The sequence below is a fragment of the Microbacterium sp. NPDC087868 genome (assembly GCF_044900755.1).
Classification (GTDB): Bacteria; Actinomycetota; Actinomycetes; order Actinomycetales; family Microbacteriaceae; genus Microbacterium; species Microbacterium galbinum.
This window is the reverse complement of record NZ_JBJDNO010000002.1, coordinates 611891-667290: the sequence shown is the minus strand read 5'-3', so window position 1 is coordinate 667290 and position 55400 is coordinate 611891. Positions and strand designations below refer to the sequence as shown.

The 55400-nt window shown below is 69.9% G+C and carries 56 protein-coding genes and 1 tRNA gene (1 of these 57 cut by a window edge); 25 read left to right on the top strand and 32 right to left on the bottom strand.

Going from position 1 to position 55400, the window contains the following annotated elements; genetic code table 11:
• On the bottom strand, positions 1–393 hold the 5' end (the start) of the coding sequence (gene coaBC, locus ACI2JZ_RS08615) for a bifunctional phosphopantothenoylcysteine decarboxylase/phosphopantothenate--cysteine ligase CoaBC (RefSeq protein ID WP_404597219.1). It extends 822 nt beyond the left edge of the window; only the first 393 of its 1215 coding nucleotides appear in the window; its start codon is at positions 391–393; its stop codon lies off the left edge, out of view.
• Positions 394–920: 527 nt separating this feature from the next.
• Between coaBC and ACI2JZ_RS08610 the strand changes: the two genes are divergently transcribed.
• Together ACI2JZ_RS08610 and ACI2JZ_RS08605 are read left to right on the top strand one after the other, a co-directional pair.
• Complete coding sequence (locus ACI2JZ_RS08610) at positions 921–1622, top strand: NRDE family protein (protein ID WP_404597218.1); 702 nt, start codon at positions 921–923, stop codon at positions 1620–1622.
• Between the two features lie 125 nt (positions 1623–1747).
• The gene (locus ACI2JZ_RS08605; protein WP_404597217.1) at positions 1748–2755 is read left to right on the top strand and encodes a LacI family DNA-binding transcriptional regulator; all 1008 of its coding nucleotides are present in this window, start codon (positions 1748–1750) and stop codon (positions 2753–2755) included.
• A 113-nt stretch (positions 2756–2868) separates the two neighbouring features.
• On the opposite strand, the gene ACI2JZ_RS08600 is transcribed toward ACI2JZ_RS08605, so the two are convergent.
• Positions 2869–3840 carry a GlxA family transcriptional regulator gene (locus tag ACI2JZ_RS08600; protein WP_404597216.1) on the bottom strand — a complete coding sequence of 324 codons (972 nt, stop codon included), beginning with the start codon at positions 3838–3840 and terminating at the stop codon, positions 2869–2871.
• 85 nt (positions 3841–3925) lie between these two features.
• Between ACI2JZ_RS08600 and ACI2JZ_RS08595 the strand changes: the two genes are divergently transcribed.
• On the top strand, positions 3926–4087 hold the full coding sequence (locus ACI2JZ_RS08595) for a hypothetical protein (RefSeq protein WP_336641609.1): 162 nt from the start codon (positions 3926–3928) through the stop codon (positions 4085–4087).
• 66 nt (positions 4088–4153) lie between these two features.
• The gene (locus ACI2JZ_RS08590) at positions 4154–4822 is read left to right on the top strand and encodes a hypothetical protein (protein WP_404597215.1); all 669 of its coding nucleotides are present in this window, start codon (positions 4154–4156) and stop codon (positions 4820–4822) included.
• 82 nt (positions 4823–4904) lie between these two features.
• Here ACI2JZ_RS08590 and ACI2JZ_RS08585 read toward each other — a convergent pair whose 3' ends face one another.
• Positions 4905–6137 carry a glycosyltransferase family 4 protein gene (locus ACI2JZ_RS08585; protein ID WP_404597214.1) on the bottom strand — a complete coding sequence of 411 codons (1233 nt, stop codon included), beginning with the start codon at positions 6135–6137 and terminating at the stop codon, positions 4905–4907.
• A 5-nt stretch (positions 6138–6142) separates the two neighbouring features.
• Positions 6143–7357: a glycosyltransferase gene (locus ACI2JZ_RS08580; RefSeq protein WP_247624355.1), complete on the bottom strand. Its 1215-nt coding sequence runs from the start codon at positions 7355–7357 to the stop codon at positions 6143–6145.
• Between the two features lie 121 nt (positions 7358–7478).
• On the opposite strand from ACI2JZ_RS08580, the gene ACI2JZ_RS08575 reads away from it, so the two are divergent.
• Positions 7479–8066: a hypothetical protein gene (locus ACI2JZ_RS08575; RefSeq protein WP_247624354.1), complete on the top strand. Its 588-nt coding sequence runs from the start codon at positions 7479–7481 to the stop codon at positions 8064–8066.
• 10 nt (positions 8067–8076) lie between these two features.
• Here the strand turns inward: ACI2JZ_RS08575 and ACI2JZ_RS08570 are convergent, their stop codons facing one another.
• Together ACI2JZ_RS08570 and ACI2JZ_RS08565 are read right to left on the bottom strand one after the other, a co-directional pair.
• Positions 8077–8490, bottom strand: coding sequence for an MmcQ/YjbR family DNA-binding protein (locus tag ACI2JZ_RS08570; protein WP_404597213.1), 414 nt, complete (start codon positions 8488–8490; stop codon positions 8077–8079).
• Between the two features lie 97 nt (positions 8491–8587).
• Positions 8588–9073 carry a GNAT family N-acetyltransferase gene (locus ACI2JZ_RS08565; protein ID WP_247624352.1) on the bottom strand — a complete coding sequence of 162 codons (486 nt, stop codon included), beginning with the start codon at positions 9071–9073 and terminating at the stop codon, positions 8588–8590.
• Positions 9074–9122: 49 nt separating this feature from the next.
• On the opposite strand from ACI2JZ_RS08565, the gene ACI2JZ_RS08560 reads away from it, so the two are divergent.
• Both ACI2JZ_RS08560 and ACI2JZ_RS08555 read left to right on the top strand, forming a co-directional pair.
• Positions 9123–10466 (top strand): DUF2252 domain-containing protein, encoded by a 1344-nt coding sequence (locus ACI2JZ_RS08560; RefSeq protein ID WP_404597212.1) that lies wholly within the window; start codon positions 9123–9125, stop codon positions 10464–10466.
• Positions 10467–10539: 73 nt separating this feature from the next.
• Entirely contained in the window at positions 10540–11838 is a 1299-nt protein-coding gene (locus ACI2JZ_RS08555) for a glycosyl hydrolase (protein ID WP_404597211.1), read from the top strand.
• 170 nt (positions 11839–12008) lie between these two features.
• Here the strand turns inward: ACI2JZ_RS08555 and ACI2JZ_RS08550 are convergent, their stop codons facing one another.
• The 13 genes from ACI2JZ_RS08550 to ACI2JZ_RS08490 all read right to left on the bottom strand — a co-directional run bounded on the left by ACI2JZ_RS08550 (position 12009) and on the right by ACI2JZ_RS08490 (position 26357).
• Positions 12009–13640 carry a fucose isomerase gene (locus tag ACI2JZ_RS08550; protein ID WP_404597210.1) on the bottom strand — a complete coding sequence of 544 codons (1632 nt, stop codon included), beginning with the start codon at positions 13638–13640 and terminating at the stop codon, positions 12009–12011.
• On the bottom strand, positions 13637–15163 hold the full coding sequence (locus ACI2JZ_RS08545) for an FGGY-family carbohydrate kinase (protein ID WP_404597209.1): 1527 nt from the start codon (positions 15161–15163) through the stop codon (positions 13637–13639). The genes ACI2JZ_RS08550 and ACI2JZ_RS08545 overlap by 4 nt, the downstream gene beginning before the upstream one ends.
• A 180-nt stretch (positions 15164–15343) precedes the next feature.
• Positions 15344–16327, bottom strand: a complete 984-nt coding sequence (locus ACI2JZ_RS08540; RefSeq protein ID WP_404597208.1) for a LacI family DNA-binding transcriptional regulator — start codon at positions 16325–16327, stop codon at positions 15344–15346.
• Between the two features lie 124 nt (positions 16328–16451).
• Positions 16452–17372 carry a dihydrodipicolinate synthase family protein gene (locus tag ACI2JZ_RS08535; protein ID WP_404597207.1) on the bottom strand — a complete coding sequence of 307 codons (921 nt, stop codon included), beginning with the start codon at positions 17370–17372 and terminating at the stop codon, positions 16452–16454.
• Positions 17366–18199, bottom strand: coding sequence for an SDR family oxidoreductase (locus tag ACI2JZ_RS08530; RefSeq protein WP_247624345.1), 834 nt, complete (start codon positions 18197–18199; stop codon positions 17366–17368). Before ACI2JZ_RS08530 ends, ACI2JZ_RS08535 begins: the two co-directional genes overlap by 7 nt.
• A 29-nt stretch (positions 18200–18228) precedes the next feature.
• Positions 18229–19101: a carbohydrate ABC transporter permease gene (locus tag ACI2JZ_RS08525; protein WP_247624344.1), complete on the bottom strand. Its 873-nt coding sequence runs from the start codon at positions 19099–19101 to the stop codon at positions 18229–18231.
• Positions 19098–20063 carry a carbohydrate ABC transporter permease gene (locus ACI2JZ_RS08520; RefSeq protein WP_247633672.1) on the bottom strand — a complete coding sequence of 322 codons (966 nt, stop codon included), beginning with the start codon at positions 20061–20063 and terminating at the stop codon, positions 19098–19100. The genes ACI2JZ_RS08525 and ACI2JZ_RS08520 overlap by 4 nt, the downstream gene beginning before the upstream one ends.
• Positions 20064–20143: 80 nt before the next feature.
• Positions 20144–21433 carry an extracellular solute-binding protein gene (locus ACI2JZ_RS08515; RefSeq protein ID WP_247624342.1) on the bottom strand — a complete coding sequence of 430 codons (1290 nt, stop codon included), beginning with the start codon at positions 21431–21433 and terminating at the stop codon, positions 20144–20146.
• 211 nt (positions 21434–21644) lie between these two features.
• Complete coding sequence (locus tag ACI2JZ_RS08510; protein WP_247624341.1) at positions 21645–22088, bottom strand: DoxX family protein; 444 nt, start codon at positions 22086–22088, stop codon at positions 21645–21647.
• 178 nt (positions 22089–22266) lie between these two features.
• A complete protein-coding gene (locus ACI2JZ_RS08505) occupies positions 22267–23136 on the bottom strand; it encodes a dihydrodipicolinate synthase family protein (RefSeq protein ID WP_404597206.1) in 870 nt (289 codons plus the stop codon).
• Positions 23133–24788 (bottom strand): tripartite tricarboxylate transporter permease, encoded by a 1656-nt coding sequence (locus tag ACI2JZ_RS08500; protein WP_247624339.1) that lies wholly within the window; start codon positions 24786–24788, stop codon positions 23133–23135. The genes ACI2JZ_RS08505 and ACI2JZ_RS08500 overlap by 4 nt, the downstream gene beginning before the upstream one ends.
• Positions 24785–25324, bottom strand: coding sequence for a tripartite tricarboxylate transporter TctB family protein (locus ACI2JZ_RS08495; protein ID WP_404597205.1), 540 nt, complete (start codon positions 25322–25324; stop codon positions 24785–24787). The genes ACI2JZ_RS08500 and ACI2JZ_RS08495 overlap by 4 nt, the downstream gene beginning before the upstream one ends.
• 64 nt (positions 25325–25388) lie before the next feature.
• Complete coding sequence (locus tag ACI2JZ_RS08490; protein WP_247957050.1) at positions 25389–26357, bottom strand: tripartite tricarboxylate transporter substrate binding protein; 969 nt, start codon at positions 26355–26357, stop codon at positions 25389–25391.
• 163 nt (positions 26358–26520) lie between these two features.
• On the opposite strand from ACI2JZ_RS08490, the gene ACI2JZ_RS08485 reads away from it, so the two are divergent.
• The 5 genes from ACI2JZ_RS08485 (at position 26521) to ACI2JZ_RS08465 (ending at position 31731) form a co-directional block, all read left to right on the top strand.
• Positions 26521–27681 carry a PP2C family protein-serine/threonine phosphatase gene (locus tag ACI2JZ_RS08485; RefSeq protein WP_247957051.1) on the top strand — a complete coding sequence of 387 codons (1161 nt, stop codon included), beginning with the start codon at positions 26521–26523 and terminating at the stop codon, positions 27679–27681.
• On the top strand, positions 27678–29642 hold the full coding sequence (locus ACI2JZ_RS08480; RefSeq protein ID WP_247633667.1) for a glycosyltransferase family 2 protein: 1965 nt from the start codon (positions 27678–27680) through the stop codon (positions 29640–29642). The genes ACI2JZ_RS08485 and ACI2JZ_RS08480 overlap by 4 nt, the downstream gene beginning before the upstream one ends.
• Positions 29626–29958, top strand: coding sequence for an STAS domain-containing protein (locus tag ACI2JZ_RS08475; RefSeq protein ID WP_404597204.1), 333 nt, complete (start codon positions 29626–29628; stop codon positions 29956–29958). Before ACI2JZ_RS08480 ends, ACI2JZ_RS08475 begins: the two co-directional genes overlap by 17 nt.
• Positions 29948–30364 (top strand): ATP-binding protein, encoded by a 417-nt coding sequence (locus ACI2JZ_RS08470; protein WP_404597203.1) that lies wholly within the window; start codon positions 29948–29950, stop codon positions 30362–30364. Before ACI2JZ_RS08475 ends, ACI2JZ_RS08470 begins: the two co-directional genes overlap by 11 nt.
• A 62-nt stretch (positions 30365–30426) precedes the next feature.
• Positions 30427–31731: a cytochrome P450 gene (locus tag ACI2JZ_RS08465; protein ID WP_404597202.1), complete on the top strand. Its 1305-nt coding sequence runs from the start codon at positions 30427–30429 to the stop codon at positions 31729–31731.
• Between the two features lie 83 nt (positions 31732–31814).
• Here the strand turns inward: ACI2JZ_RS08465 and ACI2JZ_RS08460 are convergent, their stop codons facing one another.
• The 5 genes from ACI2JZ_RS08460 to dnaK all read right to left on the bottom strand — a co-directional run bounded on the left by ACI2JZ_RS08460 (position 31815) and on the right by dnaK (position 36576).
• On the bottom strand, positions 31815–32477 hold the full coding sequence (locus ACI2JZ_RS08460; RefSeq protein ID WP_247633663.1) for a GntR family transcriptional regulator: 663 nt from the start codon (positions 32475–32477) through the stop codon (positions 31815–31817).
• 52 nt (positions 32478–32529) lie between these two features.
• Positions 32530–32946: a heat shock protein transcriptional repressor HspR gene (locus ACI2JZ_RS08455; RefSeq protein WP_247624335.1), complete on the bottom strand. Its 417-nt coding sequence runs from the start codon at positions 32944–32946 to the stop codon at positions 32530–32532.
• A 126-nt stretch (positions 32947–33072) separates the two neighbouring features.
• Complete coding sequence (locus ACI2JZ_RS08450) at positions 33073–34059, bottom strand: DnaJ C-terminal domain-containing protein (protein ID WP_247624334.1); 987 nt, start codon at positions 34057–34059, stop codon at positions 33073–33075.
• Positions 34060–34066: 7 nt separating this feature from the next.
• On the bottom strand, positions 34067–34708 hold the full coding sequence (locus ACI2JZ_RS08445; RefSeq protein ID WP_247633662.1) for a nucleotide exchange factor GrpE: 642 nt from the start codon (positions 34706–34708) through the stop codon (positions 34067–34069).
• A gap of 2 nt (positions 34709–34710) precedes the next feature.
• Positions 34711–36576 carry a molecular chaperone DnaK gene (dnaK, locus tag ACI2JZ_RS08440; RefSeq protein ID WP_336641590.1) on the bottom strand — a complete coding sequence of 622 codons (1866 nt, stop codon included), beginning with the start codon at positions 36574–36576 and terminating at the stop codon, positions 34711–34713.
• Positions 36577–36929: 353 nt separating this feature from the next.
• On the opposite strand from dnaK, the gene ACI2JZ_RS08435 reads away from it, so the two are divergent.
• From ACI2JZ_RS08435 to ACI2JZ_RS08425, 3 genes are all read left to right on the top strand, one after another.
• On the top strand, positions 36930–37508 hold the full coding sequence (locus ACI2JZ_RS08435) for a hypothetical protein (protein WP_404597201.1): 579 nt from the start codon (positions 36930–36932) through the stop codon (positions 37506–37508).
• A gap of 347 nt (positions 37509–37855) precedes the next feature.
• On the top strand, positions 37856–38782 hold the full coding sequence (locus tag ACI2JZ_RS08430; RefSeq protein WP_404597200.1) for an NAD(P)/FAD-dependent oxidoreductase: 927 nt from the start codon (positions 37856–37858) through the stop codon (positions 38780–38782).
• Between the two features lie 58 nt (positions 38783–38840).
• Positions 38841–39497, top strand: a complete 657-nt coding sequence (locus tag ACI2JZ_RS08425) for a hypothetical protein (RefSeq protein WP_404597199.1) — start codon at positions 38841–38843, stop codon at positions 39495–39497.
• Positions 39498–39512: 15 nt separating this feature from the next.
• Here the strand turns inward: ACI2JZ_RS08425 and ACI2JZ_RS08420 are convergent, their stop codons facing one another.
• Complete coding sequence (locus ACI2JZ_RS08420) at positions 39513–39974, bottom strand: DUF3817 domain-containing protein (RefSeq protein ID WP_247633658.1); 462 nt, start codon at positions 39972–39974, stop codon at positions 39513–39515.
• An 85-nt stretch (positions 39975–40059) separates the two neighbouring features.
• Between ACI2JZ_RS08420 and ACI2JZ_RS08415 the strand changes: the two genes are divergently transcribed.
• Complete coding sequence (locus ACI2JZ_RS08415) at positions 40060–40974, top strand: helix-turn-helix domain-containing protein (RefSeq protein WP_404597198.1); 915 nt, start codon at positions 40060–40062, stop codon at positions 40972–40974.
• Positions 40975–41074: 100 nt separating this feature from the next.
• On the opposite strand, the gene ACI2JZ_RS08410 is transcribed toward ACI2JZ_RS08415, so the two are convergent.
• Positions 41075–42265, bottom strand: coding sequence for an MFS transporter (locus ACI2JZ_RS08410; RefSeq protein WP_404597197.1), 1191 nt, complete (start codon positions 42263–42265; stop codon positions 41075–41077).
• A 129-nt stretch (positions 42266–42394) separates the two neighbouring features.
• Between ACI2JZ_RS08410 and ACI2JZ_RS08405 the strand changes: the two genes are divergently transcribed.
• Entirely contained in the window at positions 42395–43801 is a 1407-nt protein-coding gene (locus tag ACI2JZ_RS08405; RefSeq protein WP_404597196.1) for an MFS transporter, read from the top strand.
• Positions 43802–43816: 15 nt separating this feature from the next.
• On the opposite strand, the gene ACI2JZ_RS08400 is transcribed toward ACI2JZ_RS08405, so the two are convergent.
• Positions 43817–44383, bottom strand: coding sequence for a MarR family winged helix-turn-helix transcriptional regulator (locus tag ACI2JZ_RS08400; protein ID WP_404597195.1), 567 nt, complete (start codon positions 44381–44383; stop codon positions 43817–43819).
• Between the two features lie 107 nt (positions 44384–44490).
• On the opposite strand from ACI2JZ_RS08400, the gene ACI2JZ_RS08395 reads away from it, so the two are divergent.
• Positions 44491–45309, top strand: a complete 819-nt coding sequence (locus tag ACI2JZ_RS08395) for a hypothetical protein (RefSeq protein WP_404597194.1) — start codon at positions 44491–44493, stop codon at positions 45307–45309.
• Between the two features lie 171 nt (positions 45310–45480).
• Here ACI2JZ_RS08395 and ACI2JZ_RS08390 read toward each other — a convergent pair whose 3' ends face one another.
• The 3 genes from ACI2JZ_RS08390 to ACI2JZ_RS08380 all read right to left on the bottom strand — a co-directional run bounded on the left by ACI2JZ_RS08390 (position 45481) and on the right by ACI2JZ_RS08380 (position 47597).
• Complete coding sequence (locus ACI2JZ_RS08390) at positions 45481–46119, bottom strand: hypothetical protein (RefSeq protein ID WP_404597193.1); 639 nt, start codon at positions 46117–46119, stop codon at positions 45481–45483.
• Between the two features lies 1 nt (position 46120).
• Positions 46121–46726, bottom strand: a complete 606-nt coding sequence (dcd, locus tag ACI2JZ_RS08385; protein WP_404597192.1) for a dCTP deaminase — start codon at positions 46724–46726, stop codon at positions 46121–46123.
• 193 nt (positions 46727–46919) lie between these two features.
• On the bottom strand, positions 46920–47597 hold the full coding sequence (locus tag ACI2JZ_RS08380; protein ID WP_404597191.1) for a GAP family protein: 678 nt from the start codon (positions 47595–47597) through the stop codon (positions 46920–46922).
• 103 nt (positions 47598–47700) lie between these two features.
• Here ACI2JZ_RS08380 and ACI2JZ_RS08375 point away from each other — a divergent pair.
• The 3 genes from ACI2JZ_RS08375 (at position 47701) to ACI2JZ_RS08365 (ending at position 50677) form a co-directional block, all read left to right on the top strand.
• Positions 47701–47774 (top strand) — tRNA-Gly (locus ACI2JZ_RS08375).
• A gap of 113 nt (positions 47775–47887) precedes the next feature.
• Positions 47888–49726, top strand: coding sequence for an AMP-dependent synthetase/ligase (locus ACI2JZ_RS08370; protein WP_404597190.1), 1839 nt, complete (start codon positions 47888–47890; stop codon positions 49724–49726).
• A gap of 27 nt (positions 49727–49753) precedes the next feature.
• The gene (locus ACI2JZ_RS08365; RefSeq protein WP_404597189.1) at positions 49754–50677 is read left to right on the top strand and encodes a DUF1295 domain-containing protein; all 924 of its coding nucleotides are present in this window, start codon (positions 49754–49756) and stop codon (positions 50675–50677) included.
• Between the two features lie 39 nt (positions 50678–50716).
• On the opposite strand, the gene ACI2JZ_RS08360 is transcribed toward ACI2JZ_RS08365, so the two are convergent.
• Complete coding sequence (locus tag ACI2JZ_RS08360; protein ID WP_404597188.1) at positions 50717–51211, bottom strand: sigma factor-like helix-turn-helix DNA-binding protein; 495 nt, start codon at positions 51209–51211, stop codon at positions 50717–50719.
• A gap of 239 nt (positions 51212–51450) precedes the next feature.
• Here ACI2JZ_RS08360 and ACI2JZ_RS08355 point away from each other — a divergent pair, with 239 nt between their 5' ends.
• A complete protein-coding gene (locus tag ACI2JZ_RS08355) occupies positions 51451–52809 on the top strand; it encodes an MFS transporter (protein ID WP_404597187.1) in 1359 nt (452 codons plus the stop codon).
• A 16-nt stretch (positions 52810–52825) separates the two neighbouring features.
• Here the strand turns inward: ACI2JZ_RS08355 and ACI2JZ_RS08350 are convergent, their stop codons facing one another.
• Complete coding sequence (locus ACI2JZ_RS08350; protein WP_404597186.1) at positions 52826–53452, bottom strand: DUF1684 domain-containing protein; 627 nt, start codon at positions 53450–53452, stop codon at positions 52826–52828.
• Between the two features lie 88 nt (positions 53453–53540).
• Between ACI2JZ_RS08350 and ACI2JZ_RS08345 the strand changes: the two genes are divergently transcribed.
• The 3 genes from ACI2JZ_RS08345 (at position 53541) to ACI2JZ_RS08335 (ending at position 55342) form a co-directional block, all read left to right on the top strand.
• A complete protein-coding gene (locus ACI2JZ_RS08345) occupies positions 53541–54212 on the top strand; it encodes an alpha/beta fold hydrolase (RefSeq protein WP_404597185.1) in 672 nt (223 codons plus the stop codon).
• Between the two features lie 66 nt (positions 54213–54278).
• On the top strand, positions 54279–55049 hold the full coding sequence (locus tag ACI2JZ_RS08340) for a hypothetical protein (protein ID WP_404597184.1): 771 nt from the start codon (positions 54279–54281) through the stop codon (positions 55047–55049).
• Between the two features lie 167 nt (positions 55050–55216).
• Positions 55217–55342 (top strand): hypothetical protein, encoded by a 126-nt coding sequence (locus ACI2JZ_RS08335; protein ID WP_281731258.1) that lies wholly within the window; start codon positions 55217–55219, stop codon positions 55340–55342.
• Positions 55343–55400: the final 58 nt, after the last annotated feature.

Genomic DNA, 55400 nt, shown 5'->3' with positions numbered 1-55400 from the left:
GATGTTCGACTCCGTCGCCGGATGCCGCCACATCTCGGCGTGCATGGCGGGCGCGATCAGCACGGGAGCCTCGGTGGCGAGCAGCGTCGTGCCGAGCAGGTCACTCGCCAGCCCGGCCGTCATCGACGCGATCGTGTTCGCGGTGGCCGGCGCGACGATCACGAGCTCGGCGGCCTGCCCCAGAGCGACATGACGTACGCGGGCGACGTCGTCGTGCACGCTCGTCGTGACGGGATGCCGGCTGATCGCCTCCCACGTGGGGGTGCCGACGAAGCGCAGCGCGTCTTCGGTGGGCACGACGGTCACGTCATGACCGGCCTTGATGAGGAGGCGCACGAGGTGCACCGTCTTGTACGCGGCGATGCCGCCCGTGACTCCGACGACGATGTTCACGCTTCGATTCTGCCGCAGCATCCGGGGGTGCGGGGCGCCGTTAGTGAGGTGGTTCCGTCGCGGGCGGAGCCCAAACGGTCCCTGAGCGAGCGGAGCGAGACGAAGGGCCCCCAGCGGAGGAGAACACGCCTTCCGCAGGAAGCATCCGCCCTCCCTGCCCCTCGGAGCGAGAGTTCTCCTCCCCAACGGGCGGAGAACTCCGCGTCGGGCGGATGCTTCGCCCCGGAAAGTCCGCCCAACGGGGAGAACTCCGCCCGGACGCCCTTCGTCTCGTCGCCGCGCTCCTCGCTCAGGAACCGGGGCCCTGATCCTGAGCGAGCGGCGCCCCCTGAGCGAGCGGAGCGAGACGAAGGGCCCCCAGCGGAGGAGAGCACGCCTTCCGCAGGAAGCATCCGCCCTCCCTGCCCCTCGGAGCGAGAGTTCTCCTCCCCAACGGGCGGAGAACTCCGCGTCGGGCGGATGCTTCGCCCCGAAAAGTCCGCCCAACGACGAGAACTCCGCCCAACGGCGCGCATAGGATCGAGAGCGTGTGCACGGTCGTGATCGATGTCGAGGATGCCGCGTCGGTGAGACTGCTGGCGGTGCGTGACGAAGACCCGCAACGCGACTGGGATGCCCTGGGCCCGTGGTGGCCCGAGCAGTACCCGGGCGTGATCGGCATCCGCGACCGCCGTGCGGGCGGCGCCTGGCTCGCGGTCGACCCGCAGCGCCGACGCCTCGCCGTGCTGCTCAACCGCGCCGACGTGCAGGAGCTGCCCGATGACCGCGCGGTCTCGCGCGGATCGCTCGCCCTCGAGTCGGTCGCGGGCCGCTCACCCGAGGGACCGCTGCCGATGCACGGCTTCAACCTGCTCGAGGTCGGACCCGAGGGAGCGCGGGTGCTCTCGTGGGACGGCGCCGAGCTGCGCACCACGCCCATCGCCGCCGGCACCCACATGATCGCCCACGACGATCTCGACGACGCGGTCACCCCGCGCATCCGTACCTGGCTGCCGCGGTTCCGCGCGCTCGCTCCGGCCGCCGAGAGCGCGGACTGGGTGGCCGAGTGGACCGCCCTCCTCGCCGAGAGCGCCGAACTCTCCCCCGAAGACGACCGCGCGATCATCCGCGACAACCGCCCGCACGGCTACCCCACTCAGTCGCTGCTGTACGCCACGGCATCCGTCGCGCCGTCGGGCGTGGACGTGCGCGATCACACCCTGCCCTCGCCCGCGCACTGGCACGCCTGACCGGCGTTCGGCGACATTCCGGGCCGCGTTCGCGCGACGCGGGAGGGGCCGCACCGAGGGTTGCGTAGTCATCGCCGCCCCGCGCCGTCTAGCATGGGAGTCCCGGTACGCCCAGAGGAGATCCCATGCCGCCGAAGTCCCGCGGTGTCACGAGCATCGATGTCGCCAAAGCGGCCGGAGTCTCGCAGACCACGGTCTCGCGCATCGTCAACGGGCGCGAAGGGGTGTCCGACGACATCCGCGCCAAGGTCGAGGCGGCGATCGAGAAGCTCGGCTACCGCCCCAACCTCAGCGCCCGCAGCCTCGTCACCAGCCGCACGCACACGATCGGCGTCGTGCTCGGTGACCCGCGCAACAGCTACTACGCCGAACTGCTGCACACCATCAGCGGCGAGCTCAACCACGCCGGCTACCGCACGCTCATCCTCTCGGGGCGCGCCGACACCACCGAAGATCTCGCACGCACGCTCTGGGAGACCAACGTCGACGGCGTCATCCTCACCACCACGCTGCTCTCCCCCGACGACGAGGGGCGCATCGTCTCGCTCGGCGTGCCCTCGGTCACGATGGGCCCGGGCGCCGCCCCGGCATCCGATTCCATCTCACCCGACAACTTCGAGGGCGGACGCATCGCCGCCCGGCACCTGCTCGACCTCGGCCACCGGCGCATCGGCGTGATCTCGGGACCCCTGGGCGCGGCATCCGTCAACGACCGGCACCGCGGCTTCCTGCTCGAGTTCGCCGCCGCCGGTGTCTCCTTCGACGAAGACCTGCTCGAGGTCGCCGACCTCGACTACACACGCGCCTTCGACGCCACGACCCGCCTGTTGCAGCTGCCCGAGCCGCCCACCGCGCTCTTCTGCCACAACGACCTCGTCGCCTTCGGAGCGCTGAACGCGGCCACCGCGCTCGGCGTCGCCGTGCCCGATGACGTCTCGATCCTCGGCTTCGACGACGTGGCGATGTCGTCGTGGCAGGCGTTCGACCTCACGACGGTGCGGCAGCCGATCCTCGACATGGCGCACGGCGCGGTCGAGCTGCTGCTCTCTCGCCTGGCCTCGCCCGAGCAGGATGCCGCGCACGTGCTGCTGCCCTGTTCTCTCGTCGAGCGGTCGACGACCCGCGCGCTCTGACGCGGGCTCTGGCGGGGCCCTTCGTCTCGCTTCGCTCGCTCAGGAACCGGAGGGAGAAACCCGGTCCCTGAGCGAGGAGCGCAGCGACGAGACGAAGGGCGCCCCGCGGAACCTCAGGCGGCCGGCACCTCGTCGTCGGCGCAGGAGAAGCGGGCGCGGTAGGCGGTCGGCGTCAGGCCGAGCACGCGGGCGAAGTTCTGACGCAGCACGGCCGCCGAGCCGAACCCGCACTCGTCGGCGATGCGATCGAGCGGGAGGTCGGTGCGCTCGAGCATCCGCTGGGCGTGGATGATGCGCTGGCGCGCGAGCCAGGCCGCCGGAGTCGCGCCGTACTCGGCCTTGAACCGGCGGGCGAAGGTGCGCGGCGACATGAGGGCGCGGGCGGCGAGCTGATCGACCCCGAGCTCGTCGCGCAGATGCTCGACGGCCCAGTCGGCGACCGCGGCGAGCGAGTCGCTCGGCACGACCGGGATCGGACGATCGATGAACTGCGCCTGGCCGCCGTCGCGCTGCGGCGGCACGACCATGCGGCGCGCGATGCGGTTGGTGAGCTCGGCGCCGAGCTCCTGCCGCAGCAGGTGCAGGCACGCGTCGATGCCCGCGGCGGTGCCGGCGCTGGTGATGATGCGACCGTCCTGCACGAAGAGCACGTCGGGATCGATCTCGACCTCCGGGTACATCGAGGCCATGATCTCGGAGTACATCCAGTGCGTGGTGGCGCGACGACCGTCGAGCACGCCCGCGGCCCCGAGGATGAACGAGGCGCTGCAGATCGTGAGCACCCAGGCGCCCCGGGCGACCGCATCGCGGGCGACGTCGAGCAGCAGCGGATCGATGCGGTCCCAGTACTCACGCGGAACCGGGCAGAACACGACGAGATCGGCCTCGTAGGCGAACGAGAGGTCATGCTCGACGTTCAGCGAGAAGCCGAGCTTGGAGGCCACGACGCCGGGACGCGGGGCGACGACGCGGAAGTCGAAGTTCGGAACGCCGTCGTTCGATCGGTCGAGCCCGAAGGCCTCGCACGCGAGGCCGAACTCGAACGGGGCGAACCCGTCCTGGACGATGCAGGCGACTGTCTTCATGCGCACTCCCGAATGGCAGATTTCATACGATATGCGTCCATCCTGCCACTCGTGGCGGATCTACGTCGACCGTAGCGTTTCTGCCATGGTACTCCTCATCCTCCTCGCCGCCCTCTCCCTCTGGGCTCTCGTCGCCACGGTCGTCGAACTACGCCGTGACGGATACCGCGCCACCCCCACCGACTGGACCCGCGTCGTCGATCGCGAACCCCTGCGACGCGCCGAGTCCGGCCACGTCTACCGCTGACACCGAGCGTCATCCGTCCGGAACCGTTCACCCCGCCGGGCCGCTCGGGCGACTACGCTCGGAGCCATGAGCGACCCGCAGCTGCCTCCCGTTCCCCCCACGCCCCCGAACGGGAACGCCACGAACCCGCCGCAGCAGCAGTTCCCGAGCGCTCCGCCGGCGGCATCCGCTCTTCCCGCCGACCCGCAGTACCCGGCCGCGCCGCCGTCCGGCCAGCAGGCACCGCAGCAGGCCCCGGCATACGGGCAGCCGCAGGCCACGCAGCAGGCACCGGCATACGGCCAGCCGCAGGCGCAGCCCTACGGTCAGGCCGACCCGCAGGGCGCCTACCCGCACCCGGGCGCGGCCTCCTACTCCGCCACGCAGCAGCCCGCATACGGCGCGAACCCGACACCGGCGCGTGCCGCCGGTTCGTCGAACGCCCTCGCGCGCGTCGCGTTCATCATCGCTCTCACGGTCGCCGCGATCGGCGCGCTGCAGGTGCTGATCCAGCCGTTCCTGCTGTCGTCGATCGGTTACTACTCGGGCTACGGCGATGGCGGCTACGGCATCTTCACCCTGCTGTTCGGGGTCGTCACGTTCCTCGCCAGCGCGGCTGCCCTCGTGCTCGGACTCATCGCGGTGCGGCGCCCCGGCGGCCAGGTCTTCGCGGGTGTCGCGATCGGCGTCGGCGGCGTGCAGCTGCTGGGCATCATCCTCGGCTGGATCTCCAGCCTGTTCTACGCGTTCCTGTAAGCGGGCGCGTCGAGACACCATTTCGGCCCCGAGACACCACGCCTGACGTGATGCCTCGGGGCCGAAGTGGTGTCTCGGCGAATCAGTTCTCGGCGAGCACGCGCTCGTAGACCTCGATCATCGCGGCGGTGCGCGACGACTGGCGGAACGCCTCGGCCACCGCGGGCAGCGGGGTGGGTGCCGTGCCGGCGGAGATATCGGATGCCGCGACCCGCAGCGTCTCGGCGAGCGCCGCGACGCGCGCCTGCTCCGCACCGTCGGCGTCGGCCACCGCCCAGAACCCGCCCCCGAGCTCGGCGGCGATGTCGGGGTCGCTGATGATCGAGGGCGTGCCGAGCGTCGCGGCCTCGAACGGGGTCATGCCCTGCGTCTCGAAGCCGATCGACGTCTGCACGAGCGCGTCGGCCGCGGCGATGCGGGCGAGGGTCTGCGGATAGGTGAGGCGCCCGGCGAAACGCACGCCCGGGCGTCCGGCGACGAGCTTCTCGGCCGCCGCACGCTGCCCTCCTCCGCCGATGATCTCGAGGTCGGCATCGATTCCCGCCGCGTTCCACGCCTTGAGGAACGGCAGCAGCCGCTTCTCGGGGCTCATGCGGCCGAGCCACACGAACCGCGGGCGTCCCGGCATCCGTGCTTCGACAGGCTCAGCAACCGAATGCGCGCGGTCGGCGAGCACGGCGGCGCGCACGTCGTCGTCGATGCCGTTCCAGATCACGTCGACCGCATCGAACACGTCGTGCTGCTCGAGGCGGCGGGCGAAGTGCGTCGAGGGGGCGGTGACGGCGGATGCCCCGGCCGCGAGCCCGCGCAGGAACGCCCAGCCGTCGCCGCCGCCGACCGGCCGACCGATCCCGCGCAGCGCCGCGCGGCGCCACAGGTTCAATGCCCCGAGCACCGGGCGGTGCAACGGGGTGACGGCGGCGATCCCGACATCGACGCGATTGTGCATCGTGTGCACGACCGGGATGCCGTGGCGCTGCGCATAGCGGTGACCGATGAACGCGCCCCAGAAATCGGCCTGCACGTGCACGAGATCGACGGGCGGACGCGTGGTCATGGCACGGTCGAGGAAGCGGTCGGTCGCACGCCCCGGCCAGGTCATCGAGTACTCGCGGTCGAGCGTGATCGGCATCGAGGGCAGGTCGAGGTACGCGGCATCCGTCGCCCCGGCCGCCGCCCGCGCCCCGTGCATGCGCGGCGCGACGACGGTGACCGTGTGCCCGGCTCGTTCGAGGAACTCCCGCTGCAGTCGCATCGAGACCTGCGCCCCACCGAGCGAGTCGAGGTGCTGGTCGCCGAAGAACACGACGTGCATGCGCGTCACTCGGGCAGAGGGGCGTCGCGGTACAGCGCCTCGAAGGTGTCGAGGGTGCGATTGATGTCGTGGATCGCGACGCCGTCGAGCGACGCCTGCTGCATGCGCGCGTACTCGGCCGGCTCGGCGGTCAGCACGTCGGTCAGGCGCGCGGCGAGCGCGTCGGCGTCGCCGGGCTCGAACAGGTAGCCGTTCTCGCCATGGTGCACGAGGTGCGGCAGCGCGACGGCATCCGCGGCGACGATCGGCAGCGCCGAGGCCATGGCCTCCATCGTCGCGATCGACTGCAGTTCGGCGATCGAGGCGATCACGAACAGGCTCGCCCGCGAGAGCAGCATCCTCAGCTCGTCGTCGGAGGTGCGCCCGTGGAAGGTGACCCGGTCGCCGAGGCCGAGCTGGTTCGCGAGGTTCTCGAGCTGCTTGCGCTGGTCGCCTCCGCCGACGATGTCGAAGGTGGTGTCGAGCGCCGGGTCGAGCTTGGTCATGGCCTGCAGGATGACGTCGATCTGCTTCTCGGCCGTGAGACGCCCGACGAACACGATCCGGTTCTTCTCGCGCGGGGCGATCACCGGGGTGTACTGCGAGCGGTCGATGCCGCAGCTCACCGGGATCACGTTCTGCACCGCGACCGTGCTCTCGAGGAAGTCGGCGGCCCGGCGGGTGGGCGTGGTGACCGCCCGCGTCATGTCGAAGGTGCGCTTGGCGTCGGCCCACGCGTGCTTCGTGATGAAGCGGTTGACGGCATCCGGCATCGTCGTGTGCTCGAGGATGTTCTCGGCCATGACGTGGTTCGTGGCGATCACGGGGATGCCGCGCTGGCGCGCGATGCGGGCGAGGCCACGACCGATCACGATGTGCGACTGGATGTGCACGACATCGGGGTTGACCCGGTCGAGCACGGTGCGCGCCCAGTGCTTCGAACGCCACGGCCACACGAAGCGCAGCCAGTCGTGCGGCGCCCAGCGCACCGACGGCAGCCGGTGCAGGGTCATGCGCTCGCCCTCGATGATCTCGATGTGCGGCTTCGAGCGGCGGTACGCCTGGTTCGGAGCCGAGACGTGCACGTCGTGGCCGCGCTGCACGAGACCGGCGGCCAGGCGCTCGGCGAAGCGGGCGGCGCCGTTGATGTCGGGCGCGAACGTGTCGGCGCCGATCAGGATGCGCAGCGGTCGCTCCCCGGTGTCGGGTGCGCTGGTCGGGTCGGTGGGAGAAACAGACATGCTGCCTTACGGTTCGCGGCCAGGGGTGCCCCGGAGGGCGCTGGCAACTCTACCCGAGGCCCCTGGGCGGGGCTTCGAGGCCCACCGGCATCCTCCCGGCAACACCGTCTACCGTGGAGACATGCGCCTGACTGCGGATGCCGACCCCTCGCTGTGGATCCCCGTGACCGACTCGCTGGGCTGGAAGGGCCGACGCCACCGCAAGGCGGCCATCCGGATGCTGCTGGGCCAGGCGAACGCGGCCCTCGGGGCGACCGAGCGGCCGGGGTCGCGCCTCGGCGCGTGGATGATGAGCCAGGCCGCCCCCATGCTCATGAAGCGCGCCGACGGGCGCGTGCTGGTGTGGACGTGGAAGGCCGACCCCGAGCTGGTCGTCGCGATGGCGACGACGCAGGAACTCACACCCGAGGTGCGCATCGCGCGGGCGTCGATGCCGATGGAGTACGACGACACGGTCTCGTTCCGCACGGCCCTCGGCGCTGGCGAGAAGCTCGTCGTCGCGATGCCGCCGTCGCCGAGCGCCCCGCCGTTCACGACCTACACGTGGGACACGGGGACGCACCTCGTCACCCTCACCGCGATCTGCAGCGAGCGCGAGCGCTTCGGCACCCTCGACGGTGCACTCGACGATCTGGCGCGCAGCATCCGCATCGCCGACGACCTCACCGGCGGCGAGTCGCCCGACGTGCTGCGGTTGCCGCCGGCCTGACGCGCGCGCGTCAGGCCTCCAGGCCGCGCTCGGCCAGCCACGCGCGGGCGATGCGGGCGGGCGCGCGGGTGAGCCAGGCATCCGCGATCAGTTCGGCCAGACGCTCGCCGTCGATCCTGTCGAGGCGCACGAGCACGGCGGGATAGCCGTCGAAGTGCGGGATGGTGAAGAGCGCCATGGGCTCGGCCGCGAGCAACGCCTCCTTCTCGTCGAGGCCGTCGACGCGCACCCCGAGCACGTCGCCGTCGGGCCAGGTGCGGTCGAGTGCGGCGAGCTGGGCGAGATCGGTGGCGCGGGGACCGCGCACCCACGCGAACTGGCCGGACGACACGCGCCACGCGGGCTCGCCGGTATGCCCGCCCACTCTCTCCAGCGCGCCGGGGAGCGCGAGCGCGATCGCGCGGACATCGTCGACGGTGGCCATGGCGCCATCGTGCCACCGCAGCGGCGGGCCCGAAAGCCCGATTCCCGTGCCGCGAGGGGTCAGAACACGCCGCGCGTCGAGGTTCCGGTGCGGCGTGTCACGACCCCTCACGAGGAGAGAAGCGCATGCAGACGAGGGCCGGACGAGCGTCCCACGAGGGCACGCGCACGAACCCACGCGACTCGTAGAGGCGGATGACGTCGCCCCGCCAGTCCCAGACCGACAGGCGCACGTCGCCGGAGCCGGCCGCGATCGCCGCGTCGAGCAGCCCCGATCCCACACCCCGGCCCCGTACCTCGGGCGATGCCCAGAGCCGCTTGATCTCGACGCCCTCGGCATCGGGTCGCAGCACCACCACCCCGACCACCTCGCCGTCGAGCTCGGCGACGAACACGCGGCAGTCGCCGTAGGCATCCGCCGGGTCGTCGACCTCGCGGCGGTAGGCGTCGGGCAGGGCATCGGATGCCGGGGCCGGCGCCGCACCGTGGGCGACCTTCTCGCTCTCGGTCTGACGGAGGTAGTCCTCGACGAGGCGCCCGACGGCGACGGCATCCGCCCCTCGGAGGTCGGCGGCACGGATCATCCCTCAAATCTCTCACGCGTATGCACCGCCGGACTGTCACAATGACCCCATGACCCCGGATTGGACGCCCCCGATCACGCGCGACGCACTGCGCGATCGGGGCGTCGCCTCACGCAAGCGCACCCCGCGCCGCGCCCTCGCCGCGCTCGCCACGACGCCCCGCGATCCCCTCGGCATCCTCGATCGCCAGAACCGCAGCCGCATCCCCGAACTGGTGCCGCTGCGCACCGAACGCATGGCGGCGAGCCCCTTCGCGTTCTACCGCGGCACGGCGGCGCTCATGGCGGCCGACCTCGCGGATGCCCCGCACTCCGGCATCCTCGTCGCGTCCTGCGGCGATGCCCACGTGTCGAACTTCGGGTTCTACGCCTCGGCCGAGCGCAGCCTGATGTTCGACCTCAACGACTTCGACGAGGCCGCGTGGGCGCCCTGGGAATGGGACGTCAAGCGGCTCGCGGCGAGCATCGTCGTCGGCGGACGGGCCACGGGGCGCAGCGACGAGGTCATCGACGAGGCGGTGCGGGCGGCCGTCACGTCGTACGTCCGCGGCATCCGTCGGGCGACCCGGCTCACCCCGACCGCCCGCTACTTCACCCACTTCGACGTCGAATCCTCGCGCGGGCTGCTCGATCCGGCCGCGCGCAAGGCGATCCGCGGGGCCGTGCGGCAGGCCCAGCGCCGCACGGGCGAGCGCGCCGTGCGCCGGTTGACCGAGACGGATGCCGCGGGCCGCCGCCGCTTCGTGCACCAGGAGCCCACCACGAGCCCGGTCGGCCCCGAGGTGCTCGCGATCGTGCACGAGCTCGTCATGCAGTACCGCCGCAACGCCAGCGCCGACATCGCGCTGCTGTTCGAGCACTTCGACGTCAGTGACGTCGCCCGCCGAGTCGTCGGGGTCGGGAGCGTCGGTACGCGCTGCTACCTGGTGCTGTTCCAGGACGGCACCGGCGGCACCCTGCTGATGCAACCGAAGCAGGCCTCGCAGAGCGTGCTCGTCGAGTACGGACGGGTGGATCAACCCGCGGGGCTCCAGCACATCATCGACGAGCACGGCGAGGGAGCACGGGTCGTCGCGATGCAGCGGATCCTCCAGGCCGTGTCGGACCCGTTCCTCGGCCACCTGCGGGGACCGGCAGCCGACTACTACGTGCGGCAGTTCCACGACATGAAGGGCGGGGTCGAGGTAGAGGAGCTCGACGACGGCCCCTTCGTCACCTACGCGCAGGCCTGCGCCGCCGTGATCGCCCGCGCGCACAGCCAGTGCGTCACCGCCACCGAGGTCGCCGGCTACATCGGCGGCGGACGCGTGGTCGGCGAGGCGATCCTCGACTGGGCACGCGCCTACGCCGACGTGTCGTACGCCGACTTCGCGGCGTTCTCCGGCGCGCGGTAGCCCCGGGCGTTCCTCACCGACCGCACGTCACCGGGGTCGGCGACCGCACGGATGCCGTGGCTAGGCTGGCCGGATGGACAACGTCGCCCTCTCCCCCGCCGACCCCCTGCGCTTCGGCGCCAACTACACGCCGCGATCGAAGTGGATGCACGCGTGGATGTCGCTCGACCTCGACGAGGTGCGCCGCGATTTCGCCGCCCTCGCCGATCTCGGCCTCGACCACCTGCGCATCTTCCCGCTGTGGACGGTGCTGCAGCCCAACCGGACACTCATCCGCGAAGAAGCCGTCGACGATGTGCGCGCCGTGGTCGACGTCGCCGCGGAGTTCGGACTCGACGCGAGCGTCGACGTGATCCAGGGGCACCTGTCGAGCTTCGACTTCATCCCGTCGTGGCTGTTCACCTGGCACGACAAGAACATGTTCACGCATCCCGAGGCGCTCAGCGGGCAGGCCGAGCTCGTCGCACGCCTGGGCGAGCGACTGACGGATGCCCGGAACTTCCTGGGTTTCACGCTCGGCAACGAGACGAACCAGTTCTCGGCGCAGACGCATCCCTCGCCCTGGCCGGTCACCGAGGCCGAGGCCGCGAACTGGATCACGACGCTGCTCGGTGCGGCCGAGGCATCCGCGCCCGCGCAGCGCCACGTGCACAGCGAGTACGACGCCGCCTGGTACATGGACGGGCACGGCTTCACCCCGGCACTGGCCTCACGGCTCGGCGCGATGACCACCGTGCACTCGTGGATCTTCAACGGCACCGCGCAGAAGTACGGCGGGCGGTCGACGGCATCCGATCGTCATGCCGAGTACATGATCGAACTCGCGCGCGCGTTCGCGACCGACCCGCACAAGCCGATCTGGCTGCAGGAGGTCGGGGCGCCGTCGAACTGCCTCGCCCCCGAGCAGACCCCCGACTTCCTCGAGGCGACGCTGCGCTCGGTCGCTCGCACCGACGACCTGTGGGGCGTGACGTGGTGGTGCTCGCACGACGTGAGCCGAGACCTCGCCGACTTCCCCGACCTCGAGTACACGCTCGGCCTCGTCGACCAGACGGGCACCGCCAAGCCGATCGGCCGCCGCTTCGCCGAGCTCATCCCCGAGCTGCGCGAACGCCGCCCGGCGCCGGCGCGCACGCTCGGCATCGTGGTCGAGGTCGACGAGGACGAGACGCCGATCAGCCGCGGGGCGATGAGCCCGGGCGGGTCCATCTTCCAGGCCTGGGTCGATGCCTGCGAGTCCGGCGCCGACCCCGCTTTCGTGACGTCGAAGGATGCCGACGACGCGGCGCTTCTGGAACGGCGCGGCATCACCGAGCTGGTGCGGCCGGTGGTCGAGCGCACGGCGTACGTGTCGCGCAACACGGAGGTCTGAGCGGGCCCGTCGGGTGCATCGATCGGTGCGAAACGTCGGTCATCCGCTCCGATAGCCGACATTGTGCACCGATCGATGCACACGCGAGACGATCGATGCGCACGCGAGACGATCGATGCGCACACGAAAGGGGCGGATGCCGAAGCATCCGCCCCTCGCCCCTCCGGGGATCAGACCGCGACGTCTCCGACGAGGTTGACCTTGATGCCCATGCCGGCGAACATCGCGGCCTTGGCGATGAGCGCCTTGTCGGCGGTCTCGGCGTCGGGCGCGTAGACCGTCTGGGCGTGGTTGGCCTTGTGGCGGGCCATGAACTGGTCGCGCGAGACGCCGTGCAGCACGACGTGGGCGATCGGCCACTCCGGGTTCGTGGCGTCCTTGCGGCGCTGCGTCTCTTCGGCGGGCAGCTCGACGACGGATGCCCGGAAGATGTCGGCCTGCAGGATGCCGTCGGCGATGAACACGCGCGAGAGAACGAGCTCACCGGGCTTCGAGACGCCGTTGATCGTGGCGCCGCCGGCCGGGAAGAACACGTGGCCCTGGCGCCAGCCCTCGGCGTTCTGCCATCCGCCGAGGTGCGAGGCGGGGACCGAGCCCGAGATCTCGTAGACCCACACGAACTGGCCGTCGTAGTCCTCGCCCCAGCGCACGTCGTGCAGCGTGTTGTCGGGCACGAGGCCCATCGCGCGCCACACCCGGTCGGTGACGAGCGCGTCGACCGCGACGCCCTCGTCGGCCTCGTTGAAGTGCGGGAACGCGCGGCCCTCGTGCAGCACGCGCGAGCCGTCGCGCGAGGTGACCGGCGGGCGCTCGGTGGAGTTCAGGATGCCTTCGGCGAGGTCGGACGCCGGAACCAGGTCCTTCAGTCCCTGCTGGTACTGGATGCCGACCGCGTCGAGCCCGAAATCGTCGGCGATGCGGAGGGCGGCGATGTACATCTTGAGCTGCCACTGCACCTGCTCGCGGGTGAGCTCGGTGGCGGCATCCTCGCCGTAGACGAAGGTCATGCCGGCGTCGATCAGCCAGTCGTAGGCGGCGTTCGCCTCGTCGTCGGTGACCTCGAGCATCTCGGCGTAGAGCGCCGACTGCGACAGGCGCTCCTTGTAGATGCCGGTCCGGTTGAGCAGCTCGTCGTCGAAGATCGCGTTGTACATGCCCATGCAGCCCTCGTCGAAGACGCCGATGATGGCCTTCTCGGCGAGGAGCTCTGCCGCGAGCGCCTCGCCCAGCTGCTTCTCGGGGCTGTCGGGCAGCTCGGGCAGCGGGCGCACGTGCGAGGCGTCGTGGGTGATGGCGCCGGTCTCGGTCCACTCCTTGATGCCGTTCTTGAACCACTCGTCGGTGAAGTCGACCGACCAGATCGAGGCGTAGGGCTTGTCCATCTTGGTGAGTCCGGCGTTCAGCCCGAGCAGACCGACCAGTCCGGGCCAGTCGCCCGCGAAGTTCGCGACCGTGAGGATCGGCCCCTGGTGCGTGCGGAGCCCGGCGAGCACGTGATGCGAGTACTGCCAGACGGCCTCGGCGACGATGAGCGGAGCATCCGTCGGGATGTTCTTGAAGACCTCGAGGCCCATGCGCTGGCTCGAGATGAAGCCGTGGCCGGTGGCGGGGTCGACGTCGTTGGCGCGGATGACCGTCCAGCCGAGGTCGCTGAAGACGCCGGTGACGCCCGCCTCGAGCTCGACCTGCACGGGCCAGCCGCCGGTGTTGGCAGCTTCGCGCAGGTCGCCCGAGGCGATCAGGTACGCGGTCTTCGGGGCGGATGCCGGGCGGGATGCCGGGGTCGGCAGGGTGTAGGTCATGATTCCTCCGATGCGGGGGTGGATGCGGTGGTCGTGGAGCCGTTGGCGCCGCGCTGGTCGGCGGCGAGTTCGTGGACGACGTCGGCCGTCGCCGAATACAGGCGCACGTACCGGTCGAAGAGGGTGTCGTAGGTCGTGCGCAGATCGGCGTTCGGGGTGATCGTGTCGGTCACCGGGTTCCATTCGGTGATCAGCGGCGGCTCGTCGGCCGTGGCCACCGCGGCGAGGAAGGCCGCGCCGTAGCTCGCACCGATCGTGGTCGCCGGAACCTCCTGCACGAGACCGGTGACGTCGGAGACGACCTGCAGCCAGAGGCGCCCCTGCGTGCCGCCGCCGACCGCGACGATGCGGCGGATGTCGGCGCCGGCCGCGCGCATGGTCTCGACGTTGTGGCGCACGCCGAGCGCGGTCGCCTCGAGGGCCGCGCGGTACAGGTCGCCGCGGGTGTGCTCGAGGGTGAGGCCGGCGATCACGCCGCGGGCGTCGGGGTCCTGGATCGGGGTGCGCTCCCCCGCGAAGTACGGGAGCACGAGCAGGCCGCGGGCGCCGGCCCCGGATGCCTCGGCCTCGGCGAGGAGCTGCGGGTAGTCGGCATCCGTCAGCTCTGCGAGCCACGCGGTCAGCGCGCCCGAGGTCGAGAGGCCGCCCGCGAGATTGCGGGTGCCGGGGAAGGCGCCGGCAGTGGTCCACATCGACGGGGTGCGGAGGGTCTCCTCCCCCGTCGCGACGAGGAACATCGTCGTGCCGTACATGAGCATGAGGTCGCCGACCTCGTGCGCGCCGACGCTGACGGCCTCGGTCCAGGCGTCGATCGTGCCGGTGATGACGGGGGTGCCGGCCGGGATGCCGGTGATCTCGGATGCCTGTGCCGTCACCGTGCCCGCGATGTCGCCCGCCCAGGCGAGGCGTGGCTGCACGATCGCGGTCGCGTAGCGGCCCCAGAACGGAGCGTGCCAGCGCTCGTTCTCGATGTCGTAGAGCGGCGAGACCTGGCTGGCCGACTGGTGGTCGAGCACGTAGGCGGCCGTGAGCTTGCGGGCGAGCCACGACGCCGGCATGAAGAGGCGGCGGGCGCGCGCCCAGGCATTCGGCTCCTCCTCGGCGATCCACGCGATCTTCGGGCCGCCCGCCTGCGACGTGAGCACCGACCCGCCGACGCGGGTGATCTCGTCGACCCCGAGGTCGGAGGTGATGCGCTCGATCTGCGCGGTCGCGCGGGTGTCGACGCCGTAGAGGATGGCGGGGCGCACGGGCTCGTCGTTCTCGTCGGCGAGCAGGATGCACGGTCCCATGCCGCTGACGCCGACGGCGGAGATCTCGGCATCCGGGTGGGCGGCGATCAGTTCGCGGGCGATCGAGGCGAACTCGTCCCACCAGATCGCGGCATCCGTCTCGACCCAGCCGGTGCGCGGACGCGAGACGTCGTGCGCCCGGGTGGCGGTGGCGAGGATCGTGCCGTCGGATGCCGTGAGCACGCCCTTGGTGCTGGATGTGCCGACGTCGACCCCGAGGGTGCATCGCATGGTGGTCCTCCTTGATCACGCTCGGTTTCAGGATATGTGAAATCGATTTCAGATCGCAAGTGGAATCTGTGGTTGCGTAGTCAGCCCCAGCCGAGACACCCCGCCCTGCGGTGCTGAGCCTGTCGAAGCATCCCCGGGCGGGACCCTTCGACAAGCTCAGGGACCCAGTTGCAGGGCCGACTAGCGGGTCGAGCTCGCGCGCTGGGTCTCGCCGCGCAGCACGACCGTGCGGGCGGGCTGGGCGTCGCCGGCGATGCGCTCGAGCAGCATGCGGGCGGCCGTCACGCCCATGTGCCGTGCGGGCAGACGCACGAGGCTCACGGCCGTCGGCGACAGCGTCGTGAACGGGAGCGATCCCACCACCGCGACGCCGATCTGCGGCGGGGTCAGCCCGCGTTCGGTGAGCACCTGGATCGCACCGACGCCGATGAGGTTGTTACCGGCGACGACGGCATCCGGTGGTTCGGGGAGCGCCAACAGCTCCTCCATCGCCGCCCGCGCCCCGTCGACCCGGAACGTCGCGAACCGCTGCAGTGCGGTGATGTCGGCTTCGCGCCCGGCATCCGTCAGCGCCTGCCGCCACCCGGCGGCGCGATCGGCGGCGGTGTCGATGTCTTCCGGCCCGCCGATGTAGGCGATGCGGCGGTAGCCGGCGGCGATCAGCGACTCGGTCGCCGCGACCCCCGCTTCGCGGTTCGCCATCACGACGCCGTCGAGGTCGTAGCGCGTGGCGCGGTCGACCGCGACAACGGGGCGACCGGTCGCGAGGATGCTGTCGAGGTTCGTCGCGTCGGATGCCGCGGCGATGATGACGCCCGACATGTGCTCGGCGATGGCGATCTGCAGGTAGGTCGACTCCTTGTCGGGCTGCGAATCGGAGTTGCAGAGCACGACCGAGTACCCCGCCTCGCTCGCGACGTCTTCGACACCGCGGGCCATCTCGGTGAAGTACGGGTTCTCGATGTCGGGGATGACGAGCGCGATCACCTCGGACGTCTGCGTGCGCAGGCTGCGGGCGGCACGGTTGGGCGTGAAGTCGAGATCGGCGGCGGCCCGGCGCACGGCCTCGACCTTCTCGGGCGAGACCTTGGTGCCGTTGAACACGCGCGAGACGGTCGCCGGTGACACTCCGGCGCGCGACGCGACGTCGTAGATCGTGGTCATGTCCCGCCCTCTGCTGCCCGGATGCTTCACCCTATCCGCCCCGCCGGTGCATCGATCGGTGCCAAACGTCGACTATGGCCCGCGAGAATCGTCGTTTCGCACCGGTCGATGCACGCGCGCGGGGTCAGGCGGCGTCCTCGGCGGCGGTCGTCGCGACGTGGTGCTGCAGGCGGGCGTGCACCTCGTCGAGTCGGGCGCGCGCGGCGTCGTCGAGGGGCGGCAGCGGCGAACGGCAGTCACCGAGCGACAGAGCGGATGCCTTGCCGCCGAGGTACTTCGCGGCGCCGAAGACGCCGACCTCGACCATCGCCTCGACCGTGTCGTTGATGCGCACCTGCACGGCGCGCGCCCCGGCGAGGTCGCCCGCCTCGAACCGGCGGCGCAGCGACAGGAACAGCTCGATCTGCAGCGCGACGGTGGTGCCGATCGCTCCTCGCGCACCGATCGACAGCGCCGGCAGGTAGAACTCGTCGAACCCGTTGATGAGCGTCTGGTGCGGGTAGCGGTGCAGGATGCGCTCGGCACCGTAGAGGTTGCGCGAGGTGTGCTTGACGCCGATCACCTGCGGCAGGGCGAGCAGTTCGTCGAAGCCGCCCTCCGAGATGTCGCGGCCGGTGAACTGCGGGATGTTGTAGAGCACGAACGGCAGGTCGACGGCGTCGATCACGGTGCGGAAGTGTCGCACGACGTCGTCGGTGGAGTAGCCGTAGTAGAGCGGCGGGATCATCGAGATCGCACCGACCCCGGCATCCTTCGCCGCCTGCGCGATGCGCACCGCCTCACCGGTCGACATCGCACCCACGTGCGAGACGACGGGCACGCGGCCCGCGGCGGCGGCGACGGCGGTCTCGGCCACCGCGATGCGCTCGGCCTCCGAGAGCAGCACGCCCTCCCCCGACGAGCCGCACACGTAGACGCCCTCGACGCCCCGGCGGATGTCGCCGTCGAGCATCGCGGCGAGCGCCTCATGGTCGACGCTCTCGTCGGAGCGCATCGGGGTGACGGCGGCCATGAAGAGCCGCGTGCCCAGCAGGTCGTTCACCACGCCGTCCACCCTCCGTCGACGACGACGTTCGACCCGGTCATGTAGGTCGAGGCGTCGGAGGCGAGGAAGACCAGGGCGCCGTTGAACTCGTTCGCCTCGGCCATCCGCCCGATCGGCATGCGGGCGGTGTAGTTGGCCTGGAAGGTCGCGTCCTGCGTGTCACGGCGCACACCCGAGGGCGTGAGCGTGTTGACGCGGATGCCGGCGCGCCCCCAGTACGTCGCGCAATAGCGGGTGAGGTTGTAGAGGCCCGACTTCGCGGCCGAGTACGCGACCGGCTTGATGAACGGGATGCCGGTCTGCTCGGCCTTGTACGCATAGATGTCCTGCACCGGCGAGACCATGCCGTAGATCGATCCGACGTTGACGATCGAACCGCCGAGTCCGGCGTCGCGCATCCGACGACCGGCCGCCTGGGTGACGAGGAAGGTGCCGACGAGGTTCGTGTCGACCACCTCGCGGAACACCTCGGCGGGGAACTGCTCGAACGGGCCCGAGACCTCGGGCGGCGCGCTGGGCTGGGTGTCGAGGCCCGCGTTGTTGACCACGACGGTCGGCACACCCCAGGTCTCCAGCACCCGGTCGAATCCGGCATCCACGCTCTGCTGGTCGGTGATGTCCATCGCGACCGCGAGCAGTCGGCCGTCGGGGTCGGCGATGCCGAGCTCCGCCGACGGGTCGGCCACCTCGCGGCGCGAGGTGACGGCGACGCGGGCACCGCGCCCGTGCAGTTCGCGCACGAACTCGGCGCCGATCTGGCCGAAGCCGCCGGTGACGACCACCACCTTGTCGCGCACGGAGAACAGCGGGTCGAATCCTTCAGACATGTCTTTCGATACTCCAGGTTGCAGGGCGCTCAGCCCTTGACGGATCCGGCGGTCAGCCCCGACACGATGCCGCGCTGCGCCCACAGGAAGAAGATGATGGCGGGCAGGGCGAACAGCAGGGCGCAGAACATCACGACGTTCATCGGCGTGTAGAACTGGCCGAGGAACGACGACAGACCCACGGATGCCGGCCACAGATCGCTCGACGAGATGAACGTGTTCGCGAACATGAACTCGTTCCAGCCGTCGAAGAACGCGATGACCGAGGCGGCCGCGATGCTCGGCATGACCAGCGGAAGCACGATGGTGGTCAGGATGCGCAGGCGGGAGCATCCGTCGATGCGCGCCGACTCCTCGATCTCGTAGGGGATCTTGTCGATGCCGCTCTTGATGATGAACATCGCCACCGGCATCACGAACGCGGTGTCGGCGAGCACGAGGCCCCAATGGCTGTTGAGCAGCCCGGCCCCGGCGAAGATCGCGTACAGCGGCACGATGATCAGCGCTTCGGGCAGCATCTGGGTGCTGAAGAAGATGAACCCGGCGACACCGCGGCCGTGGAACTTGTAGCGGCTGAGCGCGTAGGCGGCCATGGTCGCCAGCACGAGGCTGAGGATCGTGGTGCCCGCGGCGATCACGAAGGAGTTGCCGAGCCAGCGGAAGATCGGGATGTCGGCGAGGAACCCGCCCCACTGCCCGATGTTCTGCACCTCGGGCACGAGCGGCTGAGATCCGCCGTACAGTGAGGCCTCCGTGCCGAGCGAGGTCGACAGCATCCAGTAGACGGGGAAGCCGGCGAACACGACGAGCAGGGTGATCAGCGCGGCCTTGCCGAGGCTGCCGAACTTGGCGGCGACGCCGCGGCGGCGCGGGAGGTCGGTGGGAATGCGCACGGTGGTCATCGCTGGCTCTCCTGACGTTCCTGGATCTGCTCGACGATGAAGTAGACGACCGTGACCAGCAGCGAGAGCACGAGGCCGAGGGCGCCGATCGCGGCGGCCCGCCCGAGGTTCTGGTCCTGGAATGCGGTGCGGTAGACGTTCACCACGAGCGTGTTGGTGACGTCGAGCGGTCCGCCGCCGGTGATGAGGAAGATGATCTCGAAGCGCCGGATCGACCAGATCGTCATGAGCAGCGTGATGACGCGGATGGTCGGCATGATGTGCGGGAGGGTGACGGCGCGGAACGACTGGAAGCGCGTCGCGCCGTCGACCCAGGTCGCCTCGCGCAGCTCGTGCGGCACGCTCTGCAGTGCGCTGAGCATCACGAGCATGACGAGCGGGGTGAGCTTCCAGACCGTCGCGAGCGTGACGGCGAAGAGCCCGTACTGCGGATCGACGAGCCAGCCGTGCTCTCCGAGCCCCAGTGCGCTGGTGGTGCGGTTCAGGATGCCCTGCTCGTTGTTGTAGATCCACACGAAGATGAGGGCGGCGGCGACGGTGGGCACGGCCCACGGGATCGTCGCGATCGCGCGGATGATGCCCCGGCCCTTGAACGCGGTGTTGAGCAGCAGGGCGCCGGCGGTGCCGATAGCCACCGAGAACACGACGGTGAAGAGCGTGTAGAGGAGGGTCGTGGCGACCGAGGTCCAGAACTTGTCGCTCGAGAGCAGGTAGTCGTAGTTCTCGAGACCGACCGGGCGCCCACCCGAGGGGTTCACGAGCTTGGTGGCCGTGAACGACAGCAGCACGCCGCGGATCAGGGGGAAGACCGTGAAGATCGCCAGGTAGGCGATCGCCGGGAAGAGGAAGAGGTAGGCGCCGTTGCGCTCGATGAAGCGCGAGATCGCACCGCTGTCGCGGCGACGCCTCGGCGGCGAGGCAGGGGGCGCGGTCTGCGGCGCCTCGAGCGTGGGGGTGGCCATGGCCGGGTGTCCTTTCGCGTGTCGCGGGAGTGGCCGAGGGGCGGGCGGCCGGGGGAAGAACCGCCCGCCCCTCGGAGTGCTCAGCCGAGTTCGGCTTCGAGGGTCTCCTGCACCTCGGCGAGCTTGGCCTTCACGTCGCCGCCGTTGACCCGCAGGTCCTCGACCGCCGTGAGCACCTCGCGCCAGATGACCTTGCTCTCGGTCTCGAAGCCCTCGACGAGGGTCGACTTCGAGGTCTTGGCGGCCTCGAGGAACTGCGTCGCCCAGGGGTTCGCCTCGAGGAACGCGGCATCCGGCTCGACGTCGGTCGCCATGGCCGAGGCACCGAGGCCCGCACGGATCGCGGTCTGCCCCTCCTCGCCGAGCACCCAGCGCACGAAGTCCTTCGCGGCCTCCTTGTTGTCGCTGTTCGCGTTGACGGCGATGATCAGCTGCGAGTTCGAGCCGGGGTTCGCCAGCGGCAGCGGGGCCGCGCCCATGTTCTGACCGTTCACGGCGTTGTCGGGGTTGCTCGTGATGGTGGTCGCGACGCCCGAGTTCTCGAACAGCATGCCGACCTGGCCCTGGCCGAACTTCGCGCGGAACGTCGACGCGTCGTCGCCGATGGGCGCGACGCCCGAGGCGAAGGTCTCGAGGAACGCCTCGACGGCCTCGACGTTCTCGGCGCGGTCGATCGTGAGCGCATCGCCGTCGCTCAGCTCGCCGCCGAACCCGTAGATCCAGTTGGCCATCTCGAGCGTCCAGCCGTCGATCTCGGCGGTCTGGTGACGACCCGCCCAGCCGGCGATGCCCAGCTCGTCCTTGATGGTCTGCGCGGTGGTGAGGAACTCGTCGAACGTGGTCGGCACCTCGAGTCCGAGCTGCGCGAAGATGTCCTTGTTGTAGATGACGGTGCTGTAGGTCGGGCGCTCCCAGTTGAAGCCGTACTGCCCGCCGTCGAAGACGCCCGCCTCGTTGGTGTTGTTGAGGTCGTCGCCGAGCTCGTCGGCGATGTCGTCGAGGGGCTCGAGCACGCCGGCATCCACCAGCGAGGCGAACTGGCTGTCCTGCAGCACCATGACGTCGGGGCCGCCACCGGCACCGAGCTCGGTGCTGAGCTTGTCGGCGTAGTTCGCGAACGGGATCTCGACCTTGGTGAGCTCGATGTCGTCGTTCGGTCCGGTGTATCCCTTGACGGCGTCCCAGATGATGGGACCCTTGCCGTCTTCGAGGAACTGCCAGTTCGAGAACGTCAGCTCTCCTCCGGCGCTTCCGGCATCGCTCTCTCCGCCCGATGCGCAGCCCGCGAGGGCGATGGCGGCGACGGCGGCGAGGCCGGTGATCCGCAGCGCGCGTGCGTTGCGGGACGGGTGTAGGGGGTTCGACTTCACTGTTCACTCCTTTGGCCAGCAAGTTCTCTGCGACGGTGCAGCCGACTCCTCGCTCGGGATGCGTGAAATCGGTTTCATAAAGATAACTTCGTAGTCTTCTCCCTGTCAAGCACCAAATGGTTACGCAACCTCGCGCGTGCGAAGATCTCCGGAGAACGACGGATGCCGCGGGGGCTGAGCCCCGCGGCATCCGTCGTTCGGTCTTCTGAGGTCAGGCGAGCCAGGCCGGGGCGCGCCCGCGGAGCACGCCCCGGTCGACCGAGAAGCGTCCGGCACCCGTGAAGGCGATCGCCAGCGCGGAGGCGCCGAGCAGGGCGACGAACTCGTAGCCGCCCTCGCCGACCCAGAAGCCCGCGGGCAGGTGCACCAGCACGAGCGCCACCACCATGTCGACCGCCAGAAGGATGCCGGCGAGGCGCGAGAAGAGGCCGAGCACGAGCATCGCCCCGCCGATCAGCTCGAGGAAGGCGACGAAGGGGGCAGCGATCTCGGGCAGCGGCACGCCCATCCCGGCGAAGCTCTGCGTGGTTCCGGCGAGCGTGTACTCGAAGATCTTCTGCGCGCCGTGGGCGAAGAAGATGCCGCCGACGACGACGCGGAGGACGAGGAGTCCCCACGCGGTCGCGGCGGAGGTGTGGGCGGTGGTGTTCGTCATGAGGAGGCCTTCCTTCGTGGCAGGACACCGCGCGCCAGGCGCGGAGCGGGCGGGGGAACCCGTCTTCGACGCTAGGAAGGCCACCTTTCGGTTTCCTGTGGGCGGGGCCCGCGGGCAAGGCTCAGGGACCCATACGGCTGGGTCGCCGAGCCTGTCGAAGCGCCCCCACACGAGACACTCAGCGGTGCGCGGCGACCACCTCGGCGACGGCGGTGCGCTCGGCCTCGGTCGGCTCCGCGATCGCCATGCGGCAGTAGGCGTCGACCACGTCGAGCACGCGGTACGCCTCTTTCATGCGCGCCATGTCGCCGCCGATGAGCGAGACGACGTCGTCGACGGCGGTCTGGGCGGCGGCGATCGCTCCCGCGTCACCCGAGCGTCCGGCATCCGCCAGTGCACGGAACGGCTTCGGCGTCACCGACGAGACGCCCGAGACGACGCCCTGCGCCCCGGCGCCGACGGCGGCGATCAGGTCGCGGTCGGCTCCCGTGTACAGGTCGAAGTCCGCGGGCACGACCGCGCGATACGCGGCGATCTCGTCGAGCGACAGCTCGCTGAGCTTCGCGCCGACGATGTTCGGCAGCCCTGCGAGGCGCACGAGCAGCTCGGGCGAGACAGTGTTGCCGCTGCGCGCCGGGTAGATGTAGACGTAGAGGCGCCCGTCGCCCACGGCATCCGACACCGCCTGGAAGTAGTCGAAGATCGCGTCATCGGTCGACTTCAGGTAGTACGGGGTGAGGGCGGCGAACTCGGTCGCGCCGAGTCCGCGGGCGATCTCGACCAGGCGCACGGCCTCGAAGGTGCTGGGCTGGCCGACGTGCACGATCACGCGCATGCGGTCGGCGAGTTCGGTGATCGCGGCGCCGACGAGGGAGCGGAACTCCTCGACGTCGACCGCGGGGAACTCCCCCGTCGTGCCCAGGATGAACGCGCCCTCGTTGCCCGACTGCCCGACGAAGCGGAAGATCGCGCGCGACCCCTCCAGGTCGAGGCTGCCGTCGCGGTGGAACGCGGTGGGGACGGCGGTCAGGATGTCGTAGCGGGTCACTTCTCGTTCTCCTTGGAGTTCTTGCGCGCCTTGCGGAGCGCGCGGGGGGATGTGTCGACGTTGCGCACGGTCGACGTGAGCAGGTCGGGGTTCGCGGCGAGTTCGTCGTGCGCCTTCTCGATCTGCTCGCGGCTCTCGTCGTCGAGGATCGAGTCCTCGAGCGACTTGCGCTCGGCGCGCGGCTTGCGGGCCGCACGGATCGCCGGCATCACGATCGAGAGCACGGCGAGGGCGAGCAGCACGATCGCGATCGGGCTGACGACCTCGAAGAACGGGCGCGTCGGGAGGATCGCGAGGGTGCGGGCGAGGTTCTCCTCGGCGAGCGGACCGAGGAGCAAACCGAGCACGACGGGGCCGGCCGGCACCTGCATGCGCTTGAGCAGCACGCCCACGACGCCGAAGACGAGCATCGTGACGACGGTCGACAGGCTGTTCGAGGTCGCATAGGTGCCGATGATGCAGAAGATCAGGATGCCGCTCCACAGGTACGGCTGCGGCACGTCGAGCAGCTTCACCATTCCCTTCATGCGGATGAGGCTGAGCACGAGCGACAGGATGGTCGCGACGAGCATGATGCCGACGATCGAGACGACGAGGTCGGGGCGGTTGGTGAACAGCGTGGGTCCGGGGGTGATGCCCCAGATGATCATCGAGCCGATCATGACGGCCATCACGGAGTCGCCGGGGATGCCGAGGGCCATCGTGGTGGTCAGCGATCCGCCGAGCGTGGCACTGGAGGCGGTGTCGGATGCCGCGACGCCCTCGATCGACCCCTTGCCGAACATCTCGGGGTGCTTCGACGCCTTGCGCGCCCGCTCCCATCCGATGAGGCCGGCGATGTCGCCGCCCGCGGCCGGGATGAGTCCGACCCCGAGGCCGACGGCGCCGCCGACCGCGGTGGCGCGGCCCGACTGCTTGAGCTCGGACCTGTTCGGCCACCAGCGGCCGAGGCTCGAGATCGGCCGCACGTGCGACTTCTTGTGCGTGAGCAGTTGGTCGAACAGCTCGGCGATGCCGAACAGGCCGATGATCACGGCGATGAAGTTGACGCCCTCGACGAGTTCGAGCACCCCGAAGGTGAAGCGCTGGTCGGCGGTCGCGGCGTACGTGCCGACGCTGCCGAGCATGAGACCGAAGAGCCCGGCGAGGATGCCCTTGAGCATCGACTTCGACGAGATGCCGATCATGATCGAGATGCCGAAGACGACGAGCGCGAACAGCTCGGGCGACTTGAAGTAGTCACGGGCGAAGCTCGCGATCGGCACGGCGGCCACCGAGAACAGCACGAGCGAGGCGAGGATGCCGACGGCCGAGACGATCGCCGAGATCGTGAGCGCGAGTCCGGCCCTGCCCTGCTTCGCCATCGGGTACCCGTCGAGGGTGGTGGCGATGGATGCCGGGGTGCCGGGGGTGTTGATGAGGATCGACGGCACGCGGTCGCCGAAGTTGGCGGCGACGTAGATGGTGAGCAGCACCGCGAGGCCCTGCACGGGCTCGAGGGTCATCGTGAAGCCCGCGGCGAGGGCGACGGCCATGGTCGCGGTGATGCCGGGGAAGGCTCCGACCATGAAGCCGAGCACGAGGCCGACCAGCATGTAGAGCAGGATCGAGATGTCGAGGAGCGAGTTCAGCCCCTCCATGAGCGCGTTCACAGGGGAATCCTCAGGAGCATCCCGAACACGACGTAGACGAACGCCGTGACGGAGGCGGAGTAGATGACGAGGCTCAGCCAGCGGCGGTGGCCGTAGAGGAGCATGAGGGCGGCCATGAGCAGGGCGGCCGCGACCGGGAACACCTCGATGCGGTAGCCGAACAGGATGACCGTGCCGAGCGACCAGAGGGCGATGAAGGCGCCGGTGATCACGAGCGTGGCGATGACGCGCAGGTAGCCGCCGGGCTGTATGCGCTCGAGGTCTTCACGGGTGGGTGCCGGCCGGGTGAGGGCGACGGCGAGGATCGCGATCGCGATGACCACGCCGGTGACGCCGATGACGAGGGGCCAGAATCGGGCGTCGATCTGCCCGGGACCGGCCTCGCGGCGCAGCGGGATCTGCGTGGAGAGGAAGAGGTAGCCCGCGGTGAAGGCGAGGGCGACCACGCCGAACGCGATCTCGAGGCCCCGCGAGGCGGGTGCGCCCTCGTACTCGTCCTCGGATGCCGCGTCGGCGGCGATGTCGGGGGTCGACATGGGTTCTCCTTCGTTGGAGGGGTGCGCTGCGGGGCCGACGGACGCCGGCCCCGCAGGAGTGCTCTCAGCCCAGGAGGTCCTGGAATAGCGTGAACTGGTCGTCGACGAAGGTCGTCCACTCGGCCGAGTCGCGGTAGACGACGAGGTTGCCGGCATCCGCCTGGAACTGCTGGTAGGTGTCGGACTCGACGGCCTCCTTGACCGCGGCCTCGAGCGTCTCCTTCACGTCGTCGGGCAGACCCTTCGGCGCGTAGATTCCGCCCCACCCACCGAACACGACGTCGTCGCCGATGGCCTCTTCGACCGTCTCGACGTCTTCGGCGTCGGGGTGGCGCTCGTCGTTCATCACGGCGAGGATGCGCACGGCGTCGCCCTGCGCGAGCGCTTCGCCGAGTCCGGAGACGGCGGCGACGGTCTCACCGGATGCCGCAGCGGCGACGGCGGTCGCGCCACCGTCGTACGGGACCGGGGTGAAGTCGGCATCGGTCGCGGTGCCGAGGCCGACGGTCGCGGCCTCCCAGATCGAGCCGGCGCCGGAGTTGGCGACGGTCACGGGGCCGGACTTCGCCTGCGCGACGAGGTCTTCGAGGGTCTCGATGCCGCTGTTCGCGCCGACCGTGATGACGCCGGGGGCGAGCATGATCTGGCCGAGGAGGTCGAAGTCCTCCGGCAGCACGTTGGCGCCCTGCGTGGTGTTGAGCATGGCGATCTCGACCGGGGCGAAGCCGATCACGTAGCCGTCGGCGTCCTGCGAGCCGACGTACTCCATGGCCAGGGCTCCGGCCGCACCGGGCATGTTCTCGGGGATGACGCTGACGCCGAGGATCTTCTCGAGCTCGGTCGCGAGGGCGCGCGACGACAGGTCGGATCCGCCGCCGGGGTTGGCCTGGATGATCAGGCGGATGTCCTTCTCGGGGAATGCCGACGCGGCATCTTCGCCCTCTTCGACCTTGGTGCAGGCCGAGACGACGAGAGCGGTGGCTGCGAGGGCGGCGAGTGCGGCGGCCGCCCGGGTGATGCGCTTGCGGGGCATCTTTGCTCCTCTACGTGGGTCGACCGTGTTGTCGACACCGTGAGGCTAACAGTGTTGACTGTTAACAGTCAACACTGTCGAAGTTTTCGCCTCCGCGCGCCCTCACCACCCGGTCCGTCCGGATGCGAGGATGGCATGAGAAAGACCGTAGGAGGGACGGCAGGTGTTCGACGAGCGACGCAGACAGCAAGCGCTCGAGGAACTGGGGATCCTCGACACCCCCCGCGATGAGCGGGTGGATCGGGTGGCACGACTGGCGAAGGAGATGTTCGGAGTGCCGATGGTGAGCGTCTCGCTCATCGACCGCGACAGGCAATGGCGGAAGGCGGAGATCGGGTTGGGCGCCGATCAGGCGCCACGGCAGGACTCCTTCTGCGATTACACGGTTCGACAGGACCGCACCGTGGTGATCGAGGATGCCGCACTGACGGACCTCTTCGCCGACAATCCGTTCGTGACCGGCGACCCGCATCTGCGGTTCTATGCGGGGCATCCGCTGCACGCGCCCGGAGGAGAGCCGATCGGCACCCTGTGCGTGCTCGACACCGAACCGCACACGCTCACGGACGCCCAGCTCGACCTGCTGCGCGATCTCGCGTTCTGGGTGCAGTCCGAACTCGCCAACGACGCCGAGCTCGACCACGCCGCCGTCATCCAGAGCACGCTGCGCCCGCACGCCCATCCCGAGGTGCCGGGCTACACGATCGCCGGCGGTTCGATCTCGCGTGGCGCTCTGGCGGGCGACTTCTACGACCTCGACATCGTCGACGGCGCCCTGCGCGTCACTCTCGCCGACGCGATGGGCAAGGGCACCGGCCCCGCGCTGATCGCCGCGAGCGTACGCGCCTCCCTGCGTACGGCCCCCGAACGAGGGCTGACGGCATCGATCGCCGAAGCCGATCGTCTGCTCGAGCAGGATCTCGGCGACACCGCGATGTTCGTCACCGCCGTGCACGCGGAACTCGACCCGGAGTCCGGCGACCTCGAGGTGATCGACGCCGGGCACAGTCTCGCCTTCATCCTCCGCGCGGACGGCTCGTGGGAGCATCTGCGCTCGACGAGCCTGCCGCTCGGGATGGGCATGGGCCTGCAGCCGGCGGAGATCCGGACACCGCGGCTCGCGAACCTCGCACGCGGGGACGCATTCGTCTGCTGCAGCGACGGCCTGCTCGACGTCCTCGATCCCGACGATCCCTACGCCCACGTCTACCGCGTGCTCACCGAGCTCGGACCCGACGGAGCGATCCGGGAGGCGATGGGGCTCGCCACCGCCGAAACCGCGACCGACGACATCACCGTGGTCGTCGTCCGGAGGGATGCATGAGCGCCCGGTTCGCCACGATCCGCATCCTCGCCCTGCTGTCGGTGCTGCTCGGCGTGAACTACGTCGCGTGGCGCTGGCTCGAATCGGTGAACTGGTCGGCGTGGTGGATCGCGGTACCGCTCGTGATCGCCGAGACGTACAGCCTCATCGACACCTTCCTGTTCTGCCTGACCATGTGGCGGGCCAAAGAGAGGCCGGCCCCCGTATCGGAGCCGCGTGGCACGGTCGACGTCTTCATCACGACGTACGACGAGCCCATCGAGCTCGTCATGACGACCGCGCGTGCGGCCCAGCGCATCGCGTATCCGCACACGACCTGGATCCTCGACGACGGCTCCCGCCCGGAACTCGAAGCGGCGGCGCGTGATGCCGGGGTGTCGTATCTCACCCGCCCGGACGACTGGACCGGCAAGCCGCGCCACGCCAAGGCCGGCAACCTGAACAGCGCCCTCTTCCAGACCGACGGCGAGTTCCTGCTCATCCTCGACGCCGACCAGATCCCGGATCCGCTCATCCTGCACCGCACCCTCGGCTACTTCGCCGACGACCACGAGGTCGCCGTCGTCCAGACCCCGCAGTGGTTCATGAACGTCGATGAGGCCGATCCTCTCGGAGCCCAGGCACCGCTGTTCTACGGTCCGATCCAGCAGGGCAAGGACGGATGGAACGCCGCGTTCTTCTGCGGTTCGAACGCCGTGCTCCGGCGTGAGGCGCTCATGCGGCTCGGCATCATCGGTTACGTCCGCGAGGTCACCGACTCCGCCGCCCGTGCGCTGCGCGCATCCGAGACGATGATCGAGGCGGAGGTCCGAGCGGCGGCCGATCCTAACCTGACGCGCGAATTCAGCGCGCTGCAGATCGTGATCCGCCAGGGGCGGCGCGACCTGGCGGCGGGCGTCGCCGTGGCCGAGGTGGCCGACCGGGTGCGATCGGCCGTCGATGACGCGTCGCGCATCCTCGTCGCGCAGGATCTCGCGGGTATCCGCGCCGACCTCGCCGAACTCGGCGCGCTGCCGATCGAGCACGATGCCGAACTCGATGCGATCGTCGTCGACGAGGCAGGGCTCGCGACGCTGGCGGCATCCGACCTCTCCCCCATCACGGCGCTCGACGCCGTGCGCGCCCTGCTCGACGCGCTGCGCCTCGACCGCGGAGACGAGGCCCAGCCCATCCTCCCGATGGCGACCATCTCGGTCACCGAGGACATGGCGACCGCGATGCAGCTGCACTCGCAGGGGTGGCGCAGCGTCTACCATCACGAGATCCTCGCCAAGGGCCTCGCTCCCGAGGACCTTCGCACCATGCTCACCCAGCGGCTGCGCTGGGCACAGGGCACGTTGCAGGTGATGCTCCGCGACAACCCCCTGGTCAAGCGCGGGCTCTCGGTGGGCCAGCGCCTGATGTACTTCGCGACGATGTGGAGCTATCTGTCGGGGTTCGCGGCGGTCGTGTACCTGACGGCCCCCGTGGTGTACCTCGTGTTCGGGGTGCTCCCGGTCACCGCATGGTCGGTCGATTTCTTCGTGCGTTTCCTGCCGTACTTCATCGTGAATCAGGTGCTGTTCCTGGTGGTCGCGAAGGGGGTCAGGACCTGGCGCGGGCAGCAGTACTCGCTCGCCCTCTTCCCCGTGTGGATACGAGCGTGCTGGACGGCGTTCGCGAACGTCGTCCTCGGCCGCCCCCTGTCGTTCGCCGTGACGCGCAAGGACGGTCGCGATCCTCGCGGCGTGCCGTGGGGGCAGATCTGGCCGCAGCTGACGGCCATGGTGGTGCTGACGGTCGCCCTCGTCATCGGCGTGACGCGCGTCATCATCGGCACCGCCGACGGAACCGGCACACTGGTCAACACCGCCTGGGTGCTCTACGACCTCGTCGTGCTGAGCGTCATCATCCAGGCCGCCCGCTATCGTGGGCCGGCCGCCCGAGTCCTCGAGAAGGAGCCCCATGGATCTGAGCACTGACACCCGCGACGGCTACGCCGTCATCGGCCTGACGGGTCGACTCACCGCGACGGGAGCACCGCTGCTGCGCAACGCGGTGAGCGACCTCATCGCCGCGGGCGAATCGAACATCGTCATCGACATGGCGGGTCTGCTGCTCGTCGACTCGTCCGGACTCGGCGCCCTCGTGGGCGGGCTGAAGAGTGCGCGCGTCGCCGGCGGCGACCTGCGCATCGCCGCCGTGCCCGAAGCGGTGCAGACCGTGCTGCACCTCACCAACCTCGATCGCGTGCTGCGCGACCACCCGACGCCGGAGTCGGCGTTCGATGGACGCTGAGACCCGCGCGGTGCACATCGACGGGCCGGCCCGGCTCGAGCTCGTCGACCACGTCCTCGACGCCCTCGACGGGCTGTGGGCGGACGCCCCGCACGTCGCCGACCGGGACCGTACGCTGTTCGCCCTCGCCGTGAGCGAGGTGGCGACCAACATGGTGCAGCACACCGACGACCCGGACGGGGTCACCCTCACCGTCGACATCCGCGTCTCGTCGGACGACCTCCTCGCGACCCTCACCGATACCGCCCCGCCGGCGGAGATCGACTGGGACGGCGTCGACATGCCGGATGCCGACAGCGAGAGTGGCCGAGGGCTGGCGCTCTCCACCGCCGCGCTCGACGAGTTCCGACACTACGCCGACGCCCGCGGCAACACCTGGCGTCTGCAGCGGAGGCTCGCGCCCTAAGCAGGCTCCGCCCTTCGTGCAAGCCCCTATCGCCGCCGCATCGGTGCGGGGACAGTGGGCGCATGCTGATGCGATCGAGTACTCCCCACCCTCTGCACGACGACTCGATCGGTCTGCTCACCCGCGGCTACCGCCTCGGCGAGCACCTCTGGCGGCGCACGGAACCGGGGGCCCGCGCCGTCGGGATGCGCCTGCTGGGAAAGCCTGCGCTGTTCGTGCGCGGCGCCGAGGCGGTGTCGCTGTTCTACGACGGGGACCGGATCGCCCGGCACGGCGCGATGCCCGCTCTCGTTCAGAACACCCTTTTCGGGAAGGGCTCGGTGCACAGCCTCGACGGCGCGACGCACCGCCACCGCAAGACGACCTTCCTCGACGTCGCGTACGAAGACGAGCAGGTCGCGCGTCTCGCGCCGTACCTCGAGCGCGAGTGGCGGAGCGAGGTCGACGCCTGGGCAGCCGGTACGAGCCGCCGTTCCGCCTACGACGCCGCGATCGGCGCCTTCGGTCGCGCCATCATGCGCTGGGCCGGACTCCCGGGGACGGCGCGGGCGAAGACTCGGTGGGCCGAGCGACTCGCGCAGATCGTGGACGGATTCGGTGCGCCCTACTCCCTCGCCTTCCTCAGTGCGCAGTTCAACCGGGCATGGTCCGACCGCCACGCCGAGAACCTCGTCATGGCCGTGCGGCGCGGCGAGCTCGAGACCGTCGCGGGGACCGCCCTGCACGAGTGGGCCTGGCACAGGGATGAGACGGGCGTGCTGCTGTCTCCTCGCCTCGCGGGCATCGAACTGCAGAACGTGCTGCGCCCGATGATCGCCGTGGCGCGGTTCGTCGCCTACGCCGCGAAGCGACTGCATGAGCATCCCGAATGGCGCGGGCGCATCGCGACCGAGGCAGCCGAGCGGGGTTCGCTGACCGGCGGCCCGCTGGCGACGGCGTTCGCGCAGGAGATCCGCCGCACCTCGCCGTTCGTGCCGATGCTTCCCGCCTGGGCGACGGAGGACGTCGAGTTGGACGGCGAGCGGGTGGAGGCGGGCGACCGCGTCGTGCTCGACATCCTCGGCACGAACATGGACGCGGCGTCGTGGGACCGTCCCGCGGACTTCGTTCCGGACCGGTTCGTCGGGATCGACGACTACGAGGCGATCGAGACCTTCGTCCCGCACGGCGGAGCGGATCCGCGTACGGGGCACCGCTGCCCCGGCGAGAAGCTCGCCATCGCGGGGCTCGCGGCCGCGGTCTCCGCGCTGAGCGAGCGACGGGTCGAGATCCTCGACCAGGGCCTCGACGTGAACCTCTGCCGCCTGCCGACCATGCCGGCCTCCGGAGGTCGAGTCCGCGGTTGCCCCTTCCACCGCCGGGGCTGACGCCCGCGGCTTTCGAATCGTTCACCTGGCGCTCTTCGCCTGGCGAGACCCGCGAGGCGCGCGACTCGGAATACCGAGGGAGATCAGGCCCGCGTCTGGATCTCGCTCAGCATCCGATCGCGGGCACCGTCGAGGTGCGCGGCCAGAACAGCGGATGCCTCCTCCGAGGTGCCGGTGCGCATGACGTCCATGAGCGTGAAGTGGTCGCCCGAAGACTCGTGGAGGTCTTCGTCGTGGTTGATCGTGACCTCGAGCAGCGCGGCGAACGTCGGGAGGTACTGGCTCCACGCCCCCTCGAGCCGCGGGTGGTCGGCGAGCGCGTAGATCTGCGAGTGGAAGTCGAGGTCGGCGGTCACGAAAGCCGCGTGGTCGCCGGCATCCGCAGCCGCACTCATGCGCCCGACGGCCGCCGCCATCGGCGCCCAGCGCGCCGGGTCGTCGACGCGCATCGCCCGAGAGAGGGCGAGCTGCTCGAGAGCACCGCGCAGGCTGTAGAGCTGGTCGACGTCGTCTTTCGTGAGTCCGGTGATGTACACGCCGCGCGGGCGCTGCACCTCGACGAGGTTCTCGAAGCTGAGCTGCGTGAGGGCATCGCGGATCGGACCGCGGCTCACGTCGAACTCCTCGGCGAGCGCCTCCTCGGTGATGCGGGTGCCGGGCGCGAGGTCCCCGCGCACGATGCGCTGACGCAGCACGCGTGCCACCTGGGCTCCGAGCGACTCTGCCCGCTTGACGATCTGTGTCACGCCGACCTCCTGTTAACAGTTGACAGGATACACACCGGTCGGTGGGGAGAGGTCAGTTGCGCCCGTCGCGCGGGCTCCAGAGCACCACTTCGGTCGAACGACGCAGACGTCGTCCCGACGGCATCGGCACCACACCGGATGAACCCGCCGCGAACACGCGCACTCCGGGTCGATTCTCGCGCTCGGACCGCAGAGAGGCCTCGAGGTCGGCGATGCGGCGGCGGAGCATCCGATTCTCGTCCTCGAGGTCGAGCAGTCGGGCGATCGCCGGCAGGCTCATCCCCTCGGACGACAGCTGAGCGACCTCACGGAGCTGCTCGATGTCGCGATGCGAGTACCGGCGAGAACCGCCGCGCGTGCGGCCGGGGGTGACCAGGCCGATGCGGTCGTACTGGCGCAGGGTCTGCGGGTGCATGCCCGCGAGCTCGGCCGCGACGGCTATCGCGAAGACCGGGGTGTCAGCATCCATGGTGGGCCCCTTCTCCGGTTCCTGAGCGCCCTTCGCCTCGCTCCGCTCGCTCAGGGACCGGGCTGGAACCGGTTCCTGAGCGAGGAGCGAAGCGACGAGACGAAGGACGCCCCGAGACGAAGGACGTCATCGCCGCGCCTTCGCCATGAGCTCGGCGCGGGGGTTCTCGGTCGGCTCCAGAGCCTGGAACTTCTCGAGCGCCTCGCGCGCCGCCTCGTCGAGGTGCGTCGGCACGGCCACCTGCAGCTCGGCGAGAAGATCGCCGGTGCCCTTGCCGGTCGTGACGCCGCGACCCTTGACCCGCAGCACACGCCCGGAGGGGGTGCCGGGGGCGACCCGGAGCTTGACGACGTCTCCGCTCAGCGTGGGGACCTCGATGGTCGCGCCGAGCGTCGCCTCGGTGAAGGTCACCGGCACGACGACGCGCAGGTTGAGGCCGTCACGGGTGAAGACGGGATGCGGGCGCACCGTGATCTGCACCACGATGTCACCGCTCTCGCCCCCGTCCGGCGAAGGCCGACCGCGGCCGCGCAGACGGATCTTCTGCCCGTCGGCGACCCCGGCCGGGATCTTCACCTTGAACGGCTTGCCGTCGTCACCCTGCAGCGAGATCGTCTCCCCCTGCACGGCGGTGACGAAGTCGAGGGTCGTGCGGGCCGTGACATCGGCACCGCGCTGCGGGCCACCGAAGCCGCGGAATCCGCCACTCGTCTGCCCGAAGCGTCCGTTGCCGAAGCCTCCTCCGCCCTGACCCTGGTTGAACATCGCGAAGATGTCCTCGAAGTCGGCGGACTGCCCGCGCCCTCCCTGGCCGAAGCGACTGAAGACGTCTTCGAACCCGCCGGCACCCGAGCCGCCCGCCGTGAAGCGGGCGCCCGAGCCCATGGCGCGGATCTCGTCGTACTCCTTGCGCTGCTCGGCGTCGGAGAGCACCGAGTACGCCTCGCTGATCTCCTTGAAGGTCGCCTCTGCCTTGGCATCACCCTGGTTGGAATCCGGGTGGTACTTCCGTGCGAGCTTGCGGTAGGCCTTCTTGAGGTCGGCCTCGCTCACGTCCTTCGAGACCCCGAGGGTCTTGTAGAAGTCCTTGTCGAACCAATCCTGGCTAGCCATGCATCACCTACTCCGCGGGGACGGCGACGACGACCTTCGCAGGACGCAGCTCGACGTCTCCGAGGCGGTATCCCACCTCGACGACCTCGAGGATCGTGGTCTTGTCGACGCCGGGCGTCGGCTGCTGGAAGATGGCCTCGTGGCGCTGCGGGTCGAACTCCTCGCCCTTCTCGCCGTACGAGACGACGCCGAGGCGCTCCACGACCGCGCGCACCTTCTCGGCGATCACGGCGAAGGGAGTGCCGTCGACGAGGTCGCCGTGCTGGCTGGCGCGATCGAGATCGTCGAGCACCGGGATCAGGCCCTTGACGGCCTCGCCCTTCGCGCGCTCGATCTCGACCTGGCGCGACTCCTCCGTGCGGCGACGGTAGTTCGCGTACTCGGCCTGCAGGCGCTTGAGGTCGTTGAGCAGCGTCGACTCGAGGTCGGCGAGCACGGCGTCCTCCGCCGCGGCCTCACCGGTCTGCGTCGCGCCGAGGATGTCGTCGACCGTGAGGTCGTCGGGAGCACCGTCGACCGGCGTCTCGTCCGAGCCCTCGGCCGCTGCGGCCTCGGTGGAGTCCGGATTCTGCGGCGCGGGGCCGGATGCCTGAGCATCCGACCCCTCGCCTGCGACTCCGTTGTTCTCTTCGAAGTCCTTGTCAGCCATGATTACTTCTTCTCGTCCTCGTCGTCGACGACCTCGGCGTCGATGACATCCTCGTCGGACGAGGATGCATCACCCTGGGGAGCGTCGCCCTCGGGAGCGGCACCGGCCGCGGCATCCGCCTGGGACTGCGCGTAGATCGCCTCGCCCAGCTTCGTCTGCGACTCGTTGAGCTTGTCGAACGCGGTCTTCACGGCGTCGTCGTCCTCGCCGGCGAGAGCCGTCTTGAGGGCGTCGACGTCGGCCTGGACCGACTCCTTGACGTCGGCGGGGAGCTTGTCCTCGTTGTCCTTGATCAGCTTGTCGATCGAGTACGCGAGGGTCTCGGCCTGGTTGCGGACCTCGGCGGCCTCACGGCGCTTCTTGTCCTCGGCAGCGTTCTCCTCGGCCTCGCGCACCATGCGCTCGATGTCGTCCTTCGACAGCGACGAGCCGCCGGTGATCGTCATCGACTGCTCCTTGCCCGTGCCCTTGTCCTTGGCGGACACGTGCACGATGCCGTTGGCGTCGATGTCGAAGGTCACCTCGACCTGCGGGATGCCGCGGGGGGCCGGGGCGATTCCGGTGAGCTCGAAGGTTCCGAGCGGCTTGTTGTCGCGGGTGAACTCGCGCTCGCCCTGGAAGACCTGGATCGCGACGGACGGCTGGTTGTCGTCGGCCGTGGTGAAGGTCTCGCTGCGCTTGGTCGGGATCGCGGTGTTGCGGTCGATGAGCTTCGTCATCATGCCGCCCTTGGTCTCGATGCCGAGGCTCAGCGGGGTGACGTCGATGAGGAGGACGTCCTTGCGCTCGCCCTTCAGCACACCGGCCTGCAGAGCGGCGCCGACGGCGACGACCTCGTCCGGGTTGACGCCCTTGTTGGCTTCCTTGCCGGTCTCGCGCTTGACGAGCTCGGCGACGGCGGGCATACGCGTCGATCCACCGACGAGCACGATGTGGTCGATGTCGGCGACCTTGATGCCGGCTTCGCGGATGACGTCCTCGAAGGGCTTCTTGGTGCGGTCGAGCAGGTCCTTCGTGAGGTCCTCGAACTTCGCGCGGGTGATGGTCTCGCTGAGCGAGACGGGGCCCGAGTCGGTGAGCGAGAGGTACGGGAGGTTGATGGAGGTGCTCGTCGAGGACGACAGCTCCTTCTTCGCCTGCTCCGCGGCCTCCTTGAGGCGCTGCAGGGCGATCTTGTCACCCGAGACGTCGACACCGGTCGTGGACTTGAACTGCGAGATCAGGTAGTCGACGAGGCGCTGGTCCCAGTCGTCTCCACCGAGGCGGTTGTCACCGGCGGTCGAGCGCACCTGGATGGTCGAGAAGTCGTCGTCCTTGCCCACTTCGAGCAGCGAGACGTCGAACGTTCCACCACCGAGGTCGAAGACCAGGATGAGCTCGTCTTCCTTGCCCTTGTCGAGGCCGTAGGCGAGGGCCGCGGCGGTGGGCTCGTTGATGATGCGCAGGACGTTGAGGCCCGCGATCTCGCCGGCCTCCTTGGTGGCCTGGCGCTCGGCGTCGTTGAAGTACGCGGGGACGGTGATGACCGCGTCGGTCACCGTGTCGCCCAGGTACGACTCGGCGTCGCGCTTGAGCTTCATGAGGATGCGCGCGGAGATCTCCTGCGGCGTCCACTTCTTGCCGTCGACGTCGAAGGTCCAGTCGGTTCCGATGTGACGCTTGACCGACGCGATGGTGCGGTCGACGTTCGTGACGGCCTGGCGCTTGGCGGTCTCACCGACGAGCACCTCGCCGTCCTTGGTGAAGGCGACCACCGACGGGGTGGTGCGGAAGCCCTCGGCGTTGGCGATGACCTTCGGCTCGCCGCCCTCGAGGACGCTGACGACGGAGTTCGTCGTACCGAGGTCGATTCCCACAGCACGTGCCATGTTGTTCTCCTTTGTGTTGCTGACGATGGTTGGTCTGAAAATCTGCGGCGATCAGGAAACCTGAGTCGCGATGGCTCAACTGTACATCGACGCGAGATGACTGTCAAACAAACTTGATATGAACTGGCTCAACTTTGATTGACAGTTGCGGCCGCGCGAGTTCGACGAGCCGACAACATCGACGCCCTCCTCGCCTTGGCGCACGAACGCACCCATCACCGCCCCCCACCCCTCCGTCACAGGCCCCCCAACTCTTGGCGGCACTGACGTGGTGGCGCCGCTTCACTCGAAGTTCCTTGGCAGCTGTGGATAACTTTCCGGCCATCCGCACGCATCCCCCTACGATGTGCGGAATGAACCGCACCGCCATGCCCACTCGAACCGTCGCGGCATCCGTCGCTGCCCTGTCGCTGCTCGCCCTGGCCGGATGCGCACCGGGTCCCTACACCTTCACCTTCGTCGACGGGCAGACGCTCGACGAAGACACGAAGGTGGACTGGAACGACGGTCTTCAGGGCGACGCCGAGTGGGAGGAGCAGGAGACGGGCCAGGGCGAAAGCGGTCGGAGTTACCGTCGGATCGCCGACGACTGCATCGCCGGATACTCCGTGACCGACGACATGAACTACGGCACGCCTTTCGCCGAGGATGACGATCTCGACGCCTCGAACGGCGTGATGAACCTCGTCATCGATTTTCAGACCGCTCCGCCGACGACCGGGAAGTTCCCCCTCGAGGGCGACCTCGGGAACTCGGTCGCGATGCGCCAGGTCACGTTCGCGCAGGACGGCGAGTCCGGCGTCTTTGCCGGCCGCTCCTTCGACGTCCCGGGGATCACGGTGATCGCCTTCGCGAGCTGCCCGGACGAGGACGACATCACCGACGCGTTCGGCGCACTCCTCGCGAAGAGCTCGGTCGTCATCACTCCGTGACGCCGTCGGGTCGCCGTCGTCGCCCTGTTCACAACTCCTCCGATATGGCCCGGATGACGCGAATGCGGCACGCAATGGTCCGGAATCACGAGTTTCTGAGGAGTTGCGGACGGCAGGGTCGGCACTGTTTCAGGACGGATGCCGCCCGCACCCCCGGTTTCCCCGTGGCAATGTCCTCCGCGCCCTCGGTTTTCCTGAGTTAGGACACCGCCGCGCCCGCGCCACTCATGGCAGGATGGAAGTAAGGCGAGCCTTACCCGATGCGGCTCGCGGCGGCGTCGCCCGGGCGGCGCAGCCGCATCCCATCCGAGACCGCGTGCGCGACGAACGCAGGTCAGGAGGATGCTGTGGACCACACCGAATACGACGTGATCATCATCGGCGGCGGCCCCGCCGGGCTCTCGGCCGCCCTCAACCTCGGCCGTTCCCTCGCCCGGGTGCTCGTCGTCGACGCCGACCGGCCGCGCAACGCCGCCACACTCGCCTCGCACGGATTTCTGACGCGCGACGGCATCCCGCCGCACGAGCTGCGTCGGCTCGCCCGCGCGGAGCTCGCGGCATATCCGAACGTCGAGATCCGCTCACGGGTGCGGGTGGTCTCGCTGCGACGGAGGGATGCCGGGTTCACCGCCGAGATCGGCCGCCGCGAGCCCGCGGGAACGGCATCCGCCCCGGCGGTGCTGATCGCGACCGGCCTGCGCGAGACGCTCCCCGCGGTGCCGGATCTGCGCGGCTTCTACGGCATGAGCCTGTTCAGCTGCGCCGCCTGCGATGCATGGGAGCTGCAGGGGCGCACACTCGCCCTCATCGGCGAGACGACGGACCTCGCCGACCGTGCCCGCCTGATCTCGCGCTGGACCGAGAGCCTCACGGTGTTCACGAACGGAGCCTCGGTCGTGAGCGCGCAGGAGGAGGCCGAACTCGCCGCCGCCGGAGCGGTGGTGCAGCGGCATCCGATCGTCGAGCTCGTCGGCGACCGCGGGCAGCTCGAGGCCGTGCGGCTCGCCGACGGCACCTCCGTCGCGATCGAGGGCGGGTTCGTCCGCCCGGAGTGGGATGCCTCTCTGCCCTTCCTCGACGGCATCGACCCGGCGCGCGACGCCGCGGGCCACCTGCTCACCGATCGCTCCGGGCGCACCGACGTCGCGGGGTTGTACGCGGCGGGCGATGCGGCGGCGCCCGGCCCCCAGCAGTTGATCGTGGCGGCGGGAGCGGGCGCGCGGGTCGCGGCGGTCATCGTGCACGACGGGCTCGGGATCGCGACCTCGCACTGACGCCGTATGGGCAGTCCTACCCCTGTGCGGGGTGAACGCGAGTGATTAGGCTCCCCGTATGCCCTCGATGCCCCTCCCCCGTCTCGCCGCCGCCCTCGTCGTGACCGCGGCCCTCCTTCCGCTGAGCGGCTGCATCTACGCCCAGATCCCCGCCGACGCGCCCGCAACGGAGGACACGACCACCCCCGCGCCGGAGGAGACGTCGACCGCCGACGGCATCCCGACCACGCTGTCGTTCGACGACGGTCTCTCCCTCCCGTCGACCGCCTACATCCAGTGGGGCGACGGACTGCTCGTCGACGAGGGGTGGGAGATGGCCTCGCCCGACGACGGGCAGGGCAACTGGAGCTACGCCACGGTCGACGGCTCCTGCACCGCGCACTTCTGGCAGGGCACGATCGGTGCCGACATGCAGGTCGCCGGCGACGACAGCGCCACGTCGGATGCCGTCATCGCCGCCGTCCTCGGAGGATCCCCCGAAGACATCACCCCGGACGCGACGACGGGCGCGTTCAGCTATCAGGTCGGCGGCAACGACGCGGTCGAGAACCGCCAGGTGGTCGGCCAGGACACCGGCCGCACCTGGATCATGGCGGCTCGTGCGTTCAGCGAGGTCGGGGTCGGGCTGTACGTCATCGTCGACTGCACGACCGGCGACCCCGCCGCGGTGCTCGCCGAGATCGCCGACACCAACTCGGTCGTCGTCACGCCCTGAGGGCTGCGGACGCGCTCACTTGCCGCCGGGAGGACCCGCGATCAGCAGGATCACGTAGAGGGCGACGATCGCCACGGCCAGCAGGAGCACGAGCACGACCGGCCGGCGCAGGAACCAGCGCATGAGGCGGTCGTACCAGCGGCGGTCGCGCGGGTCGTCGGTGGCCTCGAGGCGCCAGGCTCCCGCGAGGCGACCGGTGCGGTGCAGCCAGATCTCCATGGGGATCGTCGCGTACGGCACCACGGCGCTCGCGACCGCGAGGATCGCGACCCCGACGTGCCAGCGCTGATTGACGGCGACGAGCAGCGCGGTTGCCCCGTAGGCGAGGAACACGAACCCGTGGATGCCTCCGCCGATCGTCACCACGATGCCCGGGGCGCCGAGGGCGCGGGCGATGATCGCGCCGATCAGGAGGGTCCAGGTGATCGCCTCCGCGATCGCGAGAACTCGGTACAGGCGGTCGGGCGTTCGAAACACGGGACTCCTCGGGTGGGGGTGGTTCCAGGGTATCGGCGGCTCCTATGAGCGGAATAAGGCCGGGCACGACCGCGTTTCCGAAAGCATGACTGTGGATGCGGATGCTCTGGCGCGCGTGCTCGCGACCGTCGACCTCCGCGTGGGCTTCGCCCGCCGCGTCCCGATCTCCTCGGGCGAGCTGCTGCCGATGATGCCCGACGCCATGACGCTCGTCTACGTCGCCGAGGGCGGGGTGGCGGGGCATCCGCCGCTCCAGGCCGGATGCCGCCTCGACGTCGATCGCTCCTCGCAGGAGGTGTCGGTCGATGCCGGCGCACCGCGCGATCTCCTGGTCTCCGGCGACGCCTTCCTCACACGGTGCGGCTCCCCCTTCGCTCTCGAGGCCGACGGCGACACCACTCTCATCGTGCTCGACATCGAACTCGCCGACGCGGCATCCCCGCTGCTCGCCCTGCTGCCCGATCTCGTGACCGTCACCGGCTTCGACGCTCTCGAACCCGCCGCCGCCACGCTCGCCGCCAGCATGGGACTCGTCGACCCGACGCAGTTCCCGCTCCGGCGCACCGACCCGGTGATCTGCAAGCTCATGGCGACCACCGTGTTCCTGTCGGTGATCCGTGCGTGGGCCGAGAACGGCTGCGCGCCCGCCGGATGGCTGCAGACGTCGAGCGACCCGTTCCTCGACCGCGTGATCGACGCGATCCACGACGAGCCCGGCCGCGACTGGACCGTCGAGCGCCTCGCGAGCGTCGGCGCGATGTCGCGCTCGGCCTTCGCGGAGCGGTTCCGCAGCGCGATCGGACGCTCCCCCGCCGAGTACGTCACCGAGGTGCGCGTCGATCAGGCCAAGCGGATGCTCGACGCCGGGCGGTCCGTGTCCGACATCTCGCGCGCGCTCGGCTACGCCTCCGACGAGGGGTTCAGTCGCGCCTTCCGCCGACGCACCGGCATGACGCCGTCGTCATGGCGCCTGGCCCACCGCACGCCGGTCTCGGCGTAGCCTCTCACGCGCGAAAACGGAGACGTCACGGTCGAGGCTCGGCGTGTCCCCCTCGGACACGCCGAGGGAGACTCGACCGGTCTGGGTTTTCGTCCGGGGCTCAGCCGCGCACGCGGTTCGAGAGCCCGAAGAGCACGGCGCCGATGACCAGGAGTGACGCCCCCAGCACGTAGGCGACCTCGACCCCGGCTCCGTCGACGAGGAATCCGCCGAGTCCGGCCGCGAGCATGATGGCGCCCTGGAATCCGACGACCACCAGGCTTCCGCCGGCCTCCAGTCGCGACGGCATCCGATGCCCGACCCACGTGTTCACCACGATCAGCCACGAGGCGAAGAAGAAGCCCCACACGAACACGACGACCGCGATGCCGACGACCGAGCCCGAGAGCAGCAACATCGAGGCGACCGACACGGCGATCACCAGGGGCGCGAGCACGGCGAAGAACGCGAAGGTCTTGTCGATCACGAAACCGATGACGAGATTGCCGATCAGACCTCCGGCGCCGAACAGCGCGAGCAGCACGACGATGGTCGTGGCATCCGCATCGGGAATGCGCTCGAGCGCGAGCCGCACGTACGTGTAGGCGAGGAAGTGCCCGAGAACGACGAAGACGTGACCGATCAGACCGAGTCCGATACCGGGCTGACGGACCGTTTCGACCAGCAGACGGATGCTCGACGCCTGCGCCGCGGGCACCGAGGGCAGCAGTGCGCGCAGGGCGATCGCGAGGAGTCCGGTGGCGACGCCCGCGATCGCGAACACCGTGCGCCAGTCGACGATCTCGGCGAGCATGACGCCGAGCGGCACACCCGCGACGGTTGCGAGCGAGGTGCCGGCGGCAGTGAACATCACGGCGCGGCCGAGGCGCTCGGGGCCCGCGATGCGCGCCGCGACGGTGATCGACATCGACCAGAAGGCGCTGATCGCCGCCCCCAGCAGGAACCGGGCGAGCAGCACGATGATCAGGTTGGGGGCGATCGCCACGATGAGGTTCGAGACGGCGGCGGCGAGCGCCATCCACACCAGCAGCGACCGGCGGTCGAGGCGCGGGAAGACGAGCCCGATGGTCGGCGCGACGATGAATCCGACGAGCGCGGTGACCGTCACGGTCTGACCGGCCTGCCCGGGCGTCACGCCGAGCGCGGTGGCCATCTCGGTGAGCACGCCGTTGGGCAGGAACTCCGCCGTCACGAGCAGGAAACTCATGAGCATGACGACGATGAGCCCGCCGTAGCGCATCCGTCCGGCCGGGGCGGATGCGGTGGTGGGCACGGGGGAGGTGATCGTCATGCCTTCAGCCTGGTGCACACGGATGCCGCGCGCCCGACCGCGCGTCCACGGCATCCGACCGATCGTCCGGGGCCTGCGGCACGGCGCGCCGTCACCGACCGTTCATCGGGTGCGGCCAGACTTCGACTCATGAGCGCACCCGAATCCCAGCCCGGCGTCCCCGAGCCGGTCGCCACGGCGAACAGCGGCGCCGTCGCCGTCATCGGCCTCGAGTTGCGCGGCGAGACACCGGCCCCCAAGAAGCAGGTCTTCTCGTGGGCGCTGTGGGATTGGGCGACGCAGCCCTTCAACACCGTCATCCTGACCTTCGTCTTCACCGCCCTCTATCTCGTGGGCGAGGGGTTCCTGCCCGCCGACATCGCGGCGCTCGACGAGAACGACCCGGTGCGGCTGGCAGCCGAGGCCGACCTGACCTCGGGCCTCGGCCTGGGATCGACGATCGCGGCGTTCGGCATCCTGCTGCTCGCGCCCGTGCTGGGCCAGCGAGCGGATGCCGCGGGGCGGCAGAAGCTCTGGTTGGGCATCGGCACCGGTGCCCTGATCCTGTGCATGCTGGGGCTGTGGTTCGTCGAGCCGACGCCGAGCCTGTTCTGGCTGGGCGTCGCGCTGATCTCGGCGGCGACGGTGTTCCAGGAGATCGCGGCGGTCAACTCCAACGCGATGCTCATCGGCATCGCGAACCCGAAGAACGTCGGACGCATCTCGGGTCTCGGCTGGGGCTTCGGATATCTCGGCGGCATCATCGCCCTCGCGATCGTGGTGGCGTTGAATGCGGTCGACTGGTTCGGGATGCCGACCGACAACGGTCTCGTCTACCGCCTGATCGCGGTCGGCTGCGCGGTGTGGGCGATCGTGTTCAGCATCCCGATCTTCCTCAACGTGCCCGAGCCCTCGCTCGGCCGCCCCGAGCGCAAGGTCGGATTCTTCCGCTCCTACGTGCTGCTCGTGAAGGACGTCGCCGGTCTCTACCGCGACCCCGAGACGCGCCCGACGTTCTGGTATCTGCTCTCGAGCGCCGTCTTCCGCGACGGCCTCGGCGGAGTGTTCGCATTCGGGGCGATCATCGGCACCGCGGTCTTCCGCTTCGAGACCGACGACATCATCATCTTCGGCATCGCCGCGAACCTCATCGCCGGGGTCTCGACGCTCCTCGCCGGGCGCCTCGACGACCGCGTCGGCCCGAAGCGCATCATCCTCGTGTCGATCGGCTCGATGATCGTCGCCGGACTCGCGGTCTTCCTGCTGCGCGACGGCGGAGCGATGGTGTTCTGGATCGGCGGACTCATCCTCTGCGCGTTCGTCGGACCGGCGCAGGCCGCCGCGCGTTCGTTCCTCGCTCGGGTCACCCCGGCCGGACGCGAGGGCGAGATCTTCGGCCTCTACGCGACGACCGGCCGCGCGGCGAGCTGGATGGCCTCGGGTGCCTGGACGCTGCTCATCGTGCTGACGGCGCAGACCGCCTTCGGCATCCTGGGCATCATGATCGTGCTGATCGCCGGCTTCCTGCTGCTGCTGCCGGTCAAGGCGCCGCGCTGATCGGAGCCCCGCGGTCTAGCGCTGCCAGTTGTCGGCGAGCTTGTTGAGAAGACGGGCCAGCTCGGTGCGCTCCTCGTCGGTGAACGCGGCGAGCGCGCCACTGAGCATCTGACGCCGCTCGCCCCGCACGCCGCGGGCGAGGTTGCGTCCCTCGTCGGTGAGTGCGATGCGCGTGCGACGGGCGTCATCGGGATCGGCTTCGCGCCGCAGGAACCCATGGTCGACACCCTGCTGCACGAGCCTCGAGGCGCGCGGCTGGTCGACGCCGATCGCCGCGCCGAGCTCGCTCACGCTGAGCGGTGCGGATGCTGCGGCGAGGGCTTCGAGCATCCGCATGCGCGCGGGGCCGCCGAGGCGGCCGGAGGGATCGCCCATCCACGGAGGCATGCCGGGGTGCCCGTGGCCGAAGGGTCCCCCGCGCTCTCCGCCGCGCGGTCCGCCGCGCCAGCCGTGCGGACCGCCGTGACCGTGATCGTGGGGCCCGCGGTCAGCGCGGTCGCCGCGGTCGCCCGGCCGACGTCCGCGCAGACGGGACAGGGCCTGGGCGATCGCTTCGGCGGGGTCGATCTCTTCGGTGCTCACACATCGATTTTACATGCGACTTGACATGCATTCACATCGCATGTCACACTACATGTACATGCACAGTGACATACACGTGCACCCTGACATGCAAAAGGACACAACTCATGAACACCTCTGAACAGAACCCCGAGAACACCGCCCGCCCCTTCGGCTACTGGCTGAAGGCCGTCGACCGCCTCATGGCGGCCGAGTTCGCCGCCGCCTTCGACCGCGAGGGCGATGAGGTCGGTCGCCGTGACTGGCGCCTCCTCAACGTCGTCGACGGCACGATGCCGGCGCGACGCCCCCTCAACGAGCACAAGCTGCACCGCCTCGTCGAGCGCGGCTGGGTCATCGCCGACGGCGACGGCTGGACGCTCACCGATGACGGACGCGCAGCGAAGGACCGCCTCGGCGCGATCGTCGACGGCATCCGCGCGAAGGTCACGGGAGCCGTCTCCGAAGACGAGCTCGCCACCACCCTCGCCTCGCTCGAGAAGATCGCCCGCGCCTTCGGGTGGGACGAAGAGACGCCTCTCCCCCGGTCGCGCCGCCACGGCTTCGGCCCCCACGGACGCTTCGGAAAGCACGCCGGCCCGCGGCACGGCTTCGGCCGCCGTCACGGTTTCGGCCCCGGCTTCGGTCCGGGTCGCGGCTTCGGCCCCGGTCGCGGTTTCGGACCGGAGCACGGCTTCGGACCGGAGCACGGCTTCGGACCGGATGCCGACGGCGAGCGCGACTTCGGACCCCGTCACGGCTTCGACCCCCGACACGGCTCCGGCCGCGACGCGGACTGCGGCCACGGCTCCCACGGCGAGCACGGCCACGGATCCCACGCCCACGGTGACCACCGCGGGCACGGTCCGCACCGCGCCGCGCGCCTGGCGCAGCACGCCTACGAGCGCGGCTTCGACGCCGGCTTCAGCCGCGGACGCGACGCCTGACCCGAGTCACCCCATCAGAGAGGGGCGGATGCTTCGGCATCCGCCCCTCTTCTCGTCGTGCCCCTGTACCCAACTCAGGAAAAACGGCGCTCACACCCGTCGAATCGGCCGAAACGGCGCCGATTCACGGCATTCGTCCTGAGTTAGTGCCACGCTCCCCGTTCAGACGGGTCAGATCGGCAGAGCGTCGGAGCCGGACACCGGCGCCGCGGCCACGAGGATGCTCGATCCGTGGGCGGACGAGGCATCGTCGAAGCCCGGGATGTTCAGGGTCGTGCTCGTCGCGAGGTAGATGACGAGGGCGATCGCGCCCGCGAGCAGCAGCACGAGAATGCTGAAGATCGCGACGGTCCAGGCCCGGTAACCGCCGGATGCCGGAACCTCGGGTGCCACGAATGCCGGGTCGGGCTCGGGCGCCGTCGATGCGGCGTCGGGAACGACGGCGGGCACCGACGCGGGCGGGGTACGACGACGCAGCGATGCGGATGCCGGAGCACCCGCGACGTCTCCGTCGGACGCCGGCGGCGGAGGGACCACAGCGTCACCGGTCGTTCCCTCGAAGGCAGGAGGCGGGGGAACGATGCCGTCGGTGGACGCCGACAACGGTGGAACCGACCCGGTCAGCGGACCGTCGAACGCGGGCGGCGGGGGCACGACGAGGTCGGCCCGATTGTCGTCGAAGACCGGGGGCGGCGGCACGACCGCGGCGGCCGCGGCATCGTCGAAGACGGGAGGCGGCGGAACGACGGCATCCGCCTCGCCGTTCTCGCGCTTGTCGGGGTCGGGCGGGGTGGTGCTGTCGCTGGTCATGTCAGCCTCCGAGGGCTCCGACGTCTGTGACGCCGACGTCTGTGCGATGGAAATTCTGGAAGGAGCGGGATGCCGTCGGCCCCCGCTGTCCCTGGTACCGGTTGTCGTAGGGGCCGGAGCCGTAGGGATTCTCGGCGGGCGAGGTCAGGCGGAAGAAGCAGAGCTGTCCGATCTTCATGCCCGGCCACAGCTTGATCGGCAGCGTCGCGACGTTGGCGAGTTCGAGCGTGACGTGTCCGGTGAAACCCGGGTCGATGAACCCGGCGGTGGAGTGGGTGATGAGGCCGAGGCGTCCGAGCGACGACTTGCCCTCGAGGCGGGCGGCGACGTCGTCGGCCAGGCTGACCTGCTCGAACGTCGCTCCGAGCGCGAACTCGCCCGGGTGCAGGATGAACGGCTCATCGGGGTCGACCTCGATCAGACGGGTGAGCTCGGGCTGATCGACCGAGGGATCGATGAAGGGGTACTTGTGGTTGTCGAACAGCCGGAAGTACCGGTCGAGCCGCACGTCGACGCTCGACGGCTGCACCATCGCCGGGTCGTGCGGCGAGAGCCCGATCTTGCCGGAAGCGAGTTCTGCCCTGATGTCGCGATCGCTGAGAAGCACGGGTTCAGCCTAGTTGCCGCATGGTTCGTGCTCACGAAGTATGCCCGTATTCGACGACCGAAACGGGAATCTCGACCGTCTGGACTTATGACGCGCTCCCCCGGGTGCGTCGAAACCAACCCGAGAGGTGCACCTCCGGCGTCAGCCGGGGGGGGTGCGCCTCTCGTCATGAAACGACGACGCCCCGCATCCGCTACGGCCAGAGGATGCCGATGCCGCTGCCGACCGCCGAGGAGCCGAGCACCAGGAACAGCACGCACATGATGGTGTTGTTCTCTCGGCTGAGCCAGACGTGCAGCGCCGCGAGCGGCGCACGCAGGCGGTCGGCGGCGATCGCGTAGGCGACGACGGGGACGAGCACGGTGGATGCCGCGATCACCGCGAACACCACGATCGGCACGAGCAGCTCCGTGCCTTCGAGGTCGGAGACGCCGAGGTCGATCGCGACGCTGAGGCTGAAGATGTAGGTCTTCGGGTTCACGGCCGAGAGGAAGAGGCCGAACCGCAGCGCGGCGGCGAAGTCGAACGCGTCGACCTTCTGCATCCATCCCGGCAGCTTCGGCTCTTCGCCGGGCTTCGGGCGCTTGCGCCACTGGCCGACCGCGAGCACCACGAGCAGCACGCCGACCGCCAGCTTGGCGAGGCCCGCCGCAACTCCGGGTTCGGAATCGTCGCGGTCGGGCAGGAAGGTCGACAGCGCCGTGAGCACGCCGATCACCACCAGGATGCCGACGACCCACCCGATCAGGAAACCGAGGCTGCTCGTGCGCGCCTTCGGGCTCAGCAGGGTGAGGATGACGACGATGATCGGCAGCGGACTGATCGCGATGCCGAGCGCGAACGGAAGAAGCTCCCCGATGACACTGCCCATACCGACATCATGGCGCGGATCCGACGAGCCGCGTGAGCGCTTTGGTCGCGGGCCGGGCGGCAGGTAGGCTGGCGTCACCCCGTTCCGCGAGGATGCGGGGTTCGGGGCTGTAGTTCAATGGTAGAACTTCTGCTTCCCAAGCAGACAGCGCGGGTTCGATTCCCGTCAGCCCCTCCACTCGAACCCCCGGGACACACCCGGGGGTTTTTCCTTCCCATCCGAATTCCCACCGGCTCCGAACAGAACCCGATGGGCGGCTCTGGCGCGCCCGCAGACCGAGAGGAGCCCCGATGATCGAGTCGTCGACCCCACCCCTCGCCGCCCTCGACGGCTACCGCAACGTCACCGACCTGCTGGTCCGGCGTGAGGGCACCGCCCCCGATCACGTCGCGTTCGAGGTCCACCGCGACGGCGGCTGGCAGCCGGTCACCACCCGGGAGTTCGCGAACGAGGTGCGGGCCCTCGCGAAGGGGTTCATCGCCCGCGGCATCCGCACCGGTGATCCGATCGCGATCATGGCGCCGACGCGCTACGAGTGGGCCGTCGCCGATCTCGCCGCCTGGTTCGCCGGCGCCGTCGTCGTGCCGATCTACGAGACGTCGTCGCCCTCGCAGGTGAACGCGATCGTCGCCGACGCCGGCGTGCGCCTGGCGATCGGCGGCACCACGGCGCACGCCGAGCTCCTGCAGGCGGCTCTCGCGCACGCCGACGCTCCGACGCTCGGCGCATGGACGATGGATGCTGACGACAACCCCGGAGCCGCGGCATCCGGAACCCTCGACGACCTCGTCGCGCGGGGCTCCGACATCGCCGACGAAGAAGTCGAGGCACGCCGAACGCACGCCACGCAGGACGACCCCGCGACCATCGTCTACACCTCGGGCACCACGGGCGAGCCCAAGGGCGTCGTGCTCACGCATCGGAACTTCCTCGGCCAGGTGCTCAACATCGCCGCCGCGTACCGCGAGATCGTGAACGAGAACGGCAACACCGTCATCTTCCTGCCGCTCGCCCACGTGCTGGCGCGCGGACTCCAGTTGATCTGCCTGGCCAGCGGCATGCGCATCGCGCACCTCTCCGACCCGTCCACGGTGGTATCGACCCTCGACACGCTGCGCCCGACGTTCCTGGTCGTCGTGCCGCGCGTGCTGGAGAAGATCCAGGCTGCCGCCGCCTCGAAGGCTGCGGACAAGGGCCTGAGTCGCGTCTGGGCGAAGGCTCACGAGACGGCCGTCGCCTGGGGCCGCCGCGCCGAGCGGATCGACGCGCGTCGGAGAATCCCGAACCGCCGCGGGCTCCGTCTGCGCCACCGCTTCTTCGACGCCCTCTTCTACCGCCGTCTCCGCACCGTGATGGGCGGGCGGGTCGGCTACATCCTCTCGGGCGGAGCCGCGCTCGACCCCGAACTCTCGCTCTTCTTCCGCGGCCTCGGCGTGCCCGTCATCGAGGGGTACGGGCTGACCGAGACGACGGCGCCGCTCACCGGTAACCTGCCGGGCCTCATCGCCTCGGGCAGCGTCGGCACGCCCCTGCCCGGACTCACCGTGCGCATCAGCGACGAGGGCGAAGTCCTCGCCCGCGGTGTCGGCGTCTTCGACGGGTACCGCAATCCGGCGCACAACGAGGATGCCTTCATCGACGGGTTCTTCCGCACCGGCGACCTCGGGCGACTCGACGACCAGGGCCGGCTGTTCCTGGAGGGCCGGCTCAAAGACGTGATCGTCACCTCGAACGGCAAGACCGTCGTGCCGACCCGCTGGGAGAACACGGTCGAAGCCGATCCGCTGGTCTCGCACGCGGTGATGGTCGGCGAGGGCAAGCCCTACCTGTCGGCGCTGCTGCTCCTCGACCCCGAGCAGACGCGGGCCTGGGCATCCGCCGAAGGCATCGCCCTCCCTTCGGGTCCGATCGACGACATCCGCACGGTCGCCGATCCAGCGCTGCGCGCCCACCTGCAGCGCGCCGTCGACGCCGCCAACGCACTCGTGGCGCACAGCGAGCAGGTGCGCCGCTTCAGCGTCGTGCTCGCCGACCTCGACGACCGCGAACTCGTCACACCCACCATGAAACTCAAGCGGAACGTCGTGCTCGATCGCGCAGCCGTCACCGTCAACGACCTCTACCTCTGAAACCCCCCGAGAAACGGAAAGAACGCCATGTCGTCGCCGACGCCCACGAACACCCGCTCCTCGCGCACCTCGCTGATCGCGATCGTCGCTGCCCTCGTCATCGGCGCGCTCGTCGCACTCGCCGGCAGTCAGAACGGCGCATCCGTCGGCGGCATCCCGCTGTTCGCGGTCGCGGTCGCGGCGGCGTTCGTCATCCAGATCCTCGCTTTCATCCCCGCATTCCTCCTGCGCACCGAGCGCTTCTTCGACCTCACCGGCAGCGCCACCTTCTTCGTGATCTCCGTGGTTCTCGTGCTGCTGACGCCGATGCCCGACGTGCGCAGCTGGATCCTCGCGGGCATGGTGATGCTGTGGGCCGCGCGCCTCGGCTCGTTCCTCGCCATGCGCGTGCACAAGGCGGGATCGGACGGCCGATTCGACGAGGTCAAGGGCTCGCCGCTGCGCTTCCTGCAGGTATGGGTGATCCAGGGCGCATGGGTGTCGTTGACGGCGGCGGCCGCGTGGATCGCGATCAGCACGGATGCCGCGGCCCGGCCGCCCCTCGGATGGCTGAGCATCGTCGGGGTCGTCGTGTGGGCTCTCGGCATGGTGGTCGAGATCGTCGCCGACGCCCAGAAGTCGGCGTTCCGGAAGGACCCGCGCAATCGGGACGAGTTCATCCGCACCGGCCTGTGGTCGCGGTCGCGCCACCCCAACTACTTCGGCGAGATCGTGATCTGGGTGGGAGTCTTCATCACCGCGGCGCCCGTGCTCACCGGGTGGCAGTGGGTCGCCGTGCTCTCGCCGCTGTTCGTGATCCTGCTGCTCACGCGGGTGAGCGGCATCCCGCTGCTCGAGGCTCGCGCCGAGAAGAAGTGGGGGGATCGCGCCGACTACATCGCCTACCGCGACAGCACGCCGGTGCTGGTGCCGCGTCTCACGCGGCCCCGGGTGAGCGAGACGGCGCGGTAACGAGTCCCTCGTCGGCCGGTCGGTCGGTCCGGGAGACCGTCAGCTGGCGAGGTCGGCGATGCGCTCGGGGCCGGACTCGCCCCGAATGTTCGTGAGCGCGGCGCGCGTCAGCGCGCGAACGATCGCGAGGGTCGTGCCGGTCACCGATGCGATCTCGACCTGGGAGAGACCGAAGTAGTGTGCGAGCGCGAGGCATCGGCGCTGCTCATCCGGCAACGGGCGCCAGGCCCCCGGAGCGCGCCGGCCCACCGACTCGGCGTAAGCGATCTCCGAGATCCACCCGATCACGGACCCCCGCGTCGAAGCGCCCTCCTGCGCGCGACGCCATATCTCGAGGTATGTCGCCTGAAGGGTTTCATCGCTGACCGTCGGGTCGTCGACGACGTCGCGGATGAGCCGCAGAACCGGAACGCAGGTGAGGTCGTACACCTGGGCGATGGCCTCCTGATCCCCGCCTGCCGCAGCCTCTACGAGCTTCCGCAGCAGCGCCTCGTCATGCCCCGCGGGGACCTCGACCACGACTGCGGCATCCATGCTCCGATGGTTCCACCCCGGCGCGATCTCCCGGGAGCCATTGAACGCACGACTGAATGCTGCTATCACCGAGCGGCCGCGCTGGACGCCGCGCATGTGCGGTGCACTCATTTCGAGCGTCCGACCCTGTGCCCTGGGCACATGAAGACCTGTGGACGATCTGTCTAGCCTGAGTGAGGTTCGCGCGCCCACCAACGGACGTCGGCGCGCGGACCTCCACCTCGACACACAGGAGTGCCATGGACATCGACATCGCCGACGACATCGATCGCCCCGGACTGGACCCCCGCGCACAACGCCGACGGGCCGTCATCGGAAGCTCGGTCGGAACCATCATCGAGTGGTACGACTTCACCCTCTACGGACTCGCATCGGCTCTGGTCTTCGCGCCGCTGTTCTTCCCGGGCGGCGGCGACTTCGCCGGGCTGCTGGGTGCATTCGCGACGTTCGCCGTCGGCTTCGGCGCCCGCCCGATCGGCGGCCTCGTGTTCGCGCACTTCGGAGACCGGATCGGCCGCAAGGGCACCCTCCTGGCCACGCTCCTCATGATGGGCATCGCGACGACCCTCATCGGCCTGCTGCCGACCGCCGAGACCATCGGCATCTGGGCACCCATCCTGTTGATCGTCCTGCGCCTCTTCCAGGGCGCCGGCGCGGGTGCGGAGTTCGCCGGCGCGATGACGATGGCGAGCGAGTCGTCCGAAACGCGCAACCGCGCCTTCATCGCGGGTTTCCCCGGAGCATCCGTCTACGTGGGCATGGCACTCGCCACCGCCACCTTCGCCCTCATCAGCCTGCTGCCGGTCGAGCAGTTCCAGGCCTGGGGATGGCGCATCCCGTTCATCGCGAGCATCGTGATCGTGGCCTTCGCGCTGTACTTCCGCCTGCGCGTCAAGGAGACCGCGGCGTTCGAGGCCGCCGAGCGCGATGGCGAGGTGACGCGTGCGCCGCTGGTCACGGCGGTGCGCTCGCACTGGCGCACCCTGCTCGCCGGCATGGCGCTGTTCGTGTTCGCCCTGCCGTGGGTCTACGTCGTGCAGACGTTCTCGATCTCGTACACGACCGGCACGCTCTCGGTGAACCCCACGCACGCTCTCATCGGCCTCATCGTCGCGGAGTTGCTCACCATCCCCGCCACCCTCGGGTTCGGGCGTCTCGCCGACCGTATCGGCCGCAAGCCCGTGCTTATCGGCGCGGCGATCTTCGCGATCGCCTTCGCGTTCCCGATGTTCATGCTCTTCCAGACGGAGAACTCGGTACTGGTCGCCCTCGGCCTGATCCTCGGTCTGGCCATCGTGCAGGGAGCGACGATCGGCGTGTCCGCGGCGATGCTGGCGGAGCTCTTCCCCACCCGCATGCGCTGGAGCGGCATCGCGATCTCGCGCGAGATCCCGGCCGCCCTCGTCGGCGGCACCGCCCCGCTGGTCGCCACCGCGCTCGTCGGCCTCTCCGGGGGCGCTCCCTGGCTGGTCGCCGGCTACCTCGTCGGGCTGAGCGTCATCGGACTGATCGGCATCTCCGTGCTGCCCGAGACGCTGCACCGGGCGGATGCCGCTGCTCCGGTCGACGCGACCGACGAGTCGGTCTCCACGAGATGAGGTCTGCGAGGAGAGCTCAGCCCGCGTACATCTCCCCGACGGGCACCGCGATGGGAAGCACGTTGCCGGGCTGGGCGAGCGGGCAGGCCCACGCCGGATCGTAGGCGCACGACGGGTTGTAGGCGAAGTTGAAGTCGAGCACGATCGTGCCGCCCGCGGCATCCGATCCGAGGTCGGCGCCCTTGATCGTGTCGACGAGGTAGCGTCCGCCGCCGTAGGTGCCGCCGGGCTTGCCGGCAAGCGCATCGCGCACCGGGATGAAGAGCCCGCCGCCGTACGTCGTCAACCGCCACACGTCGAGCGACCCGGCATCCGGCACCTCGACCCGACCGATGCGCTCGAAGGGCACGACGCCGTCGGTGCCGGTCGCGAAGTCGAATCCGCCGGGCTCGGCCTCGAGGATCGGCAGCTCGAACCGCCACTGCGCGTCGTACGAGGCGATCGGCAGCCCCTCGAACATCACGCGGTCCTCGGGCAGCAACGCCGTGGCGGGATGGTGCAGCATGAGGTCGTCTCGTTCGATGCGCCACAGTTCGTGGGCGTCTTCGGGCGAATCGGCCTCGCGCACGGCGGCGTAGAGGGCGAAGACACGGCGTCGCCAGTCGGCGACTTCGAGGGCGGTGCGCGATGCGGGGGTCGACATGCGTCCAGGCTACGGGGGTTCGCCCGCGCCGGGGCGGGCGAACCGGAAGGCCTGGTGCGGATGCCGCGCGCCGGACTACCGTGACCCCATGGCGACCTTCGCGCTCATCCACGGCGGCGGATCGACGGGCTGGGACTGGCACCTGGTCGCGCCGCACCTCGAGCGCGCCGGGCACGAGGCGGTGGCGGTCGACCTCCCGACCGAACGATCGGATGCCGAGCTCTCCGACTACGTGCGCACGGTCGTCGAGGCCGTGCGCACCCGCGATCACGTGATCGTCGTCGGCCATTCGCTCGGCGGCTTCACGGCGCCCCTCGCGGCGGAGGCGCTCGAGGCGGACGGACTCGTGTTCTTCTCGGCGATGATCCCGCAGCCGGGCGAGACGTTCATGGACTGGTGGACGAACACCGGCCACGACCGCGAGAGCATCGACGACGACCCCGAGGTCTCGTTCTACAACGGTGTGCCGCGGGAGCTGGCCGACGAAGCGCGCCGACGCGAACGGGACCAACAGGGCGCGTGGCTGTCGAAGCCGTGGCCGGGCGATCGTCTGCGGTCGATCCCGACGATCGGGATCGTGTGCGCCGACGACAACTTCTTCCCCGCGCCGTTCATGCGCCGGGTCGTGCGCGAACGCGTGGGGAGCGACCCCGTCGAGGTGCCCGGCGGGCACTATGCGGCTCTCACCCACCCCGCCGAGGTCGCCGCCGCGCTCGACCGGTCCGCCCGCGGGATCGACGACGCCCGGGCGAACCGGTGAGCATGAGCATCCGATTTCACGGATCGCGCGTCAGCGAATATCGGTCCAGCCGGGGAGGATGAGGGGGTGCCCGAGCTGCTCCCTCCCCCGCCCGACCGCGAGCCCGACATCGTCGACGACTTCGCCGACGGCCCCGACCCCGACCTGTGGGTGACGAGCTACCTCGCCCACTGGACCACGCCGGGGCGCGCGGAGGCGCGATACGCGACCGGGCCAGAGGGGTTGATGCTGCGGATCGACGCCGACCAACCCGCCTGGCGGCCGGAGGACGCCCCGATGCGGGTGTCGAACCTGCAGACCGGATCGTTCAGCGGACCCGCCGGATCGACCCGAGGCACGCACCGGCATCGCCCCGACGGGCTCACCGTGCGCACCGCCGTTCCGACGCGGCTGTCGTGGGCGCCCCGCCGCGGGCGCGTCGACATCACGGTGAGCGCGAGCGACGACCCCGGATGCATGCTCGCGGCCTGGCTCGTGGGCACCGAGCACGAGTCGGAGCACGACCGCGGAGAGGTCTGCATCTTCGAGATCGATGCGCGGCCGGGCGCGACGGGGTGGACGGCGCGCTGCGGCATCAAGGCGCACGGCGACGAGCGGCTCGTGACCGACATGGTCGAGGTCGCGCTCGATCACGACGCCCGCACCCCGCACACCTGGACCGCGATCTGGGGAGACGGCGAGACGGTCATCGGCTGCGACGGCGTCGTGGTGTTCCGCGCGGCCCAGGCGCCACGGCATCCGATGTTCCTCATGATCGACCTGTTCGAGCTCGGGGAGCCGGGAGGCGAGTACCCGAAGACCGCGGTGATCCATGCGCTGCGCGGCTGGAATGCGTGACGTAACGCACTGATCGGTGCGAAACGCCGGCAAAGGAGCCCCAGAAGCGGCATTCTGCACCGATCGGTGCAGGAGAACGGGCATGGGGAACGAGGGAGTCAACCCCCTGCGCGCACGCGTCGGAGCGGACGTACGGTGCATGTCCACTCACACCGAAGGAGGACGACATGAGCGATCCCGTGAGCAACGACCTGCACGACGCCGATCACCAGAACACGCAGGGCACGCCCGGCGCCGACGAGGAGGCCGACACGGCTTCGGGCGGCGCGCCGGAAGAGCCCGACGAGGACTGACCGTCCGCTGAGGGGTCGAGACACGCCGCGCGCGCGAGCGCGGTTGCGGCGTGTCTCG

Bases quoted from the DNA above. Each gene is read 5' to 3' on its own strand.
- ACI2JZ_RS08605 (WP_404597217.1), top strand. From the start codon at position 1,748: ATGCCGCCGAAGTCCCGCGGTGTCACGAGCATCGATGTCGCCAAAGCG.
- ACI2JZ_RS08600 (WP_404597216.1), bottom strand. From the start codon at position 3,840: ATGAAGACAGTCGCCTGCATCGTCCAGGACGGGTTCGCCCCGTTCGAG.
- ACI2JZ_RS08595 (WP_336641609.1), top strand. From the start codon at position 3,926: ATGGTACTCCTCATCCTCCTCGCCGCCCTCTCCCTCTGGGCTCTCGTC.
- ACI2JZ_RS08590 (WP_404597215.1), top strand. From the start codon at position 4,154: ATGAGCGACCCGCAGCTGCCTCCCGTTCCCCCCACGCCCCCGAACGGG.
- ACI2JZ_RS08585 (WP_404597214.1), bottom strand. From the start codon at position 6,137: ATGCACGTCGTGTTCTTCGGCGACCAGCACCTCGACTCGCTCGGTGGG.
- ACI2JZ_RS08580 (WP_247624355.1), bottom strand. From the start codon at position 7,357: ATGTCTGTTTCTCCCACCGACCCGACCAGCGCACCCGACACCGGGGAG.
- ACI2JZ_RS08575 (WP_247624354.1), top strand. From the start codon at position 7,479: ATGCGCCTGACTGCGGATGCCGACCCCTCGCTGTGGATCCCCGTGACC.
- ACI2JZ_RS08570 (WP_404597213.1), bottom strand. From the start codon at position 8,490: ATGGCCACCGTCGACGATGTCCGCGCGATCGCGCTCGCGCTCCCCGGC.
- ACI2JZ_RS08565 (WP_247624352.1), bottom strand. From the start codon at position 9,073: ATGATCCGTGCCGCCGACCTCCGAGGGGCGGATGCCGTCGCCGTCGGG.
- ACI2JZ_RS08560 (WP_404597212.1), top strand. From the start codon at position 9,123: ATGACCCCGGATTGGACGCCCCCGATCACGCGCGACGCACTGCGCGAT.
- ACI2JZ_RS08555 (WP_404597211.1), top strand. From the start codon at position 10,540: ATGGACAACGTCGCCCTCTCCCCCGCCGACCCCCTGCGCTTCGGCGCC.
- ACI2JZ_RS08550 (WP_404597210.1), bottom strand. From the start codon at position 13,640: ATGACCTACACCCTGCCGACCCCGGCATCCCGCCCGGCATCCGCCCCG.
- ACI2JZ_RS08545 (WP_404597209.1), bottom strand. From the start codon at position 15,163: ATGCGATGCACCCTCGGGGTCGACGTCGGCACATCCAGCACCAAGGGC.
- ACI2JZ_RS08540 (WP_404597208.1), bottom strand. From the start codon at position 16,327: ATGACCACGATCTACGACGTCGCGTCGCGCGCCGGAGTGTCACCGGCG.
- ACI2JZ_RS08530 (WP_247624345.1), bottom strand. From the start codon at position 18,199: ATGTCTGAAGGATTCGACCCGCTGTTCTCCGTGCGCGACAAGGTGGTG.
- ACI2JZ_RS08525 (WP_247624344.1), bottom strand. From the start codon at position 19,101: ATGACCACCGTGCGCATTCCCACCGACCTCCCGCGCCGCCGCGGCGTC.
- ACI2JZ_RS08520 (WP_247633672.1), bottom strand. From the start codon at position 20,063: ATGGCCACCCCCACGCTCGAGGCGCCGCAGACCGCGCCCCCTGCCTCG.
- ACI2JZ_RS08510 (WP_247624341.1), bottom strand. From the start codon at position 22,088: ATGACGAACACCACCGCCCACACCTCCGCCGCGACCGCGTGGGGACTC.
- ACI2JZ_RS08495 (WP_404597205.1), bottom strand. From the start codon at position 25,324: ATGTCGACCCCCGACATCGCCGCCGACGCGGCATCCGAGGACGAGTAC.
- ACI2JZ_RS08490 (WP_247957050.1), bottom strand. From the start codon at position 26,357: ATGCCCCGCAAGCGCATCACCCGGGCGGCCGCCGCACTCGCCGCCCTC.
- ACI2JZ_RS08480 (WP_247633667.1), top strand. From the start codon at position 27,678: ATGAGCGCCCGGTTCGCCACGATCCGCATCCTCGCCCTGCTGTCGGTG.
- ACI2JZ_RS08475 (WP_404597204.1), top strand. From the start codon at position 29,626: ATGGATCTGAGCACTGACACCCGCGACGGCTACGCCGTCATCGGCCTG.
- ACI2JZ_RS08470 (WP_404597203.1), top strand. From the start codon at position 29,948: ATGGACGCTGAGACCCGCGCGGTGCACATCGACGGGCCGGCCCGGCTC.
- ACI2JZ_RS08465 (WP_404597202.1), top strand. From the start codon at position 30,427: ATGCTGATGCGATCGAGTACTCCCCACCCTCTGCACGACGACTCGATC.
- ACI2JZ_RS08455 (WP_247624335.1), bottom strand. From the start codon at position 32,946: ATGGATGCTGACACCCCGGTCTTCGCGATAGCCGTCGCGGCCGAGCTC.
- ACI2JZ_RS08450 (WP_247624334.1), bottom strand. From the start codon at position 34,059: ATGGCTAGCCAGGATTGGTTCGACAAGGACTTCTACAAGACCCTCGGG.
- ACI2JZ_RS08445 (WP_247633662.1), bottom strand. From the start codon at position 34,708: ATGGCTGACAAGGACTTCGAAGAGAACAACGGAGTCGCAGGCGAGGGG.
- dnaK (WP_336641590.1), bottom strand. From the start codon at position 36,576: ATGGCACGTGCTGTGGGAATCGACCTCGGTACGACGAACTCCGTCGTC.
- ACI2JZ_RS08435 (WP_404597201.1), top strand. From the start codon at position 36,930: ATGAACCGCACCGCCATGCCCACTCGAACCGTCGCGGCATCCGTCGCT.
- ACI2JZ_RS08425 (WP_404597199.1), top strand. From the start codon at position 38,841: ATGCCCTCGATGCCCCTCCCCCGTCTCGCCGCCGCCCTCGTCGTGACC.
- ACI2JZ_RS08415 (WP_404597198.1), top strand. From the start codon at position 40,060: ATGACTGTGGATGCGGATGCTCTGGCGCGCGTGCTCGCGACCGTCGAC.
- ACI2JZ_RS08410 (WP_404597197.1), bottom strand. From the start codon at position 42,265: ATGACGATCACCTCCCCCGTGCCCACCACCGCATCCGCCCCGGCCGGA.
- ACI2JZ_RS08405 (WP_404597196.1), top strand. From the start codon at position 42,395: ATGAGCGCACCCGAATCCCAGCCCGGCGTCCCCGAGCCGGTCGCCACG.
- ACI2JZ_RS08395 (WP_404597194.1), top strand. From the start codon at position 44,491: ATGAACACCTCTGAACAGAACCCCGAGAACACCGCCCGCCCCTTCGGC.
- ACI2JZ_RS08390 (WP_404597193.1), bottom strand. From the start codon at position 46,119: ATGACCAGCGACAGCACCACCCCGCCCGACCCCGACAAGCGCGAGAAC.
- ACI2JZ_RS08380 (WP_404597191.1), bottom strand. From the start codon at position 47,597: ATGGGCAGTGTCATCGGGGAGCTTCTTCCGTTCGCGCTCGGCATCGCG.
- ACI2JZ_RS08370 (WP_404597190.1), top strand. From the start codon at position 47,888: ATGATCGAGTCGTCGACCCCACCCCTCGCCGCCCTCGACGGCTACCGC.
- ACI2JZ_RS08365 (WP_404597189.1), top strand. From the start codon at position 49,754: ATGTCGTCGCCGACGCCCACGAACACCCGCTCCTCGCGCACCTCGCTG.
- ACI2JZ_RS08360 (WP_404597188.1), bottom strand. From the start codon at position 51,211: ATGGATGCCGCAGTCGTGGTCGAGGTCCCCGCGGGGCATGACGAGGCG.
- ACI2JZ_RS08355 (WP_404597187.1), top strand. From the start codon at position 51,451: ATGGACATCGACATCGCCGACGACATCGATCGCCCCGGACTGGACCCC.
- ACI2JZ_RS08350 (WP_404597186.1), bottom strand. From the start codon at position 53,452: ATGTCGACCCCCGCATCGCGCACCGCCCTCGAAGTCGCCGACTGGCGA.
- ACI2JZ_RS08345 (WP_404597185.1), top strand. From the start codon at position 53,541: ATGGCGACCTTCGCGCTCATCCACGGCGGCGGATCGACGGGCTGGGAC.
- ACI2JZ_RS08335 (WP_281731258.1), top strand. From the start codon at position 55,217: ATGAGCGATCCCGTGAGCAACGACCTGCACGACGCCGATCACCAGAAC.